This window comes from Halorubrum salipaludis (genome assembly GCF_002286985.1).
In the GTDB taxonomy this organism is placed as follows: Archaea; Halobacteriota; Halobacteria; order Halobacteriales; family Haloferacaceae; genus Halorubrum; species Halorubrum salipaludis.
In genome coordinates this window covers 1-53,973 of the sequence record NZ_NSKC01000003.1, presented here as the reverse complement: position 1 = coordinate 53,973, position 53,973 = coordinate 1, and the positions used below count along the sequence as shown (strand labels likewise).

Annotated in this window: 61 protein-coding genes (1 of these 61 only partly in view); 27 read left to right on the top strand and 34 right to left on the bottom strand. The window is 70.6% G+C overall.

Features of this window, described 5'->3' with window-relative positions; genetic code table 11:
- The 3 genes from CK500_RS05805 to CK500_RS05795 all read left to right on the top strand — a co-directional run.
- Positions 1-7: the 3' portion of a Mut7-C RNAse domain-containing protein gene (locus CK500_RS05805; protein WP_095636309.1), read on the top strand. It extends 515 nt beyond the left edge of the window; the window shows 7 of its 522 coding nt (coding positions 516-522); the start codon falls outside the window, past its left edge; it ends in the stop codon at positions 5-7.
- Positions 8-86: 79 nt separating this feature from the next.
- A complete protein-coding gene (locus CK500_RS05800) occupies positions 87-731 on the top strand; it encodes a DUF7095 family protein (RefSeq protein WP_095636308.1) in 645 nt (214 codons plus the stop codon).
- A gap of 622 nt (positions 732-1,353) precedes the next feature.
- Positions 1,354-1,983: a halocyanin domain-containing protein gene (locus CK500_RS05795; RefSeq protein WP_095636307.1), complete on the top strand. Its 630-nt coding sequence runs from the start codon at positions 1,354-1,356 to the stop codon at positions 1,981-1,983.
- 28 nt (positions 1,984-2,011) lie between these two features.
- On the opposite strand, the gene CK500_RS05790 is transcribed toward CK500_RS05795, so the two are convergent.
- Positions 2,012-3,061 carry a glycosyltransferase gene (locus tag CK500_RS05790; RefSeq protein ID WP_095636306.1) on the bottom strand — a complete coding sequence of 350 codons (1,050 nt, stop codon included), beginning with the start codon at positions 3,059-3,061 and terminating at the stop codon, positions 2,012-2,014.
- 146 nt (positions 3,062-3,207) lie between these two features.
- On the opposite strand from CK500_RS05790, the gene CK500_RS05785 reads away from it, so the two are divergent.
- Positions 3,208-5,100, top strand: a complete 1,893-nt coding sequence (locus CK500_RS05785; RefSeq protein WP_095636305.1) for a S9 family peptidase — start codon at positions 3,208-3,210, stop codon at positions 5,098-5,100.
- Between the two features lie 58 nt (positions 5,101-5,158).
- Positions 5,159-6,553, top strand: a complete 1,395-nt coding sequence (locus CK500_RS05780) for a PAS domain-containing sensor histidine kinase (protein WP_198951509.1) — start codon at positions 5,159-5,161, stop codon at positions 6,551-6,553.
- 22 nt (positions 6,554-6,575) lie between these two features.
- Here CK500_RS05780 and CK500_RS05775 read toward each other — a convergent pair whose 3' ends face one another.
- The 4 genes from CK500_RS05775 to CK500_RS05760 form a co-directional block, all read right to left on the bottom strand.
- The gene (locus CK500_RS05775; protein WP_095636722.1) at positions 6,576-7,364 is read right to left on the bottom strand and encodes an aldo/keto reductase; all 789 of its coding nucleotides are present in this window, start codon (positions 7,362-7,364) and stop codon (positions 6,576-6,578) included.
- A gap of 166 nt (positions 7,365-7,530) precedes the next feature.
- Positions 7,531-10,029, bottom strand: a complete 2,499-nt coding sequence (locus tag CK500_RS05770) for a heavy metal translocating P-type ATPase (protein WP_095636304.1) — start codon at positions 10,027-10,029, stop codon at positions 7,531-7,533.
- Between the two features lies 1 nt (position 10,030).
- Positions 10,031-10,876 carry a sulfite exporter TauE/SafE family protein gene (locus CK500_RS05765; RefSeq protein ID WP_095636303.1) on the bottom strand — a complete coding sequence of 282 codons (846 nt, stop codon included), beginning with the start codon at positions 10,874-10,876 and terminating at the stop codon, positions 10,031-10,033.
- 108 nt (positions 10,877-10,984) lie between these two features.
- Positions 10,985-11,410, bottom strand: a complete 426-nt coding sequence (locus CK500_RS05760; RefSeq protein ID WP_095636302.1) for a plastocyanin/azurin family copper-binding protein — start codon at positions 11,408-11,410, stop codon at positions 10,985-10,987.
- A 332-nt stretch (positions 11,411-11,742) separates the two neighbouring features.
- On the opposite strand from CK500_RS05760, the gene CK500_RS05755 reads away from it, so the two are divergent.
- The 4 genes from CK500_RS05755 to CK500_RS05740 all read left to right on the top strand — a co-directional run bounded on the left by CK500_RS05755 (position 11,743) and on the right by CK500_RS05740 (position 15,156).
- On the top strand, positions 11,743-12,543 hold the full coding sequence (locus tag CK500_RS05755) for a bacteriorhodopsin (protein WP_095636721.1): 801 nt from the start codon (positions 11,743-11,745) through the stop codon (positions 12,541-12,543).
- A 117-nt stretch (positions 12,544-12,660) separates the two neighbouring features.
- Positions 12,661-12,999: a peptidyl-tRNA hydrolase Pth2 gene (pth2, locus tag CK500_RS05750; RefSeq protein WP_095636301.1), complete on the top strand. Its 339-nt coding sequence runs from the start codon at positions 12,661-12,663 to the stop codon at positions 12,997-12,999.
- Positions 13,000-14,478 carry a tRNA pseudouridine(13) synthase TruD gene (gene truD / locus CK500_RS05745; protein ID WP_095636300.1) on the top strand — a complete coding sequence of 493 codons (1,479 nt, stop codon included), beginning with the start codon at positions 13,000-13,002 and terminating at the stop codon, positions 14,476-14,478.
- 123 nt (positions 14,479-14,601) lie between these two features.
- A complete protein-coding gene (locus tag CK500_RS05740; RefSeq protein WP_095636299.1) occupies positions 14,602-15,156 on the top strand; it encodes a GMP synthase subunit A in 555 nt (184 codons plus the stop codon).
- 27 nt (positions 15,157-15,183) lie between these two features.
- Here CK500_RS05740 and CK500_RS05735 read toward each other — a convergent pair whose 3' ends face one another.
- The 7 genes from CK500_RS05735 to CK500_RS05705 all read right to left on the bottom strand — a co-directional run bounded on the left by CK500_RS05735 (position 15,184) and on the right by CK500_RS05705 (position 17,542).
- Positions 15,184-15,609 carry a universal stress protein gene (locus CK500_RS05735; RefSeq protein WP_095636298.1) on the bottom strand — a complete coding sequence of 142 codons (426 nt, stop codon included), beginning with the start codon at positions 15,607-15,609 and terminating at the stop codon, positions 15,184-15,186.
- 82 nt (positions 15,610-15,691) lie between these two features.
- Positions 15,692-15,889, bottom strand: coding sequence for an HVO_0649 family zinc finger protein (locus tag CK500_RS05730; protein WP_095636297.1), 198 nt, complete (start codon positions 15,887-15,889; stop codon positions 15,692-15,694).
- Positions 15,890-16,061: 172 nt separating this feature from the next.
- The gene (locus CK500_RS05725) at positions 16,062-16,352 is read right to left on the bottom strand and encodes a DUF3194 domain-containing protein (protein ID WP_095636296.1); all 291 of its coding nucleotides are present in this window, start codon (positions 16,350-16,352) and stop codon (positions 16,062-16,064) included.
- A gap of 6 nt (positions 16,353-16,358) precedes the next feature.
- Positions 16,359-16,742: a prefoldin subunit beta gene (locus tag CK500_RS05720; RefSeq protein WP_095636720.1), complete on the bottom strand. Its 384-nt coding sequence runs from the start codon at positions 16,740-16,742 to the stop codon at positions 16,359-16,361.
- A gap of 112 nt (positions 16,743-16,854) precedes the next feature.
- Positions 16,855-17,118, bottom strand: coding sequence for a KEOPS complex subunit Pcc1 (locus CK500_RS05715; protein WP_095636295.1), 264 nt, complete (start codon positions 17,116-17,118; stop codon positions 16,855-16,857).
- Positions 17,119-17,136: 18 nt separating this feature from the next.
- Complete coding sequence (locus CK500_RS05710; RefSeq protein WP_004049526.1) at positions 17,137-17,271, bottom strand: DNA-directed RNA polymerase subunit P; 135 nt, start codon at positions 17,269-17,271, stop codon at positions 17,137-17,139.
- Between the two features lie 4 nt (positions 17,272-17,275).
- The gene (locus CK500_RS05705; protein ID WP_095636294.1) at positions 17,276-17,542 is read right to left on the bottom strand and encodes an eL43 family ribosomal protein; all 267 of its coding nucleotides are present in this window, start codon (positions 17,540-17,542) and stop codon (positions 17,276-17,278) included.
- Positions 17,543-18,087: 545 nt separating this feature from the next.
- Between CK500_RS05705 and CK500_RS05700 the strand changes: the two genes are divergently transcribed.
- The 7 genes from CK500_RS05700 (at position 18,088) to CK500_RS05670 (ending at position 24,786) form a co-directional block, all read left to right on the top strand.
- A complete protein-coding gene (locus CK500_RS05700) occupies positions 18,088-19,023 on the top strand; it encodes a thiazole biosynthesis protein (protein ID WP_095636293.1) in 936 nt (311 codons plus the stop codon).
- 96 nt (positions 19,024-19,119) lie between these two features.
- The gene (locus tag CK500_RS05695) at positions 19,120-19,626 is read left to right on the top strand and encodes a metal-dependent hydrolase (protein WP_095636292.1); all 507 of its coding nucleotides are present in this window, start codon (positions 19,120-19,122) and stop codon (positions 19,624-19,626) included.
- Positions 19,627-19,735: 109 nt separating this feature from the next.
- The gene (gene pyk, locus CK500_RS05690; RefSeq protein WP_095636291.1) at positions 19,736-21,493 is read left to right on the top strand and encodes a pyruvate kinase; all 1,758 of its coding nucleotides are present in this window, start codon (positions 19,736-19,738) and stop codon (positions 21,491-21,493) included.
- 77 nt (positions 21,494-21,570) lie between these two features.
- Positions 21,571-21,888 (top strand): DUF7312 domain-containing protein, encoded by a 318-nt coding sequence (locus CK500_RS05685; RefSeq protein WP_095636290.1) that lies wholly within the window; start codon positions 21,571-21,573, stop codon positions 21,886-21,888.
- A gap of 207 nt (positions 21,889-22,095) precedes the next feature.
- Positions 22,096-22,716, top strand: a complete 621-nt coding sequence (locus CK500_RS05680; RefSeq protein WP_095636289.1) for an NfeD family protein — start codon at positions 22,096-22,098, stop codon at positions 22,714-22,716.
- A 489-nt stretch (positions 22,717-23,205) separates the two neighbouring features.
- The gene (locus CK500_RS05675; protein ID WP_095636288.1) at positions 23,206-23,676 is read left to right on the top strand and encodes a Rieske (2Fe-2S) protein; all 471 of its coding nucleotides are present in this window, start codon (positions 23,206-23,208) and stop codon (positions 23,674-23,676) included.
- Between the two features lie 72 nt (positions 23,677-23,748).
- Entirely contained in the window at positions 23,749-24,786 is a 1,038-nt protein-coding gene (locus CK500_RS05670; RefSeq protein ID WP_095636287.1) for a hypothetical protein, read from the top strand.
- 4 nt (positions 24,787-24,790) lie between these two features.
- Here the strand turns inward: CK500_RS05670 and CK500_RS05665 are convergent, their stop codons facing one another.
- A complete protein-coding gene (locus CK500_RS05665; protein WP_095636719.1) occupies positions 24,791-25,237 on the bottom strand; it encodes a DUF5788 family protein in 447 nt (148 codons plus the stop codon).
- A gap of 119 nt (positions 25,238-25,356) precedes the next feature.
- Here CK500_RS05665 and CK500_RS05660 point away from each other — a divergent pair, with 119 nt between their 5' ends.
- Positions 25,357-26,142 (top strand): YkgJ family cysteine cluster protein, encoded by a 786-nt coding sequence (locus CK500_RS05660; protein ID WP_095636286.1) that lies wholly within the window; start codon positions 25,357-25,359, stop codon positions 26,140-26,142.
- A gap of 46 nt (positions 26,143-26,188) precedes the next feature.
- On the opposite strand, the gene CK500_RS05655 is transcribed toward CK500_RS05660, so the two are convergent.
- Complete coding sequence (locus CK500_RS05655; RefSeq protein ID WP_095636285.1) at positions 26,189-27,094, bottom strand: dihydrodipicolinate synthase family protein; 906 nt, start codon at positions 27,092-27,094, stop codon at positions 26,189-26,191.
- Positions 27,095-27,255: 161 nt separating this feature from the next.
- Here CK500_RS05655 and CK500_RS05650 point away from each other — a divergent pair, with 161 nt between their 5' ends.
- Entirely contained in the window at positions 27,256-27,675 is a 420-nt protein-coding gene (locus tag CK500_RS05650) for a TRAM domain-containing protein (RefSeq protein WP_095636284.1), read from the top strand.
- A 1-nt stretch (position 27,676) separates the two neighbouring features.
- Here CK500_RS05650 and CK500_RS05645 read toward each other — a convergent pair whose 3' ends face one another.
- Positions 27,677-28,423: a class I SAM-dependent methyltransferase gene (locus tag CK500_RS05645; protein WP_095636283.1), complete on the bottom strand. Its 747-nt coding sequence runs from the start codon at positions 28,421-28,423 to the stop codon at positions 27,677-27,679.
- A 121-nt stretch (positions 28,424-28,544) separates the two neighbouring features.
- A complete protein-coding gene (locus tag CK500_RS05640) occupies positions 28,545-28,937 on the bottom strand; it encodes a PPOX class F420-dependent oxidoreductase (RefSeq protein ID WP_095636282.1) in 393 nt (130 codons plus the stop codon).
- Positions 28,938-29,089: 152 nt separating this feature from the next.
- Between CK500_RS05640 and CK500_RS05635 the strand changes: the two genes are divergently transcribed.
- The 4 genes from CK500_RS05635 to CK500_RS05620 all read left to right on the top strand — a co-directional run bounded on the left by CK500_RS05635 (position 29,090) and on the right by CK500_RS05620 (position 31,652).
- Positions 29,090-29,362, top strand: a complete 273-nt coding sequence (locus tag CK500_RS05635; RefSeq protein WP_004049512.1) for a MarR family transcriptional regulator — start codon at positions 29,090-29,092, stop codon at positions 29,360-29,362.
- A gap of 93 nt (positions 29,363-29,455) precedes the next feature.
- Entirely contained in the window at positions 29,456-30,481 is a 1,026-nt protein-coding gene (locus CK500_RS05630) for a glycosyltransferase family 2 protein (RefSeq protein ID WP_095636281.1), read from the top strand.
- A gap of 44 nt (positions 30,482-30,525) precedes the next feature.
- Positions 30,526-31,344, top strand: coding sequence for an imidazole glycerol phosphate synthase subunit HisF (hisF, locus tag CK500_RS05625; RefSeq protein ID WP_095636280.1), 819 nt, complete (start codon positions 30,526-30,528; stop codon positions 31,342-31,344).
- A 125-nt stretch (positions 31,345-31,469) separates the two neighbouring features.
- Positions 31,470-31,652, top strand: a complete 183-nt coding sequence (locus tag CK500_RS05620; RefSeq protein WP_095636279.1) for a DUF7511 domain-containing protein — start codon at positions 31,470-31,472, stop codon at positions 31,650-31,652.
- Between the two features lie 522 nt (positions 31,653-32,174).
- On the opposite strand, the gene CK500_RS05615 is transcribed toward CK500_RS05620, so the two are convergent.
- A complete protein-coding gene (locus CK500_RS05615) occupies positions 32,175-34,340 on the bottom strand; it encodes a glycoside hydrolase family 15 protein (RefSeq protein WP_095636278.1) in 2,166 nt (721 codons plus the stop codon).
- A gap of 103 nt (positions 34,341-34,443) precedes the next feature.
- Between CK500_RS05615 and CK500_RS05610 the strand changes: the two genes are divergently transcribed.
- Together CK500_RS05610 and CK500_RS05605 are read left to right on the top strand one after the other, a co-directional pair.
- A complete protein-coding gene (locus tag CK500_RS05610) occupies positions 34,444-36,750 on the top strand; it encodes an alpha-amylase family glycosyl hydrolase (protein ID WP_095636277.1) in 2,307 nt (768 codons plus the stop codon).
- A gap of 61 nt (positions 36,751-36,811) precedes the next feature.
- Entirely contained in the window at positions 36,812-37,906 is a 1,095-nt protein-coding gene (locus tag CK500_RS05605; protein ID WP_095636276.1) for a TrmB family transcriptional regulator, read from the top strand.
- Positions 37,907-37,919: 13 nt separating this feature from the next.
- On the opposite strand, the gene CK500_RS05600 is transcribed toward CK500_RS05605, so the two are convergent.
- The 10 genes from CK500_RS05600 to CK500_RS05565 form a co-directional block, all read right to left on the bottom strand.
- Positions 37,920-38,963: a DUF7551 domain-containing protein gene (locus CK500_RS05600; RefSeq protein ID WP_095636275.1), complete on the bottom strand. Its 1,044-nt coding sequence runs from the start codon at positions 38,961-38,963 to the stop codon at positions 37,920-37,922.
- A 23-nt stretch (positions 38,964-38,986) separates the two neighbouring features.
- Positions 38,987-39,817, bottom strand: a complete 831-nt coding sequence (locus CK500_RS05595; RefSeq protein ID WP_095636274.1) for an FAD-dependent oxidoreductase — start codon at positions 39,815-39,817, stop codon at positions 38,987-38,989.
- Entirely contained in the window at positions 39,814-39,978 is a 165-nt protein-coding gene (locus CK500_RS17175; RefSeq protein WP_158224029.1) for a hypothetical protein, read from the bottom strand. The genes CK500_RS05595 and CK500_RS17175 overlap by 4 nt, the downstream gene beginning before the upstream one ends.
- Complete coding sequence (locus CK500_RS17340; protein WP_198951508.1) at positions 39,975-40,151, bottom strand: hypothetical protein; 177 nt, start codon at positions 40,149-40,151, stop codon at positions 39,975-39,977. The genes CK500_RS17175 and CK500_RS17340 overlap by 4 nt, the downstream gene beginning before the upstream one ends.
- Positions 40,152-41,408 (bottom strand): ABC transporter substrate-binding protein, encoded by a 1,257-nt coding sequence (locus CK500_RS05590; protein ID WP_095636273.1) that lies wholly within the window; start codon positions 41,406-41,408, stop codon positions 40,152-40,154.
- A gap of 2 nt (positions 41,409-41,410) precedes the next feature.
- Positions 41,411-42,643: an ABC transporter substrate-binding protein gene (locus tag CK500_RS05585; protein WP_095636272.1), complete on the bottom strand. Its 1,233-nt coding sequence runs from the start codon at positions 42,641-42,643 to the stop codon at positions 41,411-41,413.
- A 114-nt stretch (positions 42,644-42,757) separates the two neighbouring features.
- Positions 42,758-43,660, bottom strand: coding sequence for an ABC transporter ATP-binding protein (locus CK500_RS05580; protein ID WP_095636271.1), 903 nt, complete (start codon positions 43,658-43,660; stop codon positions 42,758-42,760).
- Positions 43,661-44,830 (bottom strand): FecCD family ABC transporter permease, encoded by a 1,170-nt coding sequence (locus CK500_RS05575; protein ID WP_095636270.1) that lies wholly within the window; start codon positions 44,828-44,830, stop codon positions 43,661-43,663.
- Positions 44,827-45,834 (bottom strand): FAD-dependent oxidoreductase, encoded by a 1,008-nt coding sequence (locus tag CK500_RS05570; RefSeq protein ID WP_095636269.1) that lies wholly within the window; start codon positions 45,832-45,834, stop codon positions 44,827-44,829. Before CK500_RS05570 ends, CK500_RS05575 begins: the two co-directional genes overlap by 4 nt.
- A complete protein-coding gene (locus CK500_RS05565; RefSeq protein ID WP_095636268.1) occupies positions 45,831-47,117 on the bottom strand; it encodes an ABC transporter substrate-binding protein in 1,287 nt (428 codons plus the stop codon). Before CK500_RS05565 ends, CK500_RS05570 begins: the two co-directional genes overlap by 4 nt.
- Before the next feature lie 252 nt (positions 47,118-47,369).
- Here CK500_RS05565 and dpsA point away from each other — a divergent pair, with 252 nt between their 5' ends.
- Complete coding sequence (gene dpsA, locus CK500_RS05560) at positions 47,370-47,915, top strand: DNA starvation/stationary phase protection protein DpsA (protein WP_095636267.1); 546 nt, start codon at positions 47,370-47,372, stop codon at positions 47,913-47,915.
- A 19-nt stretch (positions 47,916-47,934) separates the two neighbouring features.
- Here the strand turns inward: dpsA and CK500_RS05555 are convergent, their stop codons facing one another.
- The 4 genes from CK500_RS05555 to CK500_RS05545 form a co-directional block, all read right to left on the bottom strand.
- Entirely contained in the window at positions 47,935-48,276 is a 342-nt protein-coding gene (locus tag CK500_RS05555; RefSeq protein WP_095636266.1) for an amphi-Trp domain-containing protein, read from the bottom strand.
- A gap of 1 nt (position 48,277) precedes the next feature.
- On the bottom strand, positions 48,278-48,445 hold the full coding sequence (locus CK500_RS17335; protein WP_198951507.1) for a DUF7331 family protein: 168 nt from the start codon (positions 48,443-48,445) through the stop codon (positions 48,278-48,280).
- 126 nt (positions 48,446-48,571) lie between these two features.
- The gene (locus CK500_RS05550) at positions 48,572-49,012 is read right to left on the bottom strand and encodes a metal-dependent transcriptional regulator (RefSeq protein ID WP_095636265.1); all 441 of its coding nucleotides are present in this window, start codon (positions 49,010-49,012) and stop codon (positions 48,572-48,574) included.
- Positions 49,013-49,143: 131 nt separating this feature from the next.
- On the bottom strand, positions 49,144-50,058 hold the full coding sequence (locus tag CK500_RS05545; protein ID WP_095636264.1) for a serine/threonine-protein kinase RIO2: 915 nt from the start codon (positions 50,056-50,058) through the stop codon (positions 49,144-49,146).
- A 586-nt stretch (positions 50,059-50,644) separates the two neighbouring features.
- Here CK500_RS05545 and CK500_RS05540 point away from each other — a divergent pair.
- A complete protein-coding gene (locus CK500_RS05540; RefSeq protein ID WP_095636263.1) occupies positions 50,645-51,139 on the top strand; it encodes a redoxin domain-containing protein in 495 nt (164 codons plus the stop codon).
- Positions 51,140-51,277: 138 nt separating this feature from the next.
- Positions 51,278-52,075, top strand: a complete 798-nt coding sequence (locus CK500_RS05535; RefSeq protein WP_095636262.1) for an SDR family oxidoreductase — start codon at positions 51,278-51,280, stop codon at positions 52,073-52,075.
- Positions 52,076-52,134: 59 nt separating this feature from the next.
- Here CK500_RS05535 and CK500_RS05530 read toward each other — a convergent pair whose 3' ends face one another.
- The 3 genes from CK500_RS05530 to CK500_RS05520 form a co-directional block, all read right to left on the bottom strand.
- Complete coding sequence (locus tag CK500_RS05530; RefSeq protein WP_095636261.1) at positions 52,135-52,905, bottom strand: SDR family NAD(P)-dependent oxidoreductase; 771 nt, start codon at positions 52,903-52,905, stop codon at positions 52,135-52,137.
- A 39-nt stretch (positions 52,906-52,944) separates the two neighbouring features.
- Positions 52,945-53,334, bottom strand: coding sequence for a cupin domain-containing protein (locus tag CK500_RS05525; RefSeq protein ID WP_095636260.1), 390 nt, complete (start codon positions 53,332-53,334; stop codon positions 52,945-52,947).
- Positions 53,335-53,483: 149 nt separating this feature from the next.
- The coding region (locus tag CK500_RS05520; RefSeq protein ID WP_269843951.1) for an isocitrate/isopropylmalate family dehydrogenase at positions 53,484-53,973 on the bottom strand (490 nt) is incomplete at its 5' end.

The window sequence follows — 53,973 nt, the reverse complement described above, 5'->3', positions numbered from 1 at the left end:
GGTCTGATCTCTCGGCTACCGCCGGCCACCCCCGACCGCGCCGCCGAGCGAAACCGGTTTGCCCGCGACCCGCCTACGGGCTCGCAATGGACCGCGAGCAGGCCGTCGCCCGGCTGGAGACCCTCGTCGACCGCGTCGAACGCGAGACCATGCCGGTCCCCGTCCGCGAGGTGTGGGCCTTCGGCGACGTGGCGCTCGGGCTCGATCCGGTCGAGCGGCTCGACGTGTACATCACCAAGGACGTGATCATGGGCGGCGACACGGAGGCCGCCGCGGACTTCGCGGCCGAGTACGGCGTCAAAGGGGTCGGCACCTCCGTGCGCGCCGAGTGGGCCGAGGCGCACCCCGACCGCGTCCGGACGAGCGACAACGGGTACGCCGCGCCCGAGAAGTGCCTCGCGGCCGAGCTCGTCGCCGCGGACGAGCCGATCCACCTCGAAGTCTGCAACGCGAGCTTCGAGGACAACGTGCGACAGCGCCTGAAGGGGGCGCTCGCCCGCGACGCCTACGAGGAGGTGCTCGACCCCCGCGGCGTCTGCCTGTGGGTCGACGGCACCCGCGACGAGGAGGCGTTCGACCGGCTCCGCGAGGCCTCGCTCGCGATGCCGACGCTCCCGGCCGCGCTCGGGATGCTCGGCGCCGACGAGGACGTGGCCAACGAGGCCGCAGACGTGCTCAAACGACAGCGCACCGAACAGGAGGGGTCGTCGGTGCGCGGCGACATGGTCTGATCCGGAGCGGGAGTGAGTCTCGTACGGTGGTGGAGTGATTGTTTATAAGTCGGATTGTGGTGTTGATGGCGAGTATTTATAAGCGATCAACGATGCTACGGTGACGACCTGCAAAGCCCCAGCCGCGAGGGCGGCGCACGCTCGCTGTCGTTCGAGACGCCGAAGGCGTCTCGTGATGACGAAACGGCTCCGCCGTTTCGAACCACGCTCCTCGTCACTCGCGGTGCTCGTTCCTGCGGTGCTTGCGTCGTCATCAGAACGCGAAGCGTTCTGATTGGCTCACGAGAGCTCTGCTCTCGTGAACGCCTGCGCCGCCCTCGTGACTGCCCCTTTGAGTCCCACCCAACCGCAGACTGCAGCCTCACACCTCCCCAGCCTCGTCGGTCGCCTCCGCTTCGCTCCGGCGACCGACTCCCTCGCGCGCGCTCCTCGCGGCCGCCGGAGGCGGCCACTCGGAGGCACGCGCCAACCGCACGGTTCTTTATAAGTACCCGCCGCCGTCGCTCACGGCCGTTTAAATGACGTCTCGCCACCACCGATCTGCAATACTCACTCCCGCTATCGATCAGGACGCCGCGCTCGGATCAACATATTCACTACAGGCCGTCACGAACCCGGGTGTATGAGCACGGACGACGTCTCGCGGCGCGGGTTCATCCGGACCGCCGGCGGCGCGGCCGGCGCCGCGGGAGCGGCGGCGGCGACGACCGGGACCGCGGCGGCACAGGAAGAGCAGCCGGTCTGGCCGAGCGGGGCCGAAGGGAACGTCGGGTCGTACGAGGACGCCCGCGGCGAGGACGAGGTCACCGTCGAGGTGGGCGGGGGCGACCAGGGGCTCGCCTTCGACCCGACCCTCCTGTGGGTCGACGAGGGGACGACGGTCACGTTCGAGTGGACCGGTGCCGGCGGCGACCACAACGTCCAGAACGTCGAGGGCCCGGCCAGCCTCGACAGCGGCGACCCGGTCGGCGAGGAGGGGTACACCTACGAGTACGAGACGAGCGAGGAGGACGTCGGTATCACCCACTACCACTGTGTCCCCCACACCAACGTGGGCATGCACGGCGGGCTCGCCGTCGGCGAGGACATCGAGACCGAGTCGACCGGCGGTGGCGGCGGCTCCGACGCCGTGTTCGTCCCGCAGGGCGCCCGCGCGCTCAGCGTCGCCACGTTCGTCGCGATGGTGAGCACGCTCGGGCTCGCGTTCGTCTTCATGAAGTACGGCGGCACGATCACCCGCGACGAGGAGTAGTCGGCCGGCGCGGTCCGCGGGTTTTCCGTTATTCTTCGTCCGAGAGCCCGCGGTACGCGTCGACGACCCGATCGAGCACCGCGTCGTGGTCGTAGTCGGCGAAGTCGCGCTCGACGGCCTTCCGGTCGAGGTCGCCGACGGCGACGAACTCGTCCGCGAGCTCGGCCGGGCTCGTGACGAGCCGCCCGCGCCGGCGGCCCTCCACGAGCTCGTGGGCGCTGGAGTCCGCCTGGTACTCGACGAGGGCGACGCAGCCGCACGCCAGCGCCCACAGCAGGTCGGTCGCGAACGTCTCCCACGTCGCCGTCGCCACCGCGACGTGGGTCCCCTTGAACAGCTCGACCCGCTCGCGGAGCGGGAGGTCGCCGAGGAACGACACCCGGTCGTCGATCCGGAGGTCGCTCGCCATGGACTCGATCCGTGAGCGTTCCGGCCCGTCGCCGACGACGGCGGCGGTCCAGTCGCGGTCGCGGAGCTCCGCGAGCCCGAGCAGGAACGTCTCGACGTTGGCGTGGCGGTCCAGCCGCCGGGCGTACACCGCGTCGAACCGATCGTCGACCCCGGCCGACTCGACGAGGTCGAAGTCGATGCTCTCGGGGATCACCCGCACGTCCTCGCCGGCGGCGCCGTGCTCGCGGACCCGGGTCTTGGTCGTCCGCGAGGGCGTCGTGACGGCGTCGGCCCGCCGGGCAAGCAGCCGGTACCGCCGGCGGGAGTCGGCGGGGTGGTCGCGCCACCAGTCGACGATCACGGGCGTCCGCGAGAGGGTGCCCCCGACGGTCGCGGCGATCCCGGGCGTCGGCGGGGTGTTGACCGCGTGGACCACGTCGGGGTCGACCCGCCGGAGCGCGAGCGGGAGCCGGGCCGCGAACGCCGACGGCGACGGCTCCGCGGTCACCGACCGATACGCGATCCCCTCCTCGGAGAAGGCGTCGTGGTCGCCGCCCCACCAGCGGGCGCAGAGCCAGACCACGTCGTGGCCGCGCTCGGCGAGCCCGCGGGCGATCCGTCGCGTCCGCGACCGGGCCGGCGTGTCGCCGTGCCCGGGGGCGAAAAGCGAGACGAACGCGACGCGCATACGCCGACCGGACGGCTGGGGCGGATAAAAAGACACGGCATCCGGCGGGCGGGGGCGGGACGCAGCGGGCAGACCGCGCGTCGACGCCGAGTACTGCCCGTTCCGCCACCCGAAACGGTTTCACACCGCGCCCGGAATCGAACCCCATGCACCGGTACGACATCGAGCGGTACCTCAACGTCCGAAACGCCGGCGGGGCGGACCTCGGCCCCGACGGCCGGCTCTCCTTCCTGTTGAACACGACCGGCACCGGGCAGGTGTGGTCGCTCGACGAGCCGCTCGGGTGGCCCGAACAGCACACGTTCTTCGAGGAGGCGGTCTCGTTCGTCGACTCCTCCCCGGAACGCGCGGAGGCAGTCTTCGGCATGGACGAGGGCGGCAACGAGCGCGCCCAGCTGTACCTGCTCAACTACGAGTCGGGCGAGATCACCGACCTCACCGACCGTCCGGAGGCGAAGCACCGCTGGGGCGGCTGGGACGGCGAGGGCGACTGCTTCGCGTTCGCCTCGAACCGCCGCGACGAAGCCGTCTTCGACGTGTACGTACAGGACCGGGACGCGACCGGCGACGACGCCGAGCTCGTCCACGAGGGGGACGGCTGGCTCTCGGTGTCGGGGTGGTCGCCGAGCGACGACCGGCTGATCGTCCACGAGGCGCACTCCTCGTTCGACCACGACGTGTACACCCTCGAACTGGACACCGGGAATCTCACCCATCACACGCCCCACGAGGGCGACGTGCGCTACGGCAGCCCGGAGTGGGGTCCCGACGGCGAGTCGCTGTACCTCGTCACCGACCGCGACAGCGACACCCTGCGCCTGGAGCGGCTCGACCTCGCGACCGGCGAGTTCTCCGTGGTCGCGTCCGGGGAGGGCCCCGCGAGCGGGGCCGGCGGCGAGGGCGACGACGGCCGCGAGGGGGGAGCGGACGATTCCCCCGCGAAGCCCGGCGGCGACGACGGCTGGAACGTCGACGGCGTCGCCGTCCACGAGGAGTCCCGGCGCGTCGTCTACTCGCGCAACGTCGACGGCTACACCGAGATCGCGGTCGGCGAGCTGGTGGAGCCGGACCGGATCGACCCGTACCCGACGCCGGACCTCCCCGAGGGCGTCGCCGGCGGCGTGAGCTTCGGGCCGGACGGGGACCGCTTCGCGATCACCGCGACCGGGAGCACCCACAACGCGAACGTGTACGTCGTCGACGCGACGACGGGCGAGACGGAGCGCTGGACCGCGGCCTCGACCGCCGGCATCCCGCCGGACACGTTCGTCGAGCCGGAGCTGGTCCACTACCCCACGTTCGACGGCCGGCAGATCCCCGCGTTCTTCTCCGTCCCGGAGACGGAGCCGCCCGAGGACGGCTACCCCGTGGTCGTCGACATCCACGGCGGCCCCGAGTCGCAGCGCCGACCCTCCTTCGCCTCGGTCAAGCAGTACCTGCTGAACAACGGCTACGCCGTGTTCGAGCCGAACGTGCGCGGCTCCTCCGGGTACGGGAAGGCGTACTCCGCGCTCGACGACGTGGAGAAGCGAATGGACTCGGTCGCGGACGTCCGGGCGGGCGTCGAGTGGCTCCACGACCACCCCGAGGTCGACCCCGACCGCGTCGTCGCGATGGGCGGCTCCTACGGCGGCTTCATGGTGCTCGCGGCGCTGACCGAGTACCCCGAGCTGTGGGCCGCCGGCGTCGACGTCGTCGGCATCGCGAACTTCGTGACGTTCCTAGAGAACACCGGCGACTGGCGCCGCGAACTCCGCGAGGCCGAGTACGGGTCGCTCGAGGAGGACCGGGAGTTCCTGGAGTCGATCTCGCCGATCAACAACATCGAGGCGATCGAGTCGCCGCTGTTCGTCCTCCACGGCGCGAACGACCCGCGGGTGCCCGTCGGCGAGGCCGAACAGATCGTCGAGGAGGCGCGCGAGCAGGGCGTCCCCGTGCGGAAGCTGATCTTCGACGACGAGGGACACGGCTTCTCGAAGCTGGAGAACCGCATCGAGGCGTACCGCGAGGTCGTCGACTTCCTCGCGGAACACGTCTGAGCGGGCGGCACCGCCGGCGGCCGGACTTTTATACACGCTCACGCGAGACGTACAGAGAATGAACGAGTCCGAGGCTCTCGGACTGCTGCTCGACCACACCCAAGACAAGATCGTTCTCCTAGACGAGGACGGGACGTTCACGTACGCCAGCGGGGCGGTGGAACGGATCCTCGGGTTCACGCCGGACGAGATCGTGGGCGAGAACGCCTTCGAGTACGTTCACCCCGACGAGCGCGCCGCGGTCCGCCACGCGTTCGGGCGGGCGATCGAGAGCGACGAGTTCGCCGAGGTGACCGTGGAGTACCGCCACCGCACCGCCGACGGGTCGTGGGTGTGGCTGGAGAGCCGGATGTCGAACCTCACCGACTCCGCGCTCGACGGATTCGTCGTCAGCTCCCGAGACGTCACCGACCGCGTCGAGGCCGAGCGCCAGCGCGCCGAGACCGCGTCGCACCTCCGGGAGATCGCGGCCGTCTCGAGCGACGTGCTCTGGATGTTCGACGCCGACTGGTCCGAGGTGCTCTTCGTGAACCCGGCCTACGAGGACGTCTACGGCGGGTCCGTCTCAGAGCTCCGCGGCGATCCGGGGACGTTCCTCGACGCGATCCATCCCGACGATATCCCCGCGGTGAAGGAGGCGATGGGGCTGCTCTCCGAGGGCACCGCCGTCGACATGGAGTACCGGGTGAACCCCGACGAGAACTACGCGCACTGGGTGTGGGTTCAAGGCGAACCGATCACGGAGGACGGGGAGGTCGTCCGCATCACCGGGTTCACCAGGGACGTCACGGACCGACGGCGTCGCGAACGGCAGCTCGTCGTGATGGACAACCTCCTCCGGCACAACCTCCGGAACGACCTCAACGTCATCCTCGGAACGGCGGAGACCCTCGCGGCCGAGGTGCCGGACGCGGCCGATCGCACTGCGGTGATTCGGCGGGTCGGCGATCAGCTCCTCGAAACGGCCGAGAAGGAGCGGGAGATCATCGATCTCATCACCAAGCGACAGGACACGGAGCGGATCGAGCTCCGCGAGCTGGTCGACGAGTGCGTCGAGGACGTCCGCGAGCGGTACCCGGACGCCGCGATCGAGGTCGCGGAGCGCGACGCGGTCGCGGTCGGCGGGCGCGCGGAGCTGCGGTCGGCGGTGATCGAGCTGCTGGAGAACGCGGTCCGCCACGCGGACGGGGAGCCGTCGACCGTGACCGCCGCGCTCCGTCGCACGCCCGAGGGCGCCGAGATCGTCGTACGGGACAGCCACTCCCCAATCCCGTCGGTCGAGGCGGACGTGCTCAGGGGCGACCACGACATGACCGACGTGTACCACAGCAGCGGGCTGGGGCTCTGGCTCGTCTACTGGAGCGTGGAGCTGTCGGGCGGGACCGTCGCGGTCGAGTCCGGCGCCGAGCGCGGCAACGAGATCACGATCAGGCTGCCCCGGAACGGCGACTGAGCCGGGGGCACTTAGCCGGGGCCTACTCCCAGTCCGGGCCGAAGTCCGGGTTCAGCTGGCGGTCGGTCCGACCGAGATCGTCGATCGCCGCGACGTCCTCGTCGTCCAGTTCGAGTCCGAGGCTCGCCCAGTTGTCGCGGAGGTGGTCCTCGCCGGTCGCCTTCGGGATCGCGGTGACGCCCTTCTCGCGGAGCCACGCGAGGCTCACCTGCGCCGCGCTGACGCCGTGCTTCTCGGCGATCTCGCCGACGGTCGGGTCGTCGAAGACGTTTCCGCGGGCGAGCGGCGAGTAGCCGACGAGCTCGATGCCGTTGGCGTCGGCGTACTCGCGGAGCTCCTCCTGTCGGAGCAGCGGGTGACACTCCACCTGGTTCGCGAACGGCGCCTCGCCGAGCGCGTCGGTCGCGGCGTCGAGGTGCTCCGGCTCGAAGTTCGAGACGCCGATCCGGTCGATCAGGCCGTCGTCGCGGAGCTCGGCGAACGCGGGCAGGGTCTCCTCGGGGTCGTACGCCCCCGACGGCCAGTGGACGTACAGCAGGTCGACGTACTCGGTGTCGAGCTTCTGGAGGCTCTCGCGGGTCGAGGCGGCCACGTCCTCGGGCGCGAGTTCGTCGGTCCACACCTTCGTGGCGAGGAACACGTCGTCGCGGTCGACGTCGGCCGCCGCGATCCCTTCGCCGACGGCGGCCTCGTTGCCGTAGATCTGGGCCGTGTCGACGTGGCGGTACCCCAGTTCGAGGGCGGTCTTCACGGACTCGACGCACCGCTCCGGGTCGTCGTTCTGCCACGTCCCGAGGCCGAGCGCCGGCATTCCGTCGCTGCTCGGTACGTCGAACGACTGCGACTCCTGTGACATACGCCACGGTAGTCGCGTGAGCCGAAAGTCGCTTGCGGTCCCGGTGGTCTCGGGCGGGGGATCGGAGGGCGGTCAGGCCGGCCGACGGAGCGGTCAGGTCGCCGGCAGTCCGGTGCCCCGGTCAGTCGTCCAACAGCGCCCGCGAGGAGTTCGTCACGACGAGCAGGCTGGAGGCGCCCATCGCGACCGCGGCGAAGAGGGGGTTGAGGAGGCCCGTCACCGCGAGCGGGATCGCGACCGCGTTGTAGCAGAACGCCCAGCCGATGTTCCCCTTCACGCGCCGCCCCGCGGCCCGCGAGAGCTCGAAGACGGTGGCCACGGAGCCGAGGTCGTCGTCGACGATCGCCACGTCGGCGGCGTCGGCCGCCATGGCGGTCCCGCCGCCGAGCGCGACGCCGAGGTCGGCCGCGGCGAGCGCCGGCGCGTCGTTGGTCCCGTCGCCGACCATCACCGTCCGCCCGCGCGCCTTCAGCCGCTCGACCGTCTCGGCTTTCCCCTCCGGCGGCACGCCCGCGAACACCGACGAGACCGCGTCGTGCTCGGCGAAGACGGTCGCCGCGCGCTCGTCGTCGCCGGTCAGCACGACCACCTCGACGCCCGAGTCGGCCAGCTCCGTCACGGTCTCGTCCCACCCCTCGCGCAGCTCGTCGCCGACCACGACGACCCCCTCCGCGGCGCCGTCGCGGCCGACGGCGACCGGGACGCGCCCCACGTCGCGGGCGGCCGCGACCGCCTCGCGGACCGACTCGGGGACCGTCCACCCGCGCTCGTCGAACAGGTCCGGGTGGCCGACGACGACCGGAACGCCGTCGACGACGCCGGAGACGCCGCGGGCGTGGCTCTCGAAGTCGGAGACCGCGAGGGCGTCGCCGGAGGGGGAGGCGGCGTCCGATCCGTCGACCGCCTCCGTCGCCTCGACCGTCCCGCCGTCAGCGACCGCCCGCGCCGCGGCGATGGCCCGCCCGACGGGGTGCGCCGAGCGCTCCTCGACCGCCGCCGCGAGCCGGAGCAGGTCGTCGTCGACGTCGGCGGAGACGACCCGCATCTCGCCGGTGGTGAGCGTCCCGGTCTTGTCGAAGACGACGGTGTCGGCGCCCCGGAGGCGCTCGAAGACGGTGTCGTCGAAGATCACGATGGAGCGCTCCAGGGCGTCGCGGATTCCGGCGGCGACCGCCAGCGGGGTCGCGAGCCCGAGCGCGCACGGACACGAGACGATGAGCACCGTGAGCCCGACGAGCATCGCCTCGGTCACCCCGTTGCCAAGCGCGAGGTTGGCCCCCGCGGCGAGGAGCGCGACCGCGAGCACGACCGGAACGAACACCGTCGCCAGCCGGTCGGCGAGCTTCTGGACGCCGTGGTTCCCGCTCTGGAGGTCCCAGACGAGCTCGGCGACGCGGTCGAGGCTGGAGGTCGCGTCCGGGCCGACCTCCACCGTCAGCGACCCGTCCGCGACCACGGAGCCGCCGACCACGGCGTCTCCCGGCGCCTTCCGGACCGGCATCGACTCGCCCGTGACGACCGACTCGTCGACCGCGGCGTCGCCCGCGACCGCCTCGCCGTCGACCGGGACGCGCTCGCCGGCGCGCACGAGCAGGCGGTCGCCGGGCGCGAGGTCCTCGATGGCGACTTCTTCAGTCTCGATGCCGTTCCCCTCAGCCTCGCCGCCGTTCCCTTCTGCTCCCGCCGCGTCGACGCCGACGATCCGCCGGGCGCTGTCGACCTGGACCGCGGTGAGATCGGAGAGCAGCTCGGTCGCGCGCTTCTTTATCGAGTCCTCGTAATGGTTCCCGACGGTGACGATCACGATGATCGCGACCGTCACGTCGTAGTAGATCGACGGCGACTCGACGAAGATCACGGCGAGGGTGCTGTAGACGTACGCGCTGAGCGCCGCGATCGCGACGAGTAAGTCCATGTTCGGCGACCGCGTCCGCGCGCTGACGTACGCGCCCCTGAGTATCGGCTTCCCGGTGACGAACAGCACGAGCGTCGTCAACACGCCGATCACGATGAAGAAGTACGTCCCGGAGGTCGACGACATCGCCTGGTTGAGGTACTCCAGCGTGCGCTCGTTGTAGAAGGGGAACGCGAAGTACGTCGGGTAGATGATGACGATGTACTGTAACATGACCGCCATCCCGACCATGACCCCCGCCGCGAGCCGCGCCGTCGCCATGTTGTCCGCCTGCCGGCGGGAGAAGGCGTCGTCGCGGTCGTACGCGCTGTAGCCGAGCCCGCTCACCGCCTCCGAGAGGTCGTCCGCGGAGACCGCATCGGGGTCGTGGTCGATCCGCACCGTGTCCGTGACGTAGCTCGCGCTGGCGGCGCTGACTCCCTCGGTCCGCGTGGCGACCGTCTCGATGAACGCCTCGCAGGTGGCGCAGTGCATCCCGTCGACCTCGAGGAAGGTCGCCTCGTGGCCGGCTGGGACCTGTGCGTCGGCGGAATCGTCTCCCTCCCCCTGCCGCCGCTCGCGAACCGCCTCCGCGTCGACATCGACGTCGCCGAGCGACTCGTACACGTCTCGACAGCCGGTACAGCAGAACGCGTTGCCCTCGTCGTCGACCACGTCGACGCCGGCGGTCGGGAGCTCACAGAGGGTGCAGTCGGGCGCGCTCATCTCACATTCCCCCCGCGGCGGCCGCGTCGAGCGGGTTCCAGAACGGGAGGCTCGGGTGCGGCACGTGGACGCCGACCGCCATCAACCCGTGCGCGAACAGGACGTAGCCGAGCGCCACGAAGGCGACGCCGAGCAGGCGGTGGACCCGGCGGCGATGGACCGCGTCGACGCTCTCGATGACCGTGCCGTAGAGGAAGACGGCCGGCATCGTCCCGACGCCGAGCGCGCCGAGCGCGAGCGCGCCGCTGACGGCGGAGCCGCTGGCGAACGCGTAGAGGTACGCCGGGTAGAGGATCGGACACGGGAGCAGCCCGTGGACCGCGCCGAGCCCGACGATCCCGGGCCCGTTGGCGAGCCGGTCGACGTGCCCGGTGAGCCACCCGGTGACGCGGTCGAGGCCGGGGAGGTGGACCCCGCCGGTCGCGCCGCCGAGCGCGTACCGGACGCCGACGACGATCACGGCCGCGCCGACGACGAGGCCGACGGCGCCGCGGACCGCCTCCGCCGCGCCGGTCAGCGTCGCAGTCGTGACGAGGAGGGCCCCGCCGAGCGCGCCGAGCGCCGCGCCGATTGTCGCGTAGCTCGCCGCGCGGCCGAGGTTGAACAGCGCGTGCTGGCGGACCTCGTAGGTCGTGAGGTGGCTCCCGCGCCGGTCGGCGGACCGGCCGGTTCCGGCGGCGGCCCCGCCGGCCGCTCCCCCGCCGTCGGCGCGTTCGCTTCCGTCGCGCATCCGGCCGGCGTACACCGTGACGAGCGGGCCGCACATCCCGATGCAGTGGGCGCCGCCGAGCAGCCCGATGGCGAGGAACAGCAGGACGTCGGTCCCGAGAAGCGGCGAGAGGTCCATGAGTCGAGTCACCCGTGGTAGGGGTCGCGCGCGCTAATGGGTTTCGTCGGGCCGGGGAGCGAGCGGTCGAGCCGGAGGAGGAAGCGGTGGGATCGGGAACCCCCCACGTCACTCCTCCACGACGACGGTTCCGACCATCCCCCCGGTCTCGTGGGGGATGCACACGTAGTCGTGGCGGCCGGGGACCTCGAACGTGTGGGAGAAGCGGTCCCCGCTTTCCAAGATGCCGCCGAAGTCGTCGTGCCACGCCTCGCGGGCGGTCAGCTCGTCGTCGAAGCCGCCGGAGGCGAAGTAGTCGGCCGCGTCCGGGATCGCGCTCTCGTAGGCGGTGACGGTGTGGGCCCGCGCGCTCGTGTTCTCCCAGACGACGGTGTCGCCGACGGAGACGGTCAGCTCCGCCGGCCGATACGCGTCAGCGACCATTCCCACGTCGTAGCCGGGGTCGCCCCCGACCGCCGAACAGCCGGCGAGGGCGGTCGTCGCCGCCAGGCCCCCGGCCGCGCCGACCCGTCGGAGGAACCGTCTGCGGTACATACCCCTAACTGCGGTCCTCAGTCGTTTCAATACCGCGGTCGTCCCCGCCGAGTGAGAACGTCTCGCCGCGGACGTCGCGATCGCGGTGACGCCGTCTCACACCGGCCGTCTACCCCGAACCGATCGTCGATCCCCGAGCGTGAGAAACGCGCGTTTGCTGATGTAGGTAATAAGAAAAATGATCCGAATAATCCGACACAGAATGAAAAATACACGGCAAAACCCAACTAGTTGGGTGGTACCGTTTACCCGGTTCCTCTCGTACCGATAGGTGTCGAATGATCGAAACAGCAACGGCTGACCTGATCGCAAGCGGAACCGTCCCGCTCGAAATGACTCAAGCCGAGATTTTCCAGGCCATCCAGAGCGACGGGCTGCTGGCCGCGTCGCTCTGGATCAACATCGCCCTCGCGGGCCTGTCGATCCTCCTGTTCGTGTATATGGGTCGGAACGTGGAGGATCCCCGCGCGCAGCTGATTTTCGTCGCCACGCTGATGGTGCCGCTGGTGTCCATCTCGAGTTACACCGGGCTCGTCTCCGGGCTGACGGTAAGCTTCCTCGAGATGCCGGCCGGGCACGCGTTGGCGGGGCAGGAAGTGCTCACCCCGTGGGGGCGGTATCTCACGTGGGCGCTGTCGACGCCGATGATCCTCATCGCGCTCGGCCTGCTCGCCGGATCGAACGCGACGAAGCTGTTCACGGCCGTCACGGCCGACATCGGGATGTGCGTCACGGGCCTCGCGGCCGCGCTGACCACGTCCTCCTACATGCTGCGCTGGGTCTGGTACGGCATCAGCTGCGCGTTCTTCGTCGTCGTCCTGTACATCCTGCTCGCCGAGTGGGCTCAGGACGCCGAGGTCGCCGGCACCGCCGAGATCTTCAACACGCTGAAGATCCTCACCGTCGTCCTGTGGCTCGGCTACCCGATCGTCTGGGCGCTCGGCGCCGAGGGCTTCGCGGTGCTCGACATCGCCATCACCTCGTGGGCCTACAGCGGGATGGACATCGTCGCGAAGTACCTCTTCGCGTTCCTCCTGTTGCGGTGGGTCGCGAGCAACGAGCGCACGGTCGCCGACATGGCTTCGGGACTCGGTTCGGCCTCCCGCGGCGGCGCGGCGCCGGCCGACGACTGACGACGCGATCGCGGCGTCGCCGTCGCGGACCCGTTTTCGGCCCGTCTCGACACTCGCCGACCGCGAACCGGCGGACGAGAGACAAACGCTAAACCCGCGGCGGCGGTGGTCGGAGACATGAAACAGGCCATCGTCGCCCGCACCGACATCGGGATGGGCGAGGGGAAGCTCGCCGCGCAGGTCGCGCACGCGTCGCTGTCCGCGTACCAAGACGCCGGCCGGCGCGCCCGCAAGAAGTGGCAGGGCGAGGGACAGAAGAAGGTCGTGCTGAAGGGCGACTCGGAGAGCCAGCTGTTCGAGCTGGCGGACAAGGCGGACAAGGAGGGGATCCCGTACGCGATCGTCCGCGACGCCGGCCACACTCAGCTGGAGCCGGGGACCGTCACCGCGCTCGCCGTGGGACCGGCCCGCGACGACACCGTCGACCGCGTGACCGGCGACCTCTCGCTGTACTGAATGGCGCCAGAGAGCCCCCTCCGCGAGGCGCACCCGGCCGAGCGCGCCGCGGGGATCGACTTCTACGTCAGCGACGGCGACGGGATCGGCGGCCGGCTCCGCGAGTCGCCCGAGGACTTCCGCGTCCGGGAGCTGGAGGCGTTCGAGCCGGAGCCGCTCGGCGCGGACCCGGGGAGCTACCCCGAGCTCGTCGTCCGCGTCACCCTCCGCGACTGGGACACGAACGACTTCGCGCGGCGGATCTCCGACGCCCTCGGGGTCAGCCGCGAGCGCGTCTCGTGGGCGGGGACGAAGGACAAGCGCGCCGTCACCACTCAGCTGTTCACGCTGCGCGAGGTCGACCCCGACGAGCTCCCCGAGATCCGCGGCGCGGAGATCGAGGCCCTCGGCCGCGCCGGCCGCGGGCTCTCGTTCGGCGATCTGGCGGGCAACGCCTTCGAGATCCGGGTCGCCGACGCAGTGAGCGAGGCGCCCGAGCGCGTCGCCGACGCGGTGAGCGATCTGCGGGCGTTCGGCGGCGACGGGGGAGACTCGGCGGCCAGTGGTCCGGCCGGCGACGACGCAGCCACCGTGGGCGTCCCCAACTACTTCGGCCAGCAGCGCTTCGGGAGCCGGCGGCCCGTCACCCACCGCGTCGGGCTCGCGGTCGTCCGCGGGGACTTCCGCGAGGCGGTGCGGCTCTACGCCGGCAACCCCGCGGAGACGGAACCCGACGACACCCGCGCCGCCCGCGACCGGGTGGACGCCGCGTTCGGGGTTGACACGGGAAGCGAGGCGACCGGCGACGACTCCGGCCCCGCCGCCGACGGCACCGGCGACGGCGACTGGGAGGCCTGCCTCGACGCGATCCCGGGCAAGCTCCGGTTCGAGCGCTCGATGGTCCATCGGCTCGCCGAGCGCGACGTGGCCCCCGACGCGCCGCCGGACGGCGACGACTGGCGGCACGCGCTGGAGGCGGTCCCCTCGAACCTCCAGCGGCTCTTCGTCAACGCCGCCCAGTCGTCCCTGTTCAACCGGATCGTGAGCGAGCGCCTGCGCCGCGGGCTCCCGTTCGACCGCCCGGTCGCCGGCGACGTGGCCTGTTTCGCCGACGGCGACGCGCCCGACGAGCTGTACGCCCCCGACACGGACCGGCTCCAGCGGGTCGACGAGGACCGGGTCTCCGTCGTCGCCCGCCACTGCGAGCGCGGGCGGGCGTTCGTCACGGCGCCCCTCGTCGGCACCGAGACGGAGCTCGGCGACGGCGAGCCCGGCGAGATCGAGCGAGAGGTCCTCAACGACGCCGGGATCGAGCCCGGCGACTTCGCGCTCCCGGGCGAATTCGACTCGTCGGGCACCCGCCGCGCGATCCTCCTCCGAACCGACCTCGACGTGACGTTCGAGGACGGCGACCCGCGGTTCGCGTTCGCGCTCCCGAGCGGGTCGTACGCGACGGTGCTGCTCCGGGAGTTCACGAAAAGCGGGCCGCTCGACCTCTGATCGGCGCGCGCTCCACATATCGATCCGCATGTGTGGATCATCGACAGTCAATAACGTCCGAAACCACCACGATACTGCGCTCCGTTCCGAGCCGTTTTTGTGCGGGAGCCGCCAACCGGAGCCATGACCCGGATCGTCGTCATCGACCTCCACGGCCAGTTCACCCACCTCGAACGGCGGGCGCTCCGCGACGTGGGCGTCGACACCGAGATAGTCTCGGCGGACACGTCCCCCGCGGAGCTCGACGCCGACGGAATCGTGCTCTCCGGCGGCCCCGACATGGACCGCGTCGGCAACGCGCCGGAGTACCTCGATCTGGACGTCCCCGTGCTCGGGATCTGCCTCGGGATGCAGCTGATCGCGGTCGAGCGCGGCGGCGCGGTCGGCGGCGGCGACTACGGCGGCTACGCCGACGTCGACGTGGAGATCGTCGACGACGAGGACCCCCTCGTCGGGTCGCTGGCGCCGGAGACGCGCGTCTGGGCCTCCCACGCGGACGAGGTGACCGAGGTCCCCGAGGGGTTCGTCCGGACCGCGACCTCCGACGTCTGCGACGTGGAGGCGATGTCGAACGCCGACGCGGGGCTCTACGGTGTCCAGTGGCACCCCGAGGTCGCCCACACCGAGCGCGGCGAGGAAGTGTTCGAGAACTTCGTCGCGATCTGCGAGTCGGCGTAGGAGAGCGACTAACCTCCCGATCAGCTATTACTCGCCGATGTGGGCCGTCAACACCGGGAGCTCGCTGTGTCGCACCACCCGCTCGGCGACCGAGCCCGCGGTGACGAAGCGCCCGATCCCGGTGCGGCCGTGGGTCCCCATCACGATCAGGTCGACCCCGTAGTCGGCCGCGGCGTCGAGGATCTCCTCGTGGGGGCGACCGCGCCGGAGGTGGGGTTCGGCCTCCACGTCCCGGTTCGCGGCCGTCTCGACCACCGCGTCGAGCGCGCGCTCGCCGCGCTCCTCCTCGCGTTCGACGACCAGGTCCCACTCGTCGGCCCCGGCGATCCCCTCGTCGACGACGAACAGCGCGTGGATACGCGCGCCCGTCAGCGCGGCGAGATCGCAGGCCTGCTCGATCGCGGCGTCGCTCCCGGCGCTCCCGTCGGTCGGACAGAGGATCGCGTCGTACATGTCGGTACCCCACGGACCGGTAGGTGTTAACGGTTCGCAGTATCTCGGTCGGAGCCGTCGGTCGCCGTCGGATCCGTCGTCCTCAGAGCCGGTACCGCCGGACGCGTTCCGTCCCGCAGCTCGGGCACTCTCTGCGGTACTCGACGGTCGCGCCCGACGTCACCGCCTCCCACGACCCTTCCTCGTCGACGAACCCGCACTCCTCGCAGGCGTGCGACTGCCCGTCGAGCCGCGCGCGGAGCCGATCGAAGGCCGACGTGCCGCCGTAGCTGGATGACATACGGTACCAATACACAACAGCATGATTAATAATCATCGATCGGTCGGATCGCGGAGACGAACGCGCCGGCGACGTGCGCGTCCCTCTCCGGTTCGGCCGCCACAGCGGTCCGAGAAGACGCGTCGCTCTCCGTCTCGATCAGCACCGCGGTCCGAAAAGGCGGTGCGCCGCCCTACGCCTCGAACAACTCGTCGACCGCCTCGCCGGCGGTCTCGGCCGCCTCGCGGGCGACGGCGTCCGGGTCGGGGTCGTCGGGGGCGTTCAGGTAGACGTCGACGTCGAGGACGCCCTCCTCGAACGTGACCGTCACGTCCAGGTCGGTCACCGCCGACTGGTCGTAGTGGGCGAACACGACGCCCTCGGCCGCCTCCGCGGCGGTGCGGACGACCTCGTCGTCCGCGGGTTCGTCAGTCGGCCCGTCGGTCGGCTCGGCTGTCGATCCGTCGCTCGATCCGTCGGACATCGGCGCTTACGCGCCGCCCGCGCCCGGACCGCCCGGACCCATCGGGCCGCCGCCGGCGCCGCCCTGGAGCATCTGCTGGAGCTCGCCCTGCAGGTCGTCGAACTGCTCCTGCACGCGCTCCTCCTGCTTCTCGAGCTGCTCGACGCGGACTTCGAGGGAGTCGACCTTGTCCTCGAGGTCGTCGTAGGCGGACTCGTAGTCCGTCTCGACGAGGACCTCGCCGATCTCGCGGTACATTCCGGCGTCCTCGTCGACGTCTTCGAGGGCGTCGAGGGCCGTCTTGGACTCGTTGAGCGCGGACTGCGCCTGCTCCTTCTGCTCGGCGACCTGCTGTGCGGTCTCCTGCAGCTCCTGTAGCTCCTCGATCTTCTCCTGTGCCTCGGGCGGCATGTTCCCTTGCATGGGCGCAACGAGGCGGCCCGGACGGAAAAACCCCCGACTTCTCCGCCGCCGACCGATCCGTCGGGTACAGCACTGGAGAAGCAGGAAAACGGCGGTCGAGCTACTGCCGACCGCCCGCTGCCCCGACGCGCTCGGCGACCTCGACGAGCCGCGACCAGCTGTTGATCCCGGCGCGGAGGGCGACGAGGTCGTCGGCGACGACCCGGACGCGGACCGCGTCGCCGTCGCGGGAGACCGTCGCGGCGGACCGGGCGTCGTCGATCTCGCCGACCTCGGGTTCGAGGGCGTCGCCGACGAGCCGTGCGCGCCGCTCGGAGGGGTAGGAGAACGTGAGGACCGTTTCGTGTGCGCGGGTCGCCGTCACGGTCGAGGGCGTCCCGGGCTACTCGACGTTGACTTCTTTCACGTCGCCGCCGCGCTCCTTCAGGAGGACGCGGTGGCCGCAGTACGGACAGCGCACGCCGCCGTACTCGTCGAGGGTGACGTCGCGCTTACAGCGGGAGCACTTGTAGCTCATCGCCTTACTCCTCGTCGGAGAGCGCGGCGCGGATGGAGCGGCGGACGGTGCGACCGCCGGGCGTCTCGGGGCGGTACGCGCCGCCGGTGAACGTCTCGCCGGTCTCCTCGTTGACCCAGATGCCGGTACCCTTACGCTTGACGTCGTCGCCGTCGACGGTCGCGTTCTGCATCTCCTCTTCGATGTCCTGGACCCGCTTGCGGGAGACCCGGCCGTAGCGGGCGCCGAATCGGCCCGCGCTGCCGGTGCTTCGTGCCTTGTCCTCAGCCATAGTGACTGCGTCTACCGCCAGCGCGGGTAAAAAGGCTACGAGTCGAGGCGGTCGGCCGGGACGGCGGGAACCCGGCGTCGTCGGCGACGCCCGACACAGCGACGATCGCTCATAACCGACTGAACTGACTGTCGCTGTTGCGGTGGCGCGCGCCTGTGAGGCCGCTTCGCGGCCGAGCAGCGCCGCGTGAGGGAGTCGACCGGTCGGAGCGAAGCGGAGACCGGTCGACGAGGCTGGGGAGGAGTGAGGTGCGGTGCTGTGTGGGGTGGGACTCGAAGGGGCAGCCGTGAGGCGGTCGCAGGCGACGCAAGCACCGCTGGGAGCGAGTGAAACGAGCGAGCGAGGAGCACAGCGAGCGTGCGACCGCCTCACGGCTGGGGCTTCGGTGGTCTCGGTCGAGAATGCGACATCGACTCTCTCGTGTCGAGCGGTCGGGGAGCCGCGAGAGCGACGAGAGCCGCGGAGAAGAGAGGCTTTCCCGCCGGTATCCGCTCTCCCACCTCGACCGCAACGCCTTTCACTACTTGGTAATACTACTTGGTTGTATGCACGGATTCGACGGCTTCAGCGACGTGAGCGAGACCGACGTGACGAAGGCGATCGGCAACGAGTGGACCGACGGATTCCTCGAGTTCACCGATTCGGAAGTGATCATCCTCGGCGGCGGTCCGTCCGGGCTGATGGCCGCGAAGGAGCTCGCCGAGCGCGGCGTGAAGGTGATGATCGTCGAGAAGAACAACTACCTCGGCGGCGGGTTCTGGCTCGGCGGGTTCCTGATGAACACGGTGACGGTCCGCGACCCTGCACAGGAGATCCTCGAGGACCTCGACGTCGACTACGAGCCGGTCGAGGACGTCGACGGCCTCTACACCGCGGCCGGCCCGGAGGCCTGTTCCGGGCTGATCAAGGCGGCCTGCGACGCCGGCGCGCGCGTCCAGAACATGACGGAGTTCACCGACCTGGTCGTCCGCGAGGACCACCGCGTCGGCGGGATCGTGATGAACTGGACCCCCGTCCACGCGCTCCCCCGCGAGATCACCTGCGTCGACCCCATCGCGGTCGAGTCCGACCTCGTCATCGACGCGACCGGCCACGACGCGGTCGCGATCAGCAAGCTCGACGAGCGCGGCGTCCTCTCGGCGCCCGGCATCGAGCACGCGAAGGAGCACAACACCGGGATGGACCAGACCGGCGACGGCGAGTACGGCGCGCCCGGCCACGACTCGCCCGGCCACGACTCGATGTGGGTCGGCGAGAGCGAGGACGCCGTGGTCGAGCACACCGGCGTCGTCCACGACGGCCTGATCGCCTCCGGCATGGCGGTCGCGACAGCCCACGGCCTCCCGCGGATGGGGCCGACCTTCGGCGCCATGCTCGTCTCCGGCAAGAAGGCCGCCCAGAGCGCCCTCGACGAGCTCGGCGTCGAGGGCCCCGACGTGAGCCTGTCGACCGGGAGCGCGCCCGCGCCGGCCGACGACTGAAGGAAGCCCTCGCGACCGCCGACTACGGCGGAACCCCCCGCTGACGGCTCTCCCTCCCTCGACGGGTTTATTACCGAAATCCCCCGAGCGTCGGCCATGTACTGGCGGGGCCACGTCGGGATCGCGCTCCTCGCGTACGCGCCCGTCGCGGCAGCGGTCCGCGTCGCCGGCGAGCCCGGACTGGCGGTCCTCGGCGCGGCGGTCGCCGTCGCGTTCGCGACGGTCCCGGACCTCGATCACCGGCTGCCGGTCGCGCACCGCGGCCCGACGCACACGGTCGGGTTCGTGGTCGCAACGGGAACAGTCGTCGCCGTCGCCGGCGGGCTCGTCTTCCCCGCGAGGGGCGGGATTAATCTCCTCGCGAGCGGTGGATCCGCGCTCCCCGCGTGGACTCCGGTCTTCGCCGGCGGCGTCGCGACGCTCTCGCTCTGTTCGCACGTCGCCGCCGACGCGATCACGCCGATGGGGATCCGGCCGTTCCGCCCCCTCTCGACGTGGCACGTCACCTTCGACCTGACACCGGCCGCGAACCCCCGCGCGAACCGGCTGTTCCTCGGCCTCGGCGTCGCGGCCCTCGCGCTGTCGGTCGCGCTCACGCCCTGAGCCGCCGGCTCCGGGAGCGCAGTCGGTGATCCGAGCAACCATCACGAACGTTCACTCGGTGGCGACTCAACCGTGTGGCTTTTTCCGCCCCTGCGCCGAATCCGGCGACATGCGAAACGCCAAAATCGTCTGTACGATCGGTCCCGCGTCGGACGACCGGGACGCGATCCGCGACCTCGCCGACGCGGGGATGTCCGTCGTCCGGCTGAACGCCAGCCACGGGACGACGGCCCACCGCGAGGAGGTCATCGAACGCGCGCGCGCCGTCGACGACGAGATCGACGACCCCCTCGCGGTGATGGTCGACCTGAAGGGGCCGGAGGTCCGCACCGCCGAACTGGAGGAGCCGATCCAGCTCGCGACCGGGTCCGAGGTGACGTTCGTCGAGGGCGACGACGCCACGCCCGAGCGCGTCGGCCTCACCCACTCGATCGGCGCCGCCGAACCGGGCGACACCGTCCTCCTCGACGACGGCCGGATCGAGTGTCGGGTCGAGCGCGTCGACGGGGAGTCGGTGGTCGCCACCGTCGTCTCCGGCGGGAAGCTCAGCTCGCGGAAGGGCGTCAACCTCCCGGGCGTCGCCATCGACGTGGACCTCATCACCGCCGAGGACGAGGCCGAGCTCGACCTCGCGGCGCGGGCGAACGCCGACTTCGTCGCGGCCTCCTTCGTTCGCGACGCCGCCGACGTCTATCAGATCGCGGACGCCCTCGAGGCGCGCGGCGCCGACGACATCCCGATCGTCGCGAAGATCGAGCGCGCGGGCGCGGTCGAGAACCTCGACGGCATCGTCGACGCCGCCGACGGCGTGATGGTCGCCCGCGGCGACCTCGGCGTGGAGTGCCCGCTGGAGGACGTGCCCGTCATTCAAAAGCGGATCATCCGCAAGTGCGTCAACGCGGGCGTCCCCGTCATCACGGCGACGGAGATGCTCGACTCGATGGTCTCCTCCCGGCGGCCGACCCGCGCCGAGGCGTCCGACGTGGCGAACGCGGTCCTCGACGGGACCGACGCCGTCATGCTCTCCGGCGAGACCGCCATCGGCGACGACCCTGTCAACGTCGTGGAGACGATGGACCGCATCGTCCGCGAGGTCGAGTCCAGCGACGAGTACGCGGAGACGCGCGAGCAGCGCGTCCCGGCCGCGGCGGAGGGCTCGCGGACCGAGGCGCTGGCCCGGTCCGCGCGCTACCTCGCGCGCGACATCGGCGCCTCCACCGTGGTCGCCGTCTCCGAGTCGGGCTTCACGGCCCGCAAGACGGCGATGTTCCGCCCCGGCGTCCCGGTGGTCGCGACGACCCCGAACGACCGCGTCCGCCGACAGCTCGCGCTCTCGTGGGGCGTCCGTCCCGTCCTCACCGAGTACGCCCACGACATGGAGACGATCCTCGACAACGCGGTCGACGCCGCGCTCGACCGCGGCGGGGCCGAGTCGGGAGACACCCTCGTCGTGCTCTCCGGCATGCTGACCGAGTTCGAGGGGACGAACACGACGAACACGCTCAAGGTCCACGTCGCCGCCGAGACGCTCGTGACCGGCAAGGCGGTCGTCGCCGGCAGCGTCGCGGCCCCGGTGTACCGCACCGCCGACGGCGACCTGAGCGAGGTCCCCGAGGGGTCGATCGTCGCGCTCGGCCCGAACTTCGAGGGCGAGTTCACGGGCGATCTGGACGGGCTCGCCGGGATTGTCGACGCCCGCGAGGGGATGACGGGATACCCGGCCGTGGTCGCGCGCGAGCTCGGCGTCCCGATGGTCTCCGGCGCGCGCCTCCCCGAGAGCGTGGCCGACGGGACCGTGGTGACGGTCGACGGCGAGCGGGGCGTGGTCTACGACGGCGACGTGATCGCGGCGGCGCGGGAGCGGTAGCGACGCGGTTTCCACGCTCGCTTCGCGTACCGCCCCCACCCGCCAGCCATTTACTGATGAGTCGCTTAGCCGCCGGTATGAGCAGCGACGACGGCCGCGACCGAGGGGGCGGCGACGGGGGGGACCGCGACGGGGAGAACCGCCGCGACGACGGCGGCGACGTGCGGAGCCGGGCGAACGAGACCCGCGCCGACGACCCTGGGGGCGACGACGAGGGCGACGACGAGAGCCAGTGGCGGTTCGCCGTCGACGACGTGGGTCCCGACGGCGTCACCGAGGACACGCACACGCCCGAGGACGAGCCGATCGAACCGGGATCGATCGACCCCGAGAACGCCGTCTTCGTCGCGCTGGGCGTCGTGCTCACGCTCGGCGTCCTCTTCGTCGGGTTCTGATCGGTTGCCGGCCGGGTCCGGCGCCCTCCGGCACTGCCGCCCACCCGCTCCGTCCCCGCACCGCCATCTCGCCGCACCGCCACCTTCCCGCACCGCCATCCTGCCGCACCGCCACCTTCCCGCACCGCCATCCTGCCGCACCGCCACCTTCCCGCACCGCCGCCCTCCCGCACCACCACTTATACCGCCGCGGCCGTACGTCCGGACATGGACGTGCTCGTGCAGTCCGGACTCCTCGCTCCGGACACGCTGCCCCTGCTGTTGTTGACGGCCGGGCTGTTGCTCTCGATGGCGGAGGCGCTGGCTCCGGGCGCGAACTTCATCGTGGTCGGGATCGCGCTGATCGGCGCCGGGCTCGGCGGCCTTCTCCTCACGTCGCTCGGCGTCGTCGGCGCGGGGCTGACCCTCGTCATGGCGGTGCTGACGCTCCTCTTCGGCGCGGCGGCCTTCTACGGCTACCACGAGTTCGACCTGTACGGCGGGAAGGGGCAGCAGCAGACGAGCGACAGCGACGCGCTGAAGGGGAAAACCGGCGTCGTCACCGAGGAGGTGACCACGGCCGGCGGCGAGGTGAAGCTCTCCGGCGGCGGGTTCAACCCCCACTACTCCGCGCGCTCGATCGAGGGGACGATCGAGGAGGGCGAGGAGGTGATGGTCGTCGACCCCGGCGGCGGCAACGTCGTCACCGTGGAGTCGATGGGGTACGTTGAGGACGACATCGACAAGGAGCTCGCCGCGGACCGAGCGCGGAAGGAGGCGCAGCGAGAGACCGAAGAGAGCGCGGACGGCGGCGAACCAGAACGCGAGACCGAGACCGAACGCGAGTGACCGCGACCGCGACGGCGACGGAGATCGGATTTATAAACGACTGTGCGACGGCGACGATCAGTTATAAACCGAGATGCGGTGGCGCGTGCCGTCGAGCGCCCGGAGGGCGCGAGTCGCACGCGCGAGGGAGTCGACCGGCGCTTATAAGCGCCGGTCGACGAGGCTGGGGAGGCGTGAGGCTGCGGTGCTGTGCAGGGCGGGACTCAAAGGGGCAGCCGCGAGGCGGGCGCAGGCGACGGAAGCACCGCAGGGAGCGAACGAAGTGAGCGACCGAGGAGCGCAGCGAGCGTGCGCCCGCCTCACGGCTGGGGCTTTGGAGGTCTCGTCCGCGTCGATCAACGATTTATAAACAACCGCATCGTCGTACAGCCGAGCGGCTGGGGCTTTGGATGTCTCGTCTGCGTCGATCAGCGATTTATAAACGACCACATCGTCCGTCGCCTCGATCGAACGCAGAACCTTCAAACGCGCCGCCAGTCACGAACGCGTATGGACGCGGACCGCCGGATCGCCGCCGTCGAGGAGGTTCCCGAGGACAGCACGCTGCTCGTGACGCTGCGGCCGGTCGACGCCGACGCGGTCGACGAGGGCGAGGGCGACGTAGGGGAGGCCGCGGACGGTACCCCCGAGGCGGAGGCGATCCTCACCCGCGCGGCCGGCGAGGTGCGGGCGTTCCGCAACTACTGTCAGCACTGGACCGACGTGCGCCTCGACAAGGACGACGGGGCGTTCGTCCGGAACGGCGAGGTATTCTGCCAGAAGCACGGCGCCACCTTCGAGGCCGACGGCGGCTACTGCAACTTCGGGCCCTGCGAGGGGGCCGTTCTGGAGTCGGTCGACGTGACCGTCGACGGCGACGACGTGTACCTCGCCGATGACGCCTACGAGTTCGTCCGGCTCGGCCACGCGACCCGCGACGACGACGCCGGGGACTCGCGGATCGACTTCACGGGGAACTGAGGAGAACGCGGAGACGACAGCGGCTCTTTGTGCAACGCCGGCGCATTTATGGGGGCCCGACGTAGGACGGGTATGCACACTCCGAAGCCCTCCCGGCGCCGGCTACTCGCCGGCGGCCTCGCCGCGGTAGCGGGCACAATCGCCGGCTGCCTCGACGGGTCGGTGACTGGCGGCCCAGCGAACGACGGCGACGCCGACCGCGTCCTGTCGCTCAGCCTCAGCGACGCGGGAGAGACGCTCCGTGACCGCACCGTCGTCGACCCCGCGGAGACCGACACGCGGTGGGACGACGGGGCGTTCGCGGCCGCCCGGCGCGGGGAGACGCACACCACGCAGTTCCGGACGCCGTTCTTCTCGACGCCGGACGACCCGACCTACGCCGTCCACGAGGGGACGTACTACCGGCTGAGCTCCGTCGTCGTCGACGAGGCGGCAGCGACCCGACCGGTGCTGCGGCTGTTCGGGGTCGAGGACGGGGAGGCCGACGGGGACGAAGCCGACGGGACCGAAACCGACGAGCCAGAGGCCGCCGACGCCGAGGCGCTCCCGGAGGGCGACCGGCGCGCCGTCGAGATCGCGCACTTCGCGGCGCGGGCGCGGGACAACGCCGGCGGGATGCCGGTCGGGCTGGTCGAGCGCGGAGGATACGTCTACCGAGACGAGGAGGCGGTCGACGCGAGCGCGCTGCTCGCCGACGACGGGCCGTCCCGCGTCACGTACCGCGACATCGTCTATCGGGTCGCGGTCGCCCGCGAGCGGTTCCACGAGCCCGTGTACCGCGCCGTCGCGGAGCCGGTCGCGGAGTCGCCCGCGGAGATGGAGGCGATCCTCCGGGCGCGCACCGTCGGCGCGCGGATCGACGGTGACGACCTCTCGGCGGATGCGGTGGAGGTGATCGAAGCGGCCAGACACGACGGGTACGAGGAGTCGCATCCGTACTCAGACGGGTACGCTGAGGTGCTCCGGGCGTTTCACGAGCGCCCGTACCTCGACGGCGACGTTCGGAACGACGGAGGGGTGAGCGAGTCGGGGGCGGATCGGATCCGCTACGAGGACCGGTACTACGACTACCGGCTCCGGTTTCTGCCGGCCGGCGACGAGTCGCCTTGAGGGGTTAGAAGCGCGTCCGACCGCCCGCGCCGCCCGCGTCGTCCCGCCCGAGCGCCTTCTTCAGGAAGCTCATCCAGCGCTTGCGGTCGGCCGCCTCCTGCCGTTTCGCCTCTGTCTCCGGGTCGGGCGCGTCGAGCCCCTCCAGCGCGTCGAGCGCGCGGTCGATGCCGATGATCGAGGCCGCCAGCTCCTCGCCGCGGTCGTAGCTCACCTCGTTCTCCTCGATGGGTTCGAGCCGCTCTAACCGCTCGCGCCGCAGGTTCCGCTTCGCCTGCTCGACCCGTTCGCGCTCGCCGGGCGGGACCGTGTCGCGGCGCTTGATCTCGAAGACGAACGACCGAAGCTCGATCGGCTCGCCCTGGATCTCGATCTCCTCCGGGATGTCGGCGCCCACCGTCGCCGCCTCGCGGTTGACGCGTTCCAAGAGTCCCTTCCGCTCGTACTCCTTCACGCCCGGTCGGTAGGGGGCGGTCGCACTTCGCTCCTTCGCCGCGCGCCTCGCTCCGACCTCGGAGGGCACCGCAGCGAGCGAAGGAACGGGGTTAACTCGCCCGCGTCGCAAGCGGTCCCATGGAATCGCTCGAAGCCGAGCTCGACCGCGCCCGCGACCTCGACCCCGGCGAGCTCGCCGACGCCATCGAGTCGATCGGCTTCGAGTGCACGCGCTGCGGCGGCTGCTGTACGGGGTACGCGCCCGACGAGCCGGGCGGCGCGCCGGCGGGGGAGGGTGTCGACGAGCCCGCCGGCGACAGCGACGACCGCGACGCCACCGACGACCGCGACGCCACCGACCGCGAACCCCACACGGCCACCGTCTTCCCGGACGAGGTCCGCGCGGTCGCCGACGCCGCCGAGGCCGAGTTCGGCGAGCCGTACGACTGGCGCGACGTCGCCCGTCCCATGCCCTTCGGACTCTCCGCCGACGAGGACGGCGAGCCGACCGGCGAGACGTTCGAGTGGGCGCTCGCGACCGACGACTGCGGCGACTGCACCTTCTACGAGGAGACGGACGGGCAGGGAGCGTGTACCGTCCACGACGCCCGACCGCTCATCTGCCGGACCTACCCGTTCAGCGTCGCCTTGGAGGGGACGAGCCAGCCGATGGGCGAGGCGGTCGACGAGGCGGACGTCGTCCGCGCCCACGAGTGCGAGGGGCTCGGCCGCGACATCTCCCGCGAGGACGCGGAGGCGCTGGCGGCGTCGCTCAAGGAGCGCGCGGTCCGCGAACTGGAGGAGGCGATCGGCGTGCGGGACGGCTACGACCCGACCGCCGCCGAGCGCGCCGAGGGCGACGCGGTCGTCTTCGACTCCGAGGGGCCGAAGGAGGCCGACGGGACGCCGATCGACGGGGAGTGAGCGCGCTCCGCCGCCCCGGCGCGCCGGCGACCGCCCGCTTCTCCCCTCAGACCGCGTCCAGCGCCGCGTCGACGTCGGCAGCGATCGCCTCGCGCGCCGCCGCGTCGGGGAGCGTGAGCGGCGGGCGGACCCGCGGGTCCGGAATAAACCCGCGGTGCGCGGCCGCGACCTTCGCGACGGGCGCGAACCCGTGCTCGGCGCACCGGGCGAACACCGGGGCGATCGCCTCCCGGTGGAGCGCCAGGGCGCGCTCGTCGTCGCCGGCGCGGAGCGCCTCGCCGAGCGCGACGAACGCCTCGGGGATCACCTGCGAGAGCGCGTTGATCCCGCCGTCGACGCCGAGCGACGCGGTCGGGTAGAGCTGGGCGTCGACGCCCTGGAAGACGGTGAACGAGTCGGGGGTCCGGCGGAGGGCCGCGTCGAGCCCGGTGAGGTCGCCGGAGGTATCCTTCAGCCCGACGACCGACTCGTGGTCGGCGAGGTCGCCGACGACCCCGGGGTCGATCGGCTCGCCGACCGTCGCCGGGATGTCGTACAGGTAGATCGGGAGGGGAGAGCCGTCGGCGACCCGTTCAAAGAAGGCCCGCTGGCCGTCGGGGCTCGTCGACGTGTGGTAGTACGGGAGCGTGATGAGCCCGGCGTCGGCGCCCGCCTCGGCGGCGAACCGCAGCCGATCGTGGGCGCCCGAGACCGTCGTGTCCGCCGCGCCGGCGATCACGGCGAGCCCGTCGTCGGCCGCCTCGACGACGGTCTCGATCGCGGTCCGTCGCTCCGCGTCGGTGAGGCTGGCGAACTCGCCGGTCGTCCCGCAGGGGACGACCCCGTCGAGGCCGGCGTCGGCGAGCGCCTCGACGTGGGTCGCGAGCGCGTCGGCGTCGACGCCGCCCTCGGCGTCGAACGGCGTCACGATCGGGGACGAGACGGCACCGTGTCGGAACTCCGGTTCGGTCATGCGTGTCGGTTCGGCGGGCGCCGAGAAAGGCCTTGGTCCGGTGGCGACGGTTGCCGGAGGCGACCCCCGTTACGAACGCACCGCCCGGAGTCCGAACGGATCGCGGGCGTGTCGGCGGTACAACTATACTGGTCCGTCACCACGTTTCGCTGGAGTCTACTATGGAGATCTCAGAGAAGCTCCTTTGTCTGTTCAGCGCCGACGTTCGCGAGGAGGACGGCGAGTACGTCGTCGATGTCCCGCGACGCGAGGTCGAGACCGGTTCGCTGGAGCCGGGCGAGACGTACCGCGTCGCGCTCATCTCTCGGTCAGAGTCCGAGGCGACCGAAACGGCCGACGAGGGCGTCGACGCCTCGGCGTCCCGCGCCGACGACGACGGCCCCCAACCCCCGGTCGAGCCCGGCGAGATGCGCTACGTCGAGATCGAGGACCTCGGGAAGCAGGGCGACGGGATCGCCCGCGTCGAGCGGGGGTACGTGATCATCGTCCCGGACACGGAGGTCGGCGAGCGCGTGAAAATCGAGGTAACGGAAGTCAAATCGAACTTCGCGGTGGGCGAAGTCGTCGAGGAGTCGCCGTAGCTCACTCGGCGGCGTCCGGTTCCGCCGAGCCCTCGTCTCCGGGGATCCGGGCGTCCCAGTAGGAGACGGACGCGACGTAGTCGCCCGGGATCGTGTTGCCGACGAGCTCGTCGAGCACCCGGAACGGCTTCGCGACGGGCCCCGGAAGCTCCCGGTAGAAGCCGTACGGCAGCACGAAGTCGTGCTCCTCGCCGGCGAGCGTCAGGTCCGCCGCGCGGAGCATGTCGACGACCTGTTTCTCGGAGTAGAGCCGGGACCCCATCGGGAGCAGCCAGGTGTACAGCGTCCGCAGGCTGCGGCTGTTGAAGGTGTCGAAGAACACCTGATCGGCGCTGACGCGGCGCAGCTCCGAGAGGAACGGCACCGGGTCGTCCATCAGGTGGAAGAAGCGCATCGCGACCACCGAGTCGAAGTGGTCGTCGGGGAACGGGAGCCGAGAGGCGTCGCCGCGGACGAACTCCAGCGTGTCGGAAAGCCCCGACTCGGCCGCCTTCTCGCGGCCCTGTTCGAGCATCTCGCGGGAGATGTCGAGCCCGACGATGTCGGCCCCCTGGTCCGCGAGCATGGTCGTGAACCGGCCGGTGCCGCAGGCGACCTCCAGCACGCGGTGCCCCTCCTCGATCGGTCCGAGCGCCGAGAGGACCGCCTCCTTCTCGCGCCGGTCGATGAGCTCCCCGCCGCCGGAGAACCGTACGTCCTCGTACTCTTCCGCGACCTCGTCGGCCTGGTACCAGTCCTGTCCCTTCACGTTGTGCGTACTGCACGCCCGACCGACAAAACCGTACTGGATGCGGTCGGCGAGCGTTCGACGGCGGCGGCGCCGACCGGTCTCACGACGGTCGGCGGCCCGATCGACGGGACGGAGCCGGTCACCCGCTCGTCGTGACGGTCTCGGCCGGGATCTTCACCAACACCCGCGACCCGGACTCCTCGCCGTGATGGGGGTACTCGTCGACGTCGAAGTAGCGCCGCGCGAGCTCGTCGATGTGCTCGGTCGCCCCCTCCTCGGTGAGCTCGGCCTCACCGCGCACCGAGACGTACCGGTAGGGGTCCGTCGGGTCGAGCACGCTCACGCCCACCCTCGGGTTCCGGCGGACGTTCCGCTCCTTCTGGCGGCCGCGGGCCGTGTTGACGAGCACGTACTCCCGGCCCTCGTGGTCCACCCACACCGGCGTCACGTGCGGCGTCCCGTCCGGCATCACCGTCGCGAGGTGGGCGTATGACTCGGACTCGAAGATGTCGACGTGCGACTCGGGGATCATCGACCGATCGGACGCGCCACGGCGTCAAAATACGCCTGATCGATCGGGATTGACAGCCGTCTGAGCTGTGATATTAACACATTATATTATTCCAATCGGATTGCCCTATATGTAGCCAACCTTTACCAATAGGCGCGGATTTGGCATGAGACATGAGTACCAGTCCCGCGGAGACCGCTGACCAGGACCGCCTGTCGGAAGCCGAGTACCGCGACCGCTTACGCGAACTCCCCCCGAGCGCCAAACTCGTCGCGAAGGTGCTGGAGGGCGACGCCCCGCTCTCGCAGGGCGGCCTCGCCGACGAGTCGCTGCTCCCCGACCGGACCGTCCGCTACGCGCTCAACCGCCTGGAGGAGGAGGGGCTCGTGGACTCCCGCTACAGCTTCAAGGACGCGCGCAAGCAGGTGTACTACCTGACTGTTTGAAGCGCGCCCGGACGCTCGCCGACCGATCGCGGCGCGACCGCGCTGTCGCCCGCACAGAGCCCTTTTTAATCCTCGGCCTCGATACCCGACCGTATGGACCTCTCGGTCGTCGTTCCCACGCTCAACGGGCGGGACCGGTTGGCCGCCTGCCTCGACGCGCTGGCGGCCCACGCTCCCGAGGCGGAGGTGATCGTCGCCAACGGCCCCTCCGCCGACGGCACCACCGGGATGGTGCGGGACCGCGACGACGTGGACGTGCTGGTGGAGATCTCCGACCGCACGGTCAACGTCGCCCGCAACGCCGGCATCGAGGTCGCCACGGGCGACGCGGTCGCCCTCGTCGACTACGACAACCGGATCGAAGCGGGGTGGGTCGACGCCGTCCGCGCCGGCCTCGACGACGCGGACGCCGTGACGGGACCGGTAACCCCGATCGAACCGGCGGCGGGGCGCGACGACGACGGAGGGCGCGACGGTGAGGACGGAGGACGCGACGGGAGACGCGGAGACGGAAGAGAGAACGACGAAGACGGGCGGGGAGACGACGAGCCCCGCGACGGCCCGGAGCGCCGGAGCATCGCGGGCACCGAGGTGACCTACTTCGAGGGGGGCAACGTCGCCTTCCGGCGCGAGACGCTCCGGGACCTGGACGGCTTCGACGAGTACCTCAACACCGGCGGCGCGCGGGACGCGGCCCACAGGCTGGCCCAGATGGGGCGGACCGTGGCGTGGCGCGAGGAGATGGCGGTCGCCAAGGAGCTCCCGAGCCCGACGGCGGCCGACGGCGGGCGCAGCGCCCGCGAGTGGGGGTGGAAGTACCGGGCGCTCGCGTACCGCCTCCTGAAGAACTACGGGATCCGCCCGACCGTGGTCGCGCGGGCCGGGACGCACGCCGCGACCGACGCCGTCGGGGCCGCCGGCGACGTGCTCCGCGGCGAGTCGACCCCCTCGCGGTGGGCCGCCACCGGCCGCGACGTGCTCCTCGGGCTGGCCGGCGGGACCTCCGACGGCCTCGTCGCGCGGAGTCGGGACCGGAGCCCGGCCCGGAACCCGAACGGCATCTCGAAGCGCGCCGACCGCGCCGTCGCGAAGTACGACCGGCGGTCGTCGGAGGAATGACCCCGCGTCTTTTAACCCCGGCCGCCGCCAACGACCGGTAACGAATGGGACTCACGAAGCGGATCATTCCCTGTATCGACGTCGACCTCGACGACGACGGGGACGCGGCGGTGTACACGGGCGTCAACTTCGAGAATCTGGAGTACACCGGCGACCCGGTCGAGTTGGCGAAGAAGTACAACGCCGCGGGCGCCGACGAGTTCGTCTTCCTCGACATCACCGCGAGCGCGGAGGGCCGGGAGACGATGCTCGACGTGGTGAACGCGGTCGCCGACGAGTGTTTCATCCCCCTGACGGTCGGCGGCGGCATCCGCACCAAGGCCGACATCAAGGAGACGCTCCGCGCGGGCGCGGACAAGGTGTCGATCACGACCGGCGCCCTGGAGCGCCCGGAGCTCATCGAGGAGGGCGCGGCGGCGTTCGGCAGCCAGTGTATCGTCATCTCCGTCGACGCCCGCCGCCGGTACGACGACGCGGGCGAGCACTTCTACGAGGACGAGGACGGCGAACGGGTGTGGTTCGAGTGCACCAAGAAGGGCGGCCGCGAAGGCACCGGCATCGACGCCGTCTCGTGGGCGAAGGAGGCCGAGGAGCGCGGCGCCGGCGAGCTGTTCGTCAACTCCATCGACAAGGACGGGACGAAGGACGGCTACGACATCCCGCTGATGACGGCGGTGTGCAACGCCGTCTCGACCCCCGTCATCGCCTCCTCCGGCTGCGGCGGCCCCGAGGACATGCACGAGGTGTTCACCGAGGCGAACGCCGACGCCGGGCTCGCGGCCTCCATCTTCCACTTCGGCGACTACTCGATCGAGGAGACGAAGCAGTACCTCGACGAGCGCGGCGTTCCGGTCCGGCTGTAGGGGAGGCGAATTCGATCTGCCGTTTCACTCGGAGTTCGGTTAATTTCCGGTATTGACGACGGTTGTTTCGCAGATTGCGAAAGAAAACCAATACTTATTATTTGATCCGGAGCGAATCGTGACGTATGTCCACGTCATCGACGCGCGTCCGTGCCGAGCGGTCGGAGCTCGTCTGTAAGCGGACCGACGGCGACTCCGACGGCGGGGAGGTGACGTTCTTCGAGCGGGACCGCGATCCCGACGAGCGGACGACCCGGTGGATCACGGTCCGTGCGGCGGACTGCGTGCCGGCCGACGAGTGGCGATAGGTCCGGCGCGTCGATTTTTGCGTGTGTTGTGTGAGATACCGCACCCGCAAGTGATGCGTGTCCGAAGTGGGTTTATAAGTATCCGACGAAACGACGAACACCGCCAAAGCCCCAGCCGCTCGTTTATAAATTGTTGGCGCCGGATCGACGGTGAACACCGCCAAAGCCCCAGCCGGGAGGACTCGCGCGGCTTGCTGTGCTCCTCGCTCAGTCGCGTTGCTCCTTCGCTGCGGTGCTTGCTGCGCCGTGCTTCGTCCTCCCGGCTGCCCCTTTGAGTCCCACCCGACCGCACCGCAACCGCACCTCACACCTCCCCAGCCTCGTCGCTCACTTCGTCGCCGGCGCTCCGCGCCGGCTGCCCGTGGCGCTCCGCGCCACGCTGTTCGCGACTCCCTCGCGCGTGCTGACTCGCGGCCTGTCGGCCGCTCGCAGGCACGCGCCACCGCACCATGACTTATAAATCCGGATCGCATTCGCTCATCGTGTTTTAAATATTGGATCGAAAACCCGCCGTCCGTCGCGTCAGTCGTCGGCGGCGACGCGGTCGGCGAACTGCGGGAGCTCGTCGTCGAGCAGCGCCACCGTCGCCAGTCGGATCGCGTGGGGCCAGCCGAGCGGCGTCGCGCTGTCGGGCGTCCCGTCGTCGAAGAACTGCTCGGGGAGATACGTTGTCGGTTCACAGAGGGAGCCGCCGGGCGAGACGTGCGCGAGCAGCTCCCGGGCGTTCTCGACCATCTCGGCCGCGCGGGGATCCTCGCGGTCGGCGAGGAGGACCGCCAGCTCCGCGCAGGCGTTCGCGCCCCACGCGGTCGAGACCGTCCACACCTTCTCGGAGCGCTGGCCGGCCCGCCGCCAGCCGTCGCCCTCGTACCGGATCAGGCCGGCGATCTCGTCGCTCTCGTGGGCGAGCCCGTCGACGACCGTCTCGACGTGCGAGACCAGCCGGTCGAGGCGCTCATCGTCGACCGCGCCGGGGGCGTCCGCCCCGTCGCCGCGCTCGCCGCCCTCGCCGTCGCCCCGCCCGAGCGCGTCGAAGGAGCGGTGCGCGCTCGCCAGCGACAGCGTCGAGGAGTCGAGCCGGTCGTCGATCGCGCCCTCGGCGGTCTCGCGGAGCGCGTAACAGCCGCGCTCGGGGACCCACAGGTCGTCGAGGGCGTCGTACACCCGCGCCGCCTGATCGCGGGCGTGGGCGGCGAGGTCGTCGGGGAGCGCGGCGGGGTCGAGCGCCGCGGTCGACCCGAAGGCGTCCGCGTCGAGCGCAGCCGCCTCCAGCCCGTCGCCGTGGAGGGCGAGCTCGCTGTACGCCTCCAGGAACGTCGCGGTCGTGTGCGCGAAGCGCCCGGCGCTGTCCTCCCACGCGTTCTGGCACACGACAGGGCGCCCGTCGTCCGCGAGGGTCTCGTCGAGCCCGGCGAGCGCGGCGACGAGGGTCTCGTCGAGCCCCTCGGCGTCGACGCCCGCGGCGCGCGCCTGCGCGAGGTAGGCGATGACGCTCCCGGTCTGGTCCGCCTGGTAGTCCACGTCGGGCCCGTCCTCGATGCGCGCGTTCGCCCAGCCGGGCGCCAGCGCCCCGTTCCGGGGCCACACCCGGTGGGGCCACGAGCCGTCCGGGCGCTGGGTGGCGACGTACATCTCGGCCGAACGCGCGTGCCAGTCGTCCAGCCCGAGCCCGAGCCGGTCGTCCGCGTCGAGCGCGAACGTCGAGATCTCGGCGTCGTCGCGGAACCACGTGTAGCCGTAGCCGCCGGAGGTGGAGTAGAAGGGGTCGAAGTCCGGGCCGGCGATCCGGAGCCCGGACTCCGCGGAGAGCAGCGAGAGAACCCGGAGGTCGGCGACGACCGACTCCCGGGCCGGGACCGACTCGGGGACCGCAGGGATCGTCTCGCCCGCGGCCGCGGCGAGCGCGTCGGGGGAGTCGAGCTCCGCGAACAGCGCCGCGAGCCGCTCGCGGGCGGCCTCGCGCGTCGTCTCCTCGCGGTCGGTCAGCAGGGTGCCGACCGTCGCGACGCCCTCCTCGAAGGGCACGTCCGCGATCACCTCGCCGGAGAGCCGCTCCTCCTCGTAGCGGTCCCCGTCGCGGTCGCGGGGGAGGTCGGTGGGGGCGTCGTCGAGCAGCTCGGGGAACGTCGCCGGGAGCTGGCCGCGCAGGTCGGCGAGACCGGTGTCGCTCGCGAGGAAGTCGCGCTCGTCGGCGTGGTACACCTCGACCGCGTCGTCGTACCGGAGCTGTCCCACTCGATCGTCGCGTCCGTCCGGCGCGAACCGGGCGTACACGACGAGCGAGAGGTCGGCCGGGTCGACGTTCGCGTGGCCGTCGTCGCCCACGTCGACCGACGCGCGCGTGAGGTGGGCGTCGCCGATCGTCGCGTCGTGGCGGGTGACCGTCCCGTGGTCCGTCTCGTGGACGGTCTCGATCAGGGTCGTGTCGCCGACGTAGCGCTGCTCGGTCGGCACCTCGTCGAGCCACGCGATCTCGTCGCCGACCGCGAGGCCGACGCGCGAGCGGACGAGCCCCGTTCGGCCGGTCAGCGGGTAGCCGAAGTCGCGGAGCTCGCCGTCGCCGGCGACGTGAACGAGCCGTCCGTCGCCGCCCGAGAATCGCCCGGTGACGGTCCGGCGTTCGCCCGGGAACCGGGTGGCGTGCCCGGTGTTTCGCTTGTAGTCGTCGAGCGCGTCGCGGAGTTGCATTACGCGAGTACACGGACCCTCCGCGTATGAAGTTTTGGTGTAATTATTGTTCATTCATTCGTAGAACGGAAACGCTCAAGCCGGGGCGCCGTCGGGAACCCGTATGCACGACCCCGGTCCGCCGCGCGCGACGAGCGTCGGCGAATCCGTCGAGCTGTCGCCGCGGAGCCCCGATCCGGACGGAACCTACGAGTGGACCCTCCGCGACGCGCCCGCGGAGAGCGACGCGCGCGCCGACGGGGAGCCGGTCCGCGGAAGCGACGACGACGATGGAGTCCTCGTTCCCGGCGCGACGAGCCGGCCTGACGCGCCGGTCGTTCACCTCCGACCCGACGCCCCCGGAACGTACGTCCTGACGCTCGACGCCCCGGACGGGACCCACCGCCAGCGCGTGCGCGCCTACCCCGACGAGCGGCGGCCGGTCGAGCTCCGCGTCCCCGCCGCGGACCTCCCCGTCGACGACAGCGACGTGGACCGCGTCTCACTGATGTGGCCCCACAACGACCGCCTGCTCGCGCGCGACCGCCCCGAGCGCGACGGCGACGACTGGGTCTGTCCGGTCCGCGTGCCGCCCGGCCGCCACGGGTTCAGCTTCGTCGCCAACGACGACCCCAGCAACGAGCACCGCGACGCCGTGACGGTGCCGGGCCCGGGGCGGCCGCGCGTCTCGCTGTCGACGAGCGTCGTCGAGGGCGACGGCGACGCCGAGGCGGTCCGAATTACCGCCGACGCCGCCGCGCCGCCCGACCTCGACGGGGGGGAGGAATCGACCCCCGACGACGGGGACGGCGCTTCCGGGAGGACCGCCGGCGAGTCGCCCGTCGCCGTCGACTTCCTCGTCGACGACCGCGACGCGCCCCCCGAGACGGTCGCGCGGATCGAGTCGCTGGCGGCGGGCGACGCCCTCTCGATCCCGGTCTCGGCGCTTCCGGACGACCTCGCTGGCGGGGTCCGGATCCACGCCGTCCCGCACGGGGACCGCTACGGCGCGGCGGAGACGGTCCGGATCGAGCGCGACAGGAGCGGCGCCGCGGGGGTGGACGAGGCCGGGTCGCTCGCCGCGCGCGATCCGCACGCGCCGCCCAAATGGGCCGACTCCCCGACGATCTACGAGGTCTTCGTCCGGTCGTTCGCGGGCGACACCCTGCCGACGACGTTCCGCGAGATCGAGCGCCGAGTCCCCTACGTCGAGAGCCTCGGGGTCGACGCGCTCTGGCTCACGCCCGTGCTCGCCTCGCCGACGGAGCACGGCTACCACGTCACCGACTACTACGACACCGCGAGCGACCTCGGCTCGCGCGAGGCGTTCGAGTCGCTGGTCGCGGCCTGCCACGACGCCGGGATCCGGGTGATCTTCGATCTGGTGATCAACCACACGTCCCGCGACCACCCCGCCTTCCAGATGCACGCCGCCGGGGTCGATGAGTACGCCGACCACTACCGCCGGGCCGACAGCGCCTTCGACGTGACCGACACCGACTGGGCGGAGCTCGCCGACGGCGACATGCCGGAGTACTACTTCAACTGGCGCCGGATCCCGAACCTCAACTTCGATTCTCCGGCGGTCCGCGAGTGGCTGCTCGACGTGGTCGACGAGTGGAGCGCGGTCGTCGACGGCTTCCGCGCCGACGTGGCGTGGGGCGTCCCCCACGGCTTCTGGAAGGAGGTGAGCGACCGCGTCCCCGACGACTTCCTCCTGCTCGACGAGACGCTCCCGCACGACCCCTTCTACGGCGAGGGGGAGTTCGACCTCCACTACGACACCTCGCTGTACGAGACCCTCCGGTCAGTCGGGGCGGGCGACGCGCCCGCGGACGCGCTCGCCGGCGCGTTCGCCCGCGCCGAGTGGCTCGGCTTCGACGACCCGGGCCTGCAGATGCGCTACGTCGAGAACCACGACGAGGAGCGCTACCTCGCCGAGTACGGCCGAGGAGCGCTGAAGGCGGCAGCGGCGACCGTCTTCGCCCTCCCCGGCGCGCCGATGGTGTACGCCGGACAGGAGCGCGGCAACGAGACGTACCGCGGACCGATCCGGTGGCACGACGGCGACAACGACCTCACCGACTTCCACCGCGACCTCGCCGCGCTCCGCGAGCGCGAGCCGCTCCTCCGGGACGGCGCCGTCGACTTCGCGGGGCTCGCCGCCGACGTGTCGGTCGTCGACGGCGACGCCGAGCGCGTGACCGCGTTCGTCCGGAGGCCCGACGAGGACGACGGCGAGCATGGCGGCGACGGTGGCGCCAGCGGCAGCAACGACGACAGTGACGGCGACGACGCCCTCCTCGTCGTCGTCAACTTCGCGGAGGCCCCCGCGACCGTGACGGTTCCGGACCGGGTCGAGACCGACCTGTTCGCGGACCGTGCGGTCGACACCGACGTCGCGGTCGACTCCGTCGCGGTCCTCCGGTGAGGGACCGCGCCGCCGCGTCGCTCCGACCCTTATAAGTGAGTCCCTCGCCCTTCTCTGTCACATGGACGACCGGACGCTGAACGATCTCCTCCGCCGGTTCGGGCTCTCGGACAAGGAGGTCGACACGTACCTCAGTCTCTTGGCGCACGGCGAGGCGAAGGCGAGCACCGTCGCCGACGCCGCGGGCGTGTCGAAACGCTACGTGTACAGCGTGAGCGAGTCGCTCGCGGAGCGCGGCTTCGTCGAGGTGAACGACCACGTCGTGCCGACGACCATCCGCGCGAACCCGCCGGACGAGGTGATAAACCGGCTCCGGTCGGACGTGGACGCGATCCGCCCCGGGTTAGAGGAGCGCTTCTCACGGGTGGAGCGACAGACCGAGCAGTTCGAGGTGATCAAGTCCCGGGTGACGGTAATAAAGCGGATCCGGTCGCTGCTCGCGGACGCGGACTCGGAGGTGGCGCTGTCGATCACCGCCGACCACCTCCCCGAGATCCGCGAGTCGCTCGTCGAGGCCGTCGACCGCGGCGTCCTCGTGCTGCTCATCGTCTCGGACGCGAGCGGGGTCCCGGGCGGGTTCGACGGCGAGCTCGACGGCGTCGCCAGCGTCGTCCGGACGTGGGGCGAGGCGATGCCGACACTGCTCACCGTCGACTCCGCGGCCGGGGTCGTCGTCCCGCCCGAGCTGTTGCGCCGGTCCAACACCGACCGACAGGCGATCCACTTCTCGCAGGAGCAGCTCGCGCCGGTGATCGTCGGCTCGTTCCTCGGGAACTACTGGCCGGCCGCCGACGAGCTCGCGACCGCGGCGCCCGCGCCGCTCCCGGCCGAGTACGCGAACTTCAGGCACACCGTCCTCCAGGCGACGCTCCGCCTCCGCGCCGGGGAGACCCCCCGCGTCACCGTCGGCGGGCGGCGGACCGACGACGACGAGTCGGTCGAGATTGTCGGCCGCGTCGTCGAGTCGAAGCAGGGGATGGTGGAGCCGACGACTAACGAGTTCCCCGTCGAGCACTCGCTCGTCGTCGAGACCGACGACGGCGAGACCGTCACGGTCGGGGGACAGGGCGCCTTCGTGGAGGACGTGGAGGCCGACCTCGTGCGGATCGAAGCGGAGGGGGCGGAGGGGGACGGCTCCGACGACGCGGACGAGTGACGGAGCGCTCCGGTTACGACCGGATCGCCGCGCTGGCGAGCCCGACCGGCCCGTCGCCGGAGCCGGCGGAGAGGCTGACCCGCCACCCCTCGTCGACGGCGTCGATCCGGACCGCGTCGGGGCGACGACCGGGCTCCGTCCGGCGGTACAGTTCGAGGACGAGCGGCAGCGTCGGGAACCGCCCGTTTCGGGGCGTGAACGCGTAGTTCGACACCAGAACGGTATCGCCGTCGGGCGACGCGACCGGCCTCGACTCGGACTCGCGGCTGTAGCCGTCGACGACGCCGGCCCCCGCGAGGCGGTCGAACGCCCCGGAGACGGGGTCTGCGTCGTCGACGGGCGGGAGCCCCGACGCCGCTTCCGACAGCACCGACGCCTGCTCGTCGGGCGCGAGCCGCCGGTGGAGGACCTCGGCCATCGCTTCGAGGAGGCACAGACAGAGGTCGTCAGGGTCATCCACGCGCTCGGCGAACGCGAAGTACGCGTCCATCACCGCCGACTCGGCGTCGTCGTGGCCGCCCGCCGACAGCGCCTCGAACACCCCGGCCGCTGCCTCGTGGCAGAACTCGACGCGGTCGCGGCCGCGGTCATTCCGGTCGCGACCGCGGTCGTCCCGGTCCCTCGCCTCCCTCCGGCCGCCTCGGTCCCCCGGGCGGCCCGCTCCAGTCGCGTCCTCCACGGCGGGCTCGGTGAGGTCCCACTCGGAGGCTTCCGCAGCCGAGAACCGCCGCACGTCGTGGGGATCGTCGGACCGCTTCGGGCCGCTGGCGCCGGCGTTCGGTCCGGCGCCGGCCCCGAGGTCAGGGCCGTCTCCCGCGAACTCCTGGCGGACGATCACGTCGTAGTACGGCAGCCGCGGGTCGTACCGGCGGAGCGCGTCGCGGTACTGCTCGGTGGCGCGCGCCGCGGCCCGCGCGACGGCGCGGCTCTCGAACCGGAGCCCGGCCGCCGGGACCGGTCGGTCGCCGTACCGCGCGCAGACCAGCGAGTACTCGCCCGTCTCGCTCGCGAGCGATTCGATGTGGTCGCCGATCTCGAGTAGCGTCGTTCCGATCACGTGGTGTCACCTCCGCGCGCCGCTCACTCCTCTAGGCTCGGGTGCGTCTCCTGCGGGTCCGGGTGCGGCCCCGCGAACCGCTCCCGGATCGCCTCGCGCGACGCCGCCTCGCGCTCGCGGCGCTCGTCGTCGCCGATCTCCTCGCAGCCCGGCGGCACCTGCCGGCCGCGGTCGGTGAAGTACCCCTCGGGCGCGACCCAGTCGTGGTAGAACCCGCGGTCGTCCTCCTCTAGGATCGTCACGCCGACCTCCGCGCCGTGGCCCGCGCACACCGCCGCCTGGTGCGGCTTCTCCGCGAGCCGGCCGGCCGCGTACAGCCCGTCGACGCCGGTCCGGCCGCGCTCGTCGGTGTCGACGTACGACTTCCCGCGGTCGAGGATCCCGACCCCCTCGACGCCGTCGAGGTAGCCGACCTCGTTTTTCGTCGCGGCGACGACGTGGCGGGTCCGGATCGGGTCGGTGCGGTCGTCCGCGTCGTCCCCCTCGCCAGCGCCGTCGACCTCGACGACGAACCGGGCGTCGCCGCCGGTCTCGGAGCCGTCGGTGTCGTCGAGGTCGACCGCCGAGACGCGCGTCGCCCGGCCGTCGAGCCGGTCGGCGCCGGCGGTCTCGGCCTGCTCGGCGAGGAGGTCGAGCAGCCGTCGGGCGTCCACGCCGAGCGGGAAGCCGGGAAAGTTCTCCAGGTGCGCGTTCCGCCGGAGGAGCGACCCGCCGTCGTCCACCACGAGCGTGTCGAGCCCCTGTCGGGCCGTGAAGACGGCCGCCGAGAGACCGGCGACGCCGCCGCCGACGACGACCACGTCGCGGGAGCGGCGCGAATCGGCCTCATCTACGGGCGTCTCGTCGGCGCTCATCGGTCGATCCCCCGTTCGAGTCGCGAGTCGTCGCCGTCGATCGCCACCGTCGTCGCGTTCGCCATACCGGTCGGGGCGCGCGAGCCGCCGTAGTCGCTTCGGTCCGGGACCGCACCGGTTCCGGCCAGTCCCGGGACCCCATCGAGGCGGGTCGCGCTCATCGCCGCACCCGAACCGGTCGCGCCGCCGCGATGAACGGCTCGTCGCGGTCGGCGGCCGCGAACGCGAGGTCGCCGTCGTCGCCGCGCTCGACGCGCCACGTCGGGAGGTCCGGCACGTCGTACTCCGTCGGGTCGCCGAACGCGGCGGCGACCGTCCACTCGCGGGCGCGCATCTACAGGTCCCCGTTGATGACGTCGGCGACGCGCTGACGGTCGAACAGCCGCTCGTCCGCCGGAATCTCCGGGTACGGGCCCGACTCGTACCGCGGCCACGCACCGAACTCGTCGGGGTAGAGCTGCTTCGCAGTCATCTCGATCTGGAAGAGGTTGAGGATCGGCCCCTGGTACCGGGCGCCCTGCGGGTGGATCCGGTCGTTCTGAACCGCCGCGACCTGCGAGCCGACGGGGTCCTCCTCGAAGGCGGTCCGCCGCCCGGCCATGTCCGTCCCCGGCTCCATGCCGCCGAGGTATAAGATTACGTCGGGGTCCGCATCGAGGATCGTCTCGAAGTCGACGACCGAACCCGACTCGACGCTCCCCTCGAACGCGTCGCGCGGCCCGAGCGGGCGCGTGTGCGACGTGAGGAAGCCGGGGTTGCTCAGGGTGTACGCGTAGATCTGCTCGATGTCCGCGGCGGCGATCATGACCGCCGTCGGCCGCTCCTCCTCCGGCGGCAGCCGCTCGTCGACCGTCGACAGGAGCTCCTCGCGGACCGCCGCGAGCGCCTCGTAGCGCTCGCGCTCGTCGAACGCCTCGGCCACGCGCTCGAACTGCTCCCAGAGCCCGTAGTATTCGTAGCCGTCGACCCACTCTCCGGCCGGCTCCTGATGGCGGTCGCTGAGGGAGTTGCCGAACCACGGCGAGACGTTCTCGGCGATCTCGTCGACGTCCTCGCGCTCCCATCCCTCCAGCTGCGTCAGCCACGCCGGATCCGCGAGATGAACGTCGCTGTCGAGGTCGTACAGCTTCTCCTTGTCCGGCTCCCACGAGGAGTAGAGCCCCGACCAGTCGAGCGAGACGCCGGGGAGCCGCTCGACGTACTGGTTCCAGAGCCCGTCGTAGTAGTCGGGGGCGTGCATCGCCGTGATCCCGTCGCCGCGGCCGAGCGCGAACGCCATGTCCGCGTGGTGGGTGAGCCGCGTGAACACCGTCTCCGGCGGCGACTCGAAGGTCACGTCGCCGACCGGAGAGATCGACGCCGTGTAGCTCTCGTCGGCCTCGTCCTCGGAGTCGGACTCGTCCGAACCGTCCTCGGTCGAGTCGTCGTCAGTCGAGTTCTCGGTCGGGGCGGCGTCGGACGAACCGGATCCGTCGCCGTCGCCGCCGCCGACACAGCCGGCGAGGAGACCGCCGAGGGCGACCGTACCGCCGTACTTGATCGTCTCTCTCCGCGTCGCCGTCCCGTCTCGAATCGTGTCGTTGGTATCCATTGTTAGAGTTCTCCGTTGATGATGTCCGCAACCCGCTGGCGGTCGAACAGCCGTTCGTCACCGGTTACAGGGCCGAACTCCTCCGGGTAGATCTGTTTCGCGGCCCGTTCGGTCAGGAAGAGGTTGTGGATCGGCCCCTGATAGAGGTAACCGCCGCGGTACACGCGGCCGTTCTGGACCGCCGTGAGCTCGCTCCCGACGGGATGGCTCTCCATGTACGCGAGGACGGTGTCGCGGAACTCCGCCGCCGATTTGCGCTCGTGCCCGCGGACGAGGATCACGTCCGGATCCACTTCGAGCAGGTTCTCGTAGTCGAGCTCGCCGCGGTTCGTGGTGCTGAGGTTCTCGACGTCGGTCCCCGCGAGCGCGTCGTTGACCCCGAGATCGAGCCACTGCTTCTTGCTCGTCCCCTTGTCGACCAGCCGGTACGGCGAGAAGGTCTCCGGCTCGTCGGTTCCCTCGAACGTCAGGAACACGCTCGGCCGGTCGTCCGCCGACGGAAGCCGGGCTTGCACGTCGGCGATGAACGACTCGTGGAGCTCGGCGAACGCCTCGTAGCGCTCGCGCTCGTCGAACGCCGCGGCGACGCGCTCGAACGCCTCGTACAGCGTGTAGTACCGGTAGTCGTGCCACCCGTCCGACCGCCGGAAGATCAGGTTCCCGAAGAAGGGGGCGACGTTGTCGCGGATCTCCGCGACGTCGTCTTCCCCCCAATCGAACCAGTTGACGAGCATCTGCGGGTCGTACAGGTGGATGTCGGCGTCGATCTCGTAGAACTCCTCTTTCGTCCTGACCTCCGGGTACGCCTCGATCTGGCTCCGATCGACGTCGACCCCGGGAAGCTCGTCGTAGACGTACGTGTAGTACCGGCTGGCGTTGCCGACCCCGGCCAGTCCGTCAGCTTTCCCCAGCGCGACGGCCATGTCCGCGAAGCCGCCGTCGTACGCGACCCACCGCTCCGGGACCGCCTCAAAGGTCACCTCGCCGACCGGTTCCATGGCGGCGGTGTACGGGAACTCGTCGGATCCTTCGCTCTCGGAGTCCGACTCGGTTGCGGTCGTCGAGGCGGCCTCCGCACCACCGTCGTCGCCGGCTTCACCGTCTTCGCCGGCGCCGGTACCGCTCTCGGCCCCGCCGGTGCAACCGGCGAGCAACCCGCCGAGCGCGGCGGTGCCGCCGTACGTGAGGATGCTTCGCCGAGTCGGTTTGCCGGGTTCCGCGTCGTCTCTCGACATGTGTTTTAGGCCCACCTAAACAAATATAACCGTTCCGATCTTTAGGCTAGCCTAAAACATAGATCGCGCGGATCGTCTCCGAGTTACTCCGCGCCCTCGTCCGAGACGCCGCGCTCAATCCTCGTGACGCGCTCGGAGCGGCGTCACGCGCGGGCCGTTCTCGGTCTGGACCACGTCGGCGTCGACGCGGAACACGTCGGCGAGCAGGTCCTCGGTGACGATCTCCTCGGGGGCGCCGCGGGCGCGGATCTCGCCGTCCTTGAGCGCGACCATCCGGTCGGCGAGCCGGGCGGCCTGCTCGATGTCGTGGAGCACGACGACGACGGTCACGTCGCTTCGGTCGCGCAGCGTCTCGATGATCTCCATCACCTCCATCTGATGGTGCATGTCGAGGAACGTCGTCGGCTCGTCTAAGAGGAGCACGTCGGTGTCCTGCGCGAGCACCATGGCGATCCACGCCAGCTGTTTCTGCCCGCCGCTGAGGCTCCCGACCTCCCGGTCGCGCAGGTGGCCGCAGCCGGCCAGCTCGATCGCCTCCTCGACCGCGCGCGCGTCCTCGTCGGTCGTCCGCTCGAAGAACCCGCGGTGCGGGTACCGGCCGTGGTACACCAGGTCTTCGACCGTGATGCTGTTCGGCGAGGTGCTCTCCTGCGAGAGCAGCCCGAGCTTCCGGGCGAGCGCCTTCGTGTCCATCGAGTGCACGTCCTCCCCGTCGACGAGCACGGAGCCGTCCTCCGGCGAGATCTGGGTCGCGAGCCCCTTCAGCAGGGTGCTCTTCCCGGACCCGTTCGGGCCGACGAGCGCCGTGACCGCGCCGGGTTCGGCCGCGATCGACTCGCCGTCGATGACGGGCTCCGGGGCGTTCGGGTACCCCAACACGAGGTCCTCGCCGTCGAGGTCGCTCGCGTCGGTCGCGGCCGACCCGTCGGGAGTTCCCGCCGAGGCGTCCGCGCCGTTCGATCCGTCCGGTCCGTCCGTCGTCTCCGTCCGCGTCGTGTCCACGTGTTCTGTCGACATTCAGAGCTCACCCATGTTCTGCTGGCGCCGCATCAGGTACAGGAAGTACGGGCCGCCGATCAGCCCGGTGACGATACCGACCGGGATCTGCGAGTCCGCGCCCGTGATCACGCCCATCCCGAGGCGCGCCCCCACGTCGGCCGCGACCATCAGCGCCGGGCCGACGAACAGGCAGCCGACGATCACCCGCTTGTAGTCGCTGCCCACGAGGTTCCGGACCATGTGGGGGACGATCAGGCCCACGAAGCTGACGATCCCCGCCACCGCGATGCTGGCCGCCGCCGCCAGCACGGCGACGCCGGAAAGCGCGAACCGCACCTTCTCGATCGACATCCCCAGCGACTTCGCCGTCTGTTCGCCGAGGAGGAGGAGGTTCAGCTGCCGCGACCCCGCGAGCGACAGCGCCACCGCCGCGAGCGTCCACGGGAGCGCCATCCGGACCTGGTCCCAGTCGGTCCCCGTCAGCGACCCCGTCGTCCACTGGATCGCCGACTGGACGACGCCGATGTCGTCCGCGAAGAAGAACAGGCCCGTCTGGAGGCTGTTGAAGACGGTCCCGACGATCACGCCGGCGAGCACGAGCCGGACCGGGCTCGTCCCGTTCTTCCACGCGATCGCGTAGACGATCAGGAACGCGACCGCGCCGCCGAGCGCCGCGATCAGCGGGAGGAACGCCGAGAGCCCCCCGAACACCACGAGCGTCAGCAGGATCATCAGCCCCGCACCCGAGGAGACGCCGAGGATGAACGGGCTCGCCAGCTCGTTCCTGGTGACCGCCTGGAAGATGGCCCCCGAGACGCCGAGGTTCATCCCGACGATGGCGGCGACGAGCACCCGGGGAAGCCGAATGTTCCAGACGATGAGCGTCTCGTGTGCCAGCTCGGGCAGCTCCCCCTGAAAGCCGGTGATCGCGCGCATCACGCCCTCGCCGACGATGAAGTTCAGGAGCCAGCGGGGATCGAGGAGCACCGCGGGGTCGAGGACGGCGCGCCACGCCTCCCCGACGGTCATCGAGTACGCGCCGAAGCTCACCTGCACGAGCCCGCCGACGACGACGACCGCGACGCTGGCGAGCGCGACCGTGACAAGCTTGGGGTCGAACAGCCACCCGAGCCGTCCCTCGGACGCCCGGTGCGCCGCGCCGCCGGCGACCGATCCCCCGCCGCTCATCGCTCCCCCTCGGCGTACGCGGCGATCGCCTCGTCGTCCATCGCGTCGAGCAGCGTCTCGGCGCCGTGCGCCTCCACGACCGCGGCCGGGTCGAGGTGGCCGGCGAGCGCGCGCCGCCCCTCGGCCGCTCGCGCCTCGGCCTCGTCGGCGTCGACGTACGCCGCCAGCGCCTCGTCGACCGCCGCCTCGCGAACCCGAGCGAACCGCTCCGAGTCCGCGTCGACGGGGGCGTCGGCGTGGCGCTCGTCGAACCACTCGACCCACCGCTCGCGGTCCGCCCACTCCTCGTCGCGCTCGGCCTCGCGGCGCACCCAGTCGACGCCCTCGGCCGCCGCGGGCCACCAGCCGTCCGCGACCCGCGCGTCCGTGACGACCCGCCGGGCCACGCGGGCGCCGCGCCCGGCCGCCGTGATCGCCTGCTGGGCGGCCTCGGACGGCGAGGCGACGTAGAGCCCGTCCACCGGCGTCGTCCCGTCGGGGTCGGCGTACCCCCGGTCGAAGTGCTCGTGGGTCTCGCCGCCGTGCTCGTGGCTCTCGAACATCGCGTCGTCGTCGTCGAGCCCGCGGAGGTACTCGCCGTCGTACCGGGTCGCCGCCACCACGCGACGGGCGGTCACCGGCTCGCCCTCCTGCGGGGTGACGCGGAAGCCCTCCGTCCCCGCGTCGCCGCCGTCAGCCGCCCGCGTCTCGACCGACTCGACGAGGTCGTCGACGAGCGCGGCGCCCGCGCGCTCGACGTGGTCGTGCAGGAGGTCGTAGAACGTCTCGACGTCGATTCCGCCGGGGAAGCCGAGGTAGTTCCCGAGGTGCGCACAGCGTGCGATCGACGACCGACCGCGGTCGAACACGGCGACGTCGAGCCCCTCGCGGGCGAGGAAGACGGCGGCCGAGCAGCCGGCGGGGCCGCCGCCCACCACGACGACCTCGCGGTCGACCGCGTCGCAGTCGACCGCGTCGGCGACCTGGTCGCGGTCGGCCCCGTCGCGATCGACTGGCTCACTCATTCCGAATCACCGGCGACGATCTCCGCCACGCGGTCGCGGTCGAAGAGCCGCTCCGACTCGGGGATGTCGGGGTAGCCGTCGCCGAGCTCGTAGTCGGGCCACTCCCCGAACCGCTCGGGGAACAGCTGTTTGGCGGTCATCTCGATCTGGAAGAGGTTCATGACCGGCCCCTGCACCGGGTCCCCCGAGGGGTAGAACCGGTCGTTTTCGATCGCCGAGAGCTCGCCGGCGACGGGGTGGTCGGCGAGCTCCTCGCGGACCGCGGCTACGTCGTAGTAGGACTCGACCCCGTACTGGTGGAGGATTACGTCGGGGTCGATCTCCAGCAGCTGCTCGTGGTCGTAGGCGGTCTCGTAGGTCACGTCGTCGGCGCCGAACGCGTCGGGGACGCCGAAGGGACGCACGTGGGCGTTGGCGAACCCGGGCTTGTCGATCCGCGAGGGGTAGTAGGTCCCGTCCATGTAGAGGAGCGTGGCGACCGTCGGGCGCTCCGCCTCGGGCGGGAGGTCGGCCCGCACCGTCTCGACCAGGTCGTCGCGGACCGACGAGAGCGCCTCGAAGCGCTCCTCCTCGCGGAACACGCCCGCGACGCGCTCCGTAATGGCCCAAAGGTCGTAGTACTCGTAGTCCTCGCGGTACGCCGCCGGCGGTTCGGAGTGCCGCCGGCTGTACACGTTGCCGAACCACGGGCCGACGTTGTCGCGGATCTCCGCGATGTCGTCCTCGTCCCATCCCTCGAAGGAGGCGAACAGCGCGGGGTCCGCCAGGTGGAGGTCGGAGTCGAGCTCGTAGAGCAGCTCCCGGTCGACCGTGATCCCGTCGCCGGTGCCCGAGTTGAGCTGGGTGAGTCCCTCCCGGTCGAACGCGACGCCGTCGAGCTCGGCGTAGTAGGCGTCGAGCGTGCGTCCGCCCGCGTCCGCGTCGAAGCCGAGCGAGTTCACCGCGTCGCCGTGGCCGAACGCGACCGCCATGTCCGCGTACAGCAGGCTGTAGACCATCACGTCTTCGGGGACCGCGTCGAGCGTCACCTCGCCGACCGGCGCCATCTCGACGGAGTACGAGCCCGCGGACCCGTCGTCCTCCGCCCCCTCGCCGTCGGAGCCCTCGGCCCCCTCGGTCTCGGCGTCGTCCGAGCCGTCGGCGCCGTCGGAACCGCCGCCCGAGCCGGAATCGCCCGACCCGCCGCCGAGACATCCAGCGAGCAGTCCGGCCCCCGCGACCGCGCCGCCGAACCCGATCACGGTACGGCGCGTCGGCGCGTTTCGGTCCGCGTGCTTTCCCATATGGTTTAGGCCTCCCTAAAGCATTAAATCGCTTTCGAATCTTAGGGAAACCTAAATCGAGGAGATCGACGCTGACGCCGCCTCGTCGCGTCGTTCGTCTGCCGATCGATTTTATATAAAAACTCGGATAGAAATTCGGAATACAACACCGATAGCTCCCCTACCGTCGTCACGGTGGAGTTTTAGGCCGTACGAAAAAGTGTATTTGTATTGATAACTTATAAGTAGGAAGAGGCCGTACGAAGTAGTGTTATGAGCACGCAGAAGGAGACCCGACAGCGCGCAGGCACCGTCGAAGAGAACGCCCTCAGGCTCGAACCGGAGAAGGCAGAGCAGATCATCGAGGCGCTGAACGTCGACCTCGCGGACGCGTACGTCCTCTACCACCAGCTCCACAAACACCACTGGAACGTCGAGGGCGCCGAGTTCCTCGACGTTCACGTGTTCTTACAGGAGGTCTACGAGGACGTCGAGGCGGCCGCCGACGAGCTCGCCGAGCGGCTGCAGGCGCTCGGCGGCGTGCCGCACGCCAGCATGACGACGCTCGCGGAGAACGCCACCGTCGAGCCGGAGGACGAGGACGTGTACGACATCCGCACGTCGCTCGCGAACGACCTGGAGATGATGGGCGACATCATCGAGAGCTACCGGCAGCACATCGAGCTCGCGGAGGGGCTCGGCGACTACGCGACCGCGGAGATGCTCCGCGAGCAGCTGGAGGGGATCGAAGAGCACGCGCACCACATCGAGCACTACCTCGAAGACGACACGCTCGTGACCGAGTCCGCGACGAACTGACGGAGAAACTCCGAAACCGCTAACGCACGTCCGGCGCCGTCTGGTCGGTCCGACCGGGCAGCGTCACTTCGATCTCTAACTCCGGTTCGCCGACGCCCTCGTAGTCGACCTCGAGTTCCACGGGCTCGCCGAACGCGAAGGGGAGCTCCCACTCGTCCGTCTCGATCCGGAGCTCGCCGCCGTCGCGGAGCCCCTCGCCGAGCGCGATCAGGAACTCGCCCGCCTCGCTCGCGTCGATCCGATACTCCTGTTCGAAGTTCCGACCCGCAATGACCGTCCGGTCGTCGTCAACCGACGACGCCGGCTCCTCCGAACCCGGCTTCGCCGAACCCGACTCCGCCGAATCCGATTCGTCAGTCATCTCACCGAGTCACGTCGACGACGTGATCGCTCGCGATCCATCCGTCCGTGTTCTCGGACTCCATGAACACCGACCGGCCGGGACACCCCTCACAGACGGTGACGGAGGGGACCTGTTCGGGTTCCGATTCGCGACGGGAGTCGGTGCGGGACCGAGCGCCTGCAGACATTGCGTGCCTTTAGGCAAACCTAAAACAAAAAGGATGCGGTCGGCGGCGAGGGTTGCGAGAGGCCCGGCGGACGGCACGGCCTCGTTGGTCCGTCGCCGCCGACGCGAACCGTCTCCGCCGGCCGAGTCACTCCGCGCGTGTCCGCGGGACACCGAGGTCGTTGGAGCGGGCCTCGGCGTCGACGTCGAGGTCTTCGAACAGCAGGTGGGCGAGTCGCTCGGCGACCGCCGGACTGACCAGCCCGGCCATCTCCATCGCCTCGCGCTCGTGCGCGTCGAGATCGAGCACGTCGCGGAAGAACCACGACAGCGCGACGTACGTCTCGTGAAGCGCCTCCGCGCGCTCGCGCCCGGCGTCGGTGAGCGTCGCGCCCTCGTACGGCTCCCGAGCGACGAGCCCGTCGGCGGCGAGCCGCTGGAGCATCTCCGTCGTCGCCGCCGGGGACCGGTCGAGCATCTCCGCGATCCGTCCGGGCGATATCGGCGGCGACGCCCGGTGTTCCGCGATGTACAGCGCGAGGAGGTAGCGGGCCGTCCGCGCGGACCCCGGTTCGCCGACGTGCGCCATAGATTTAGGCCACCCTAAAATTATAAATCGGTTTCGGATCCGAATCGCAGCGCGGCGTTGTCACGATGGTTCGGAGCGAACGCGTCCTGATGGGAACGGCCGTAAGCTAATTCAATATAGCTAAATGGAGTTTATTCATCGCCGAACGCCCGGATCGTGGTGAAGGAGCCGTCGACGATCGCGGCCGCGATCCCCTCGACGTCGGCGTCTCGCGGCACCTCGTGGGGGTACTTCCGCCCGAAGTACCGCAAGAGGTTCTCTACGTCGCGTTCGAGGAATTCCCGGGCGTTCTCGTGGTCGACGGGGACCGCCTGCGGCCAGTCGAAGATCGTGACGCCGCTTTCCGCGACTGCGACGTTGTGCTCGGACATGTCCGCGTGGACCCACCCGAGGTCGTGGGCGGTCACCAGCTCGCGGAGGACGAGGTCGAGGACGCCGATCGCCTGCTCGGGATCGAGTTTTGCGCGCGCGAGTTCGACGCCGTCGAACTTGTCCATCACGATGGCGTGACGGTTGTGATCGACCGGCCGCGGCACCGACACGTCGGGGTACAGCGCCTCCATCGCCTCGTACTCGCGTTCGGCCGCCTTGCGCGCGGTGTACAGCCAGGAGACGTGGTCGCGGTCGGCGGTGTACTCGCGCTCGCGGTTCACCTCGCGGAAGTTGGTGTACCCCTCGCGGTGGTACTTCAGGGCGAGCGGTTTGAACGACTGCGCCTCGTACACGTCCCCCTCCTTGCCGAACCCCAGGGGCGAGCCCACGCCGTCGATGGTCTCGCGCTCGGCGAACGTACGGAGCGCCAGGGCGTCGTACCCCTCGAAGGTGAGCTGGTACCCCTCGTACTGGATCGTCTTCCGCTCGATCAGCTCGCGGTCGAGACACCGGTCGATCCGGTAGTCGACCTCCTCGCGCGTCAGGTCGGCGTAGTCGGGGATCTTGTCCCGGCGGACCCACTCGGAGAAGCGCATCCCCTGCTCGACGCCCGAGAGGAGATAGAAGTCCTCGGGATCGAGCTCGGCCATGTCGCCGGCGACGTTTCGAACCATACGCGCCCCTACTCCGGCGATTCCTAAAAGGGACGCGCGTTCGGTGAGCAGGGTATAAATCGAATATCGCGATATAGAATAGATTCGACCGGCGCGTCGCCGTCGGAGCGATCGCTCGGGGTCGCAGTGGGTCGTGTCTGTTCGACATCCAAACAACTACTTTGACAGTTCCGAGATGCGATCTGAGTAAGATCGGATCGCGATATCTCGTCCGGAGGGCACCAAATCCGGGCGAAAACGGGGATATTACGGTACGGGCGAGCGCCGACCGAGGAAAGAGGTAATAACGAACTGACGGCGGACGACCCCGACAGTGAGCGTCAGTTTTCCGGGAGAGAAGGACGCTACGGACGTTTTCTTCCATTGGCCTCGAGACCGTCACCGACCCGACAGAGGCACCGCCTCTGCGTCGAACGTGTTTTTCGCAGCGAATTTCGACAGACAAGTCAGATCTCTGATACACGGAGCGGACCGGATCGGTCACGGAAAAACACTGGCAACCGCGTCGGGAGGCGTGCCGCGACGCTCCCGCTCGCGATCGGGGGGAGCCGTCAGCGTTAGGTTGCTGTCCGTGCTGGTAGTGGGCATGGTTTCCGAAGGCGACCGTGCACCCGATTTCACCGTTCCGCTGGCCGGCGGCGAAAGCTACGACGACGTCTCCGAGTTCACGCTCTCGGAGGCGATCGGCGACGGACCGATAGTACTCGCGTTCGTGCCGGGGGCGTTCACCGGCGGGTGTACCGAGGAGATGTGCACCTTCGGGAGCGAGCTCGACACCTTCGAGGCGCTCGACGCGTCGGTGTACGGCGTCAGCGTCGACCTCCCGTTCGCCCAGAACGTCTGGATACAGCAGGAGGGGTTCGACGTGCCGATGCTCTCGGACTGGGACCACGAGGTCACCCGCACGTACGACGTCGTCTACCCGGATATGTACGGGTCGATCGAGTCGGCCCAGCGGAGCGTGTTCGTGATCGATTCGGACGGGGTCGTCACGTACCGATGGGTTCGCGAGGGCGGGAATCCCGAGTTCGAGCCGTTCGTCGCCGACGTTCGAGAGCAGGTGAAAGCGGCGCGTCGATAGCGCTCGGTCCGAGGGGCCTGACCGTCGTCGTCGACTGCGGGTCTCCCGCGGGATCCGCGTCGGGGAGTGGCGCGTCGGATGTCCCTCGTGTCCTACCGTGAACAGAAACGTTACCTATCCGCAAAGCGATGGCGACGCATGGAGCTAGGACTCGACGGAGCGTCAGTGCTCGTCGCCGCGGCAAGCAAGGGACTCGGCCTCGGGGCGGCGACGCAGTTCGCCGCGGAGGGCGCGAACGTCGCGATCGCCTCCCGGAGCGCGGACAACCTCGCGGCGGCTCGCGAGTCGATACTCGACGAGACGAGCTGTGACGAGGACGCGGTCTTCACCGTCGAGGTGGACCTCGCAGACGCCGACGCGATCGAGTCGGGAATCGAGGCTGCCGTCGAGGAGTTCGGCGGACTAGACGTGTTGGTGACCAACCACGGCGGTCCGAACAACGCCTCCTTCGAGGACACGTCCTTGGAAGCGTTCGACGGGGGATACAACGACGTGCTCCGGAGCACGGTCGTACAGTGCAAGGCCGCCCTGCCCGCCCTCCGCGACGGCGGCGGCGCGATCACGCACCTCGTCGCCGCCTCCGCGGCGGAGCCGACCTCGCACGGGACCCTGGGAAACGTGTTCCGACCCGGGATCTACGGCCTCTCGAAGACCCTCGCCAACGAGGAAGGGGAAAACGGGGTCCGGTCGAACTGCGTCGCCCCCCGAGGGGTGCTCTCCGACCGGATCGAGTCGAAGATCGCCGCGCGGGCCGAACGGGAAGGGATAACCGAGGCGGAAGTGCGCGAGCTCCGGGTCGCGGAGCTCCCCCTGCCCGAGATGGGAACGACCGAGGAGTTCGGGAAGGCGGTCGCGTTCGTCTCCTCGCCGGCCGCGTCGTACGTCACCGGATCGGTGTTGCCCGTCGACGGCGGCTGGAGCTCGCGCCTCCTGTAGGGTCGGGTCGCGAGCTCGACTCCCGACTGCCCCGAACGCTGCCGGAATCGTTCGCGAACCTACCGATCCGGGACCAGTGTCGGGATCGGGTAGGTCCCGCCGTTGACGTGTAACACCTGCCCGGTCACGAACGACGCCGCGTCCGACGCGAGGAAACAGCACGCGTCGGCCACCTCCTCGACGTCTCCGAGCCGGCCGAGCGGGGTCGACTCGATCACCTCTCGCTCGATCCGCTCCCACTCCTCGGTCCGCGTTCGATCGACGTCGATGAGCCCGGGCGAGACCCCGTTGACGCGGACCCCGTCGGGGCCGAGTTCGGTCGCCAGCTGCCGTACCTGTCCCTCGATCCCGAGCTTCGACCCGTAGGAGTGGGCGTGACCGTGTTTCCCGAGATACACCATCGCTCCGATCAGGTTCACGACCGCGCCGCCGCCCCGGTCGATCATGTCCGGGACGACCGCCTGCGTCGTCTGGAACACACCCCTGAAGTTGACGGCGAGCACGCGGTCGAGGTCCTCGGTCTCCACGTCGAGGAACGGCTTCGACGGACGGTAGGTCGCGTTGTTCACGAGCACGTCGATCGGTCCGAGCCGGTCGCGGAGCTCCTCGACCATCGACCGGACGGCGTCCGGATCGCCGATATCCGCGAGCGCGACCGCCGCCTCGCTACCGGTTTCTCGAACGAGACGCGCGGTCTCCTCGCAGCCGTCCGCGTCGCTGCGAGCCGTGACCCCCACGTCGGCTCCGGCCTCCGCGAGCCGGACCGCCGTCGCTCGGCCGATGTTCCGGCTCGATCCGGTGACGAGGGCGGTTTTTCCGGTCAGGTCCATGCGCGTTTCACCTCTCCGCTCTGTCGGTGGGCGCTCCGATTAGACATCGAACTCGGCCTGGTAGTCCGTCGCGTCGAGCCGGTCCTCCCGGAGGGGCCAGAAGGCGAGCAGGCGCGCCGGCTCCGAACCGACGGCGCGAGAGGCGTGCGGGACATCCGGCGGGATCTCGACCGCGTCGTGCGTGCCGAGCGAGACCCGCTCGCCGTCGACGAGGAAGTCGACCTCCCCCTCGATGACGATCGTCGTCTGCTCCCACGGATGGGAGTGCTGCGGCTTGTCCTCCCGCTCCGGCCCGATCGTCGTCATGCCGACCATCTGGTCGACGCCGCGGAAGACGACCTGCTCGAATCCGGGCCCCTCCTTCGCGACGGGAGCCTCGGAGAGGTTGTACACGGACGGAATTTTCTCCGGGTCGTACTTGCGTACCATACCCTACCGAACGGCGAAGAGAAGTTAAAAGCGTAGGGTCGAACGGATCTCGGCCCCCGATCGGCGACGGCGGATGTCGCCGCCCGAAAGGGCTCTTTAGGCGAGCTTTTCGATGTCTCCGGCCAGCGGCCGGAGGCCAGAGGACCTGTCTACGACAGGTCCTCGATGTTTTCGACGACGGCGTCGGCGAACTCGCTGGTGGCGAGCTTTTCGCCGCCGTCGATCTGGCGGTGGAGGTCGTAGGTGACCTTCCCCGAGGAGATGGTCTCTTCGACGGCGTCGCGCACGAGGTCCGCCGCGTCGTCCCAGCCGAGGTAGTCGAGCATTTCGCGGCCTGAGAGGATCATGGCGGTGGGGTTGACCTTGTCTTCGCCGGCGTACTTGGGGGCGGAGCCGTGGACGGGCTCGGCGAGACAGCGGCCGTGGCCGCGGTTGATCCCGGGCGCGATGCCGAGTCCGCCGATCTGGGCGCCGGCCGCGTCCGAGAAGTAGTCCCCGTTGAGGTTCATCGTCGCCACCACGTCGTACTCGCTCGTCCGCGTGAGCACCTGCTGGAGCATGTTGTCGGCGATGCGGTCTTTGACGACTACGGTGCCGTCGGGCTGCTCGCCGTCGTGTTCCTCCCACAGCTCGTCTTCG

What these genes read in the sequence shown, in the direction of transcription:
- CK500_RS05635 (WP_004049512.1), top strand. Translation starts at nt 29,090, where the DNA reads ATGAGTACCAGTCCCGCGGAGACCGCTGACCAGGACCGCCTGTCGGAA.
- CK500_RS05740 (WP_095636299.1), top strand. Translation starts at nt 14,602, where the DNA reads ATGACCCGGATCGTCGTCATCGACCTCCACGGCCAGTTCACCCACCTC.
- CK500_RS05735 (WP_095636298.1), bottom strand. Translation starts at nt 15,609, where the DNA reads ATGTACGACGCGATCCTCTGTCCGACCGACGGGAGCGCCGGGAGCGAC.
- CK500_RS05730 (WP_095636297.1), bottom strand. Translation starts at nt 15,889, where the DNA reads ATGTCATCCAGCTACGGCGGCACGTCGGCCTTCGATCGGCTCCGCGCG.
- CK500_RS05575 (WP_095636270.1), bottom strand. Translation starts at nt 44,830, where the DNA reads ATGAGCGGCGGGGGATCGGTCGCCGGCGGCGCGGCGCACCGGGCGTCC.
- CK500_RS05720 (WP_095636720.1), bottom strand. Translation starts at nt 16,742, where the DNA reads ATGCCGCCCGAGGCACAGGAGAAGATCGAGGAGCTACAGGAGCTGCAG.
- CK500_RS05675 (WP_095636288.1), top strand. Translation starts at nt 23,206, where the DNA reads ATGGACGCGGACCGCCGGATCGCCGCCGTCGAGGAGGTTCCCGAGGAC.
- CK500_RS05530 (WP_095636261.1), bottom strand. Translation starts at nt 52,905, where the DNA reads ATGGACCTGACCGGAAAAACCGCCCTCGTCACCGGATCGAGCCGGAAC.
- CK500_RS05695 (WP_095636292.1), top strand. Translation starts at nt 19,120, where the DNA reads ATGTACTGGCGGGGCCACGTCGGGATCGCGCTCCTCGCGTACGCGCCC.
- hisF (WP_095636280.1), top strand. Translation starts at nt 30,526, where the DNA reads ATGGGACTCACGAAGCGGATCATTCCCTGTATCGACGTCGACCTCGAC.
- CK500_RS05590 (WP_095636273.1), bottom strand. Translation starts at nt 41,408, where the DNA reads ATGGATACCAACGACACGATTCGAGACGGGACGGCGACGCGGAGAGAG.
- CK500_RS05705 (WP_095636294.1), bottom strand. Translation starts at nt 17,542, where the DNA reads ATGGCTGAGGACAAGGCACGAAGCACCGGCAGCGCGGGCCGATTCGGC.
- CK500_RS05785 (WP_095636305.1), top strand. Translation starts at nt 3,208, where the DNA reads ATGCACCGGTACGACATCGAGCGGTACCTCAACGTCCGAAACGCCGGC.
- CK500_RS05700 (WP_095636293.1), top strand. Translation starts at nt 18,088, where the DNA reads ATGCACGGATTCGACGGCTTCAGCGACGTGAGCGAGACCGACGTGACG.
- CK500_RS05680 (WP_095636289.1), top strand. Translation starts at nt 22,096, where the DNA reads ATGGACGTGCTCGTGCAGTCCGGACTCCTCGCTCCGGACACGCTGCCC.
- CK500_RS05765 (WP_095636303.1), bottom strand. Translation starts at nt 10,876, where the DNA reads ATGGACCTCTCGCCGCTTCTCGGGACCGACGTCCTGCTGTTCCTCGCC.
- CK500_RS05595 (WP_095636274.1), bottom strand. Translation starts at nt 39,817, where the DNA reads ATGAGCGCCGACGAGACGCCCGTAGATGAGGCCGATTCGCGCCGCTCC.
- CK500_RS05780 (WP_198951509.1), top strand. Translation starts at nt 5,159, where the DNA reads ATGAACGAGTCCGAGGCTCTCGGACTGCTGCTCGACCACACCCAAGAC.
- CK500_RS05580 (WP_095636271.1), bottom strand. Translation starts at nt 43,660, where the DNA reads ATGTCGACAGAACACGTGGACACGACGCGGACGGAGACGACGGACGGA.
- CK500_RS17335 (WP_198951507.1), bottom strand. Translation starts at nt 48,445, where the DNA reads ATGTCTGCAGGCGCTCGGTCCCGCACCGACTCCCGTCGCGAATCGGAA.
- CK500_RS05790 (WP_095636306.1), bottom strand. Translation starts at nt 3,061, where the DNA reads ATGCGCGTCGCGTTCGTCTCGCTTTTCGCCCCCGGGCACGGCGACACG.
- CK500_RS05650 (WP_095636284.1), top strand. Translation starts at nt 27,256, where the DNA reads ATGGAGATCTCAGAGAAGCTCCTTTGTCTGTTCAGCGCCGACGTTCGC.
- CK500_RS05605 (WP_095636276.1), top strand. Translation starts at nt 36,812, where the DNA reads ATGGACGACCGGACGCTGAACGATCTCCTCCGCCGGTTCGGGCTCTCG.
- CK500_RS05710 (WP_004049526.1), bottom strand. Translation starts at nt 17,271, where the DNA reads ATGAGCTACAAGTGCTCCCGCTGTAAGCGCGACGTCACCCTCGACGAG.
- truD (WP_095636300.1), top strand. Translation starts at nt 13,000, where the DNA reads ATGGCGCCAGAGAGCCCCCTCCGCGAGGCGCACCCGGCCGAGCGCGCC.
- CK500_RS05620 (WP_095636279.1), top strand. Translation starts at nt 31,470, where the DNA reads ATGTCCACGTCATCGACGCGCGTCCGTGCCGAGCGGTCGGAGCTCGTC.
- CK500_RS05685 (WP_095636290.1), top strand. Translation starts at nt 21,571, where the DNA reads ATGAGCAGCGACGACGGCCGCGACCGAGGGGGCGGCGACGGGGGGGAC.
- CK500_RS05630 (WP_095636281.1), top strand. Translation starts at nt 29,456, where the DNA reads ATGGACCTCTCGGTCGTCGTTCCCACGCTCAACGGGCGGGACCGGTTG.
- CK500_RS05655 (WP_095636285.1), bottom strand. Translation starts at nt 27,094, where the DNA reads ATGACCGAACCGGAGTTCCGACACGGTGCCGTCTCGTCCCCGATCGTG.
- CK500_RS05640 (WP_095636282.1), bottom strand. Translation starts at nt 28,937, where the DNA reads ATGATCCCCGAGTCGCACGTCGACATCTTCGAGTCCGAGTCATACGCC.
- CK500_RS05540 (WP_095636263.1), top strand. Translation starts at nt 50,645, where the DNA reads ATGGTTTCCGAAGGCGACCGTGCACCCGATTTCACCGTTCCGCTGGCC.
- CK500_RS17340 (WP_198951508.1), bottom strand. Translation starts at nt 40,151, where the DNA reads ATGCGCGCCCGCGAGTGGACGGTCGCCGCCGCGTTCGGCGACCCGACG.
- CK500_RS05775 (WP_095636722.1), bottom strand. Translation starts at nt 7,364, where the DNA reads ATGCCGGCGCTCGGCCTCGGGACGTGGCAGAACGACGACCCGGAGCGG.
- CK500_RS05565 (WP_095636268.1), bottom strand. Translation starts at nt 47,117, where the DNA reads ATGGGAAAGCACGCGGACCGAAACGCGCCGACGCGCCGTACCGTGATC.
- CK500_RS05535 (WP_095636262.1), top strand. Translation starts at nt 51,278, where the DNA reads ATGGAGCTAGGACTCGACGGAGCGTCAGTGCTCGTCGCCGCGGCAAGC.
- CK500_RS05795 (WP_095636307.1), top strand. Translation starts at nt 1,354, where the DNA reads ATGAGCACGGACGACGTCTCGCGGCGCGGGTTCATCCGGACCGCCGGC.
- CK500_RS05570 (WP_095636269.1), bottom strand. Translation starts at nt 45,834, where the DNA reads ATGAGTGAGCCAGTCGATCGCGACGGGGCCGACCGCGACCAGGTCGCC.
- CK500_RS05525 (WP_095636260.1), bottom strand. Translation starts at nt 53,334, where the DNA reads ATGGTACGCAAGTACGACCCGGAGAAAATTCCGTCCGTGTACAACCTC.
- CK500_RS05555 (WP_095636266.1), bottom strand. Translation starts at nt 48,276, where the DNA reads ATGACTGACGAATCGGATTCGGCGGAGTCGGGTTCGGCGAAGCCGGGT.
- CK500_RS05585 (WP_095636272.1), bottom strand. Translation starts at nt 42,643, where the DNA reads ATGTCGAGAGACGACGCGGAACCCGGCAAACCGACTCGGCGAAGCATC.
- CK500_RS05770 (WP_095636304.1), bottom strand. Translation starts at nt 10,029, where the DNA reads ATGAGCGCGCCCGACTGCACCCTCTGTGAGCTCCCGACCGCCGGCGTC.
- CK500_RS05755 (WP_095636721.1), top strand. Translation starts at nt 11,743, where the DNA reads ATGACTCAAGCCGAGATTTTCCAGGCCATCCAGAGCGACGGGCTGCTG.
- CK500_RS05610 (WP_095636277.1), top strand. Translation starts at nt 34,444, where the DNA reads ATGCACGACCCCGGTCCGCCGCGCGCGACGAGCGTCGGCGAATCCGTC.
- CK500_RS17175 (WP_158224029.1), bottom strand. Translation starts at nt 39,978, where the DNA reads ATGAGCGCGACCCGCCTCGATGGGGTCCCGGGACTGGCCGGAACCGGT.
- CK500_RS05550 (WP_095636265.1), bottom strand. Translation starts at nt 49,012, where the DNA reads ATGGCGCACGTCGGCGAACCGGGGTCCGCGCGGACGGCCCGCTACCTC.
- pyk (WP_095636291.1), top strand. Translation starts at nt 19,736, where the DNA reads ATGCGAAACGCCAAAATCGTCTGTACGATCGGTCCCGCGTCGGACGAC.
- CK500_RS05545 (WP_095636264.1), bottom strand. Translation starts at nt 50,058, where the DNA reads ATGGTTCGAAACGTCGCCGGCGACATGGCCGAGCTCGATCCCGAGGAC.
- CK500_RS05670 (WP_095636287.1), top strand. Translation starts at nt 23,749, where the DNA reads ATGCACACTCCGAAGCCCTCCCGGCGCCGGCTACTCGCCGGCGGCCTC.
- CK500_RS05725 (WP_095636296.1), bottom strand. Translation starts at nt 16,352, where the DNA reads ATGTCCGACGGATCGAGCGACGGATCGACAGCCGAGCCGACCGACGGG.
- pth2 (WP_095636301.1), top strand. Translation starts at nt 12,661, where the DNA reads ATGAAACAGGCCATCGTCGCCCGCACCGACATCGGGATGGGCGAGGGG.
- CK500_RS05660 (WP_095636286.1), top strand. Translation starts at nt 25,357, where the DNA reads ATGGAATCGCTCGAAGCCGAGCTCGACCGCGCCCGCGACCTCGACCCC.
- CK500_RS05800 (WP_095636308.1), top strand. Translation starts at nt 87, where the DNA reads ATGGACCGCGAGCAGGCCGTCGCCCGGCTGGAGACCCTCGTCGACCGC.
- dpsA (WP_095636267.1), top strand. Translation starts at nt 47,370, where the DNA reads ATGAGCACGCAGAAGGAGACCCGACAGCGCGCAGGCACCGTCGAAGAG.
- CK500_RS05760 (WP_095636302.1), bottom strand. Translation starts at nt 11,410, where the DNA reads ATGTACCGCAGACGGTTCCTCCGACGGGTCGGCGCGGCCGGGGGCCTG.
- CK500_RS05615 (WP_095636278.1), bottom strand. Translation starts at nt 34,340, where the DNA reads ATGCAACTCCGCGACGCGCTCGACGACTACAAGCGAAACACCGGGCAC.